The sequence below is a fragment of the Bacillus australimaris genome, assembly GCF_001307105.1.
Classification (GTDB): domain Bacteria; phylum Bacillota; class Bacilli; order Bacillales; family Bacillaceae; genus Bacillus; species Bacillus australimaris.
Genome location: NZ_LGYN01000023.1, coordinates 346,029 through 403,699, shown reverse-complemented (window position 1 = coordinate 403,699; position 57,671 = coordinate 346,029). Strand labels below are relative to the sequence as shown.

At 36.8% G+C, this 57,671-nt stretch carries 51 protein-coding genes and 1 riboswitch (2 of these 52 cut by a window edge); of the genes, 39 read left to right on the top strand and 12 right to left on the bottom strand.

The window, feature by feature from the left end:
- From AKG37_RS11340 to AKG37_RS11250, 19 genes are all read left to right on the top strand, one after another.
- Window positions 1-523: the 3' portion of an energy-coupling factor transporter transmembrane component T family protein gene (locus AKG37_RS11340; protein ID WP_034621942.1), read on the top strand. 308 nt of this gene lie to the left of the window's left edge; only the last 523 of its 831 coding nucleotides appear in the window; its start codon lies beyond the left edge, outside the window; the stop codon is at window positions 521-523.
- Window positions 524-684: 161 nt separating this feature from the next.
- Entirely contained in the window at window positions 685-855 is a 171-nt protein-coding gene (locus tag AKG37_RS18565) for a CxxH/CxxC protein (protein ID WP_065215011.1), read from the top strand.
- Window positions 856-935: 80 nt separating this feature from the next.
- Entirely contained in the window at window positions 936-1,415 is a 480-nt protein-coding gene (gene rlmH / locus AKG37_RS11335) for a 23S rRNA (pseudouridine(1915)-N(3))-methyltransferase RlmH (RefSeq protein WP_060698906.1), read from the top strand.
- A gap of 80 nt (window positions 1,416-1,495) precedes the next feature.
- Complete coding sequence (locus tag AKG37_RS11330) at window positions 1,496-3,253, top strand: AIPR family protein (protein WP_060698905.1); 1,758 nt, start codon at window positions 1,496-1,498, stop codon at window positions 3,251-3,253.
- A gap of 859 nt (window positions 3,254-4,112) precedes the next feature.
- Window positions 4,113-7,205 (top strand): AAA domain-containing protein, encoded by a 3,093-nt coding sequence (locus tag AKG37_RS11320; protein ID WP_060698903.1) that lies wholly within the window; start codon window positions 4,113-4,115, stop codon window positions 7,203-7,205.
- A 91-nt stretch (window positions 7,206-7,296) separates the two neighbouring features.
- On the top strand, window positions 7,297-8,145 hold the full coding sequence (locus tag AKG37_RS11315; RefSeq protein WP_060698902.1) for an MBL fold metallo-hydrolase: 849 nt from the start codon (window positions 7,297-7,299) through the stop codon (window positions 8,143-8,145).
- A 561-nt stretch (window positions 8,146-8,706) separates the two neighbouring features.
- Window positions 8,707-8,946: a helix-turn-helix transcriptional regulator gene (locus AKG37_RS11310; RefSeq protein WP_193391710.1), complete on the top strand. Its 240-nt coding sequence runs from the start codon at window positions 8,707-8,709 to the stop codon at window positions 8,944-8,946.
- Window positions 8,936-9,280, top strand: coding sequence for a DUF2178 domain-containing protein (locus AKG37_RS11305; RefSeq protein ID WP_149865082.1), 345 nt, complete (start codon window positions 8,936-8,938; stop codon window positions 9,278-9,280). Before AKG37_RS11310 ends, AKG37_RS11305 begins: the two co-directional genes overlap by 11 nt.
- 23 nt (window positions 9,281-9,303) lie before the next feature.
- Window positions 9,304-10,173 (top strand): ABC transporter ATP-binding protein, encoded by an 870-nt coding sequence (locus AKG37_RS11300; RefSeq protein WP_060698899.1) that lies wholly within the window; start codon window positions 9,304-9,306, stop codon window positions 10,171-10,173.
- On the top strand, window positions 10,157-10,882 hold the full coding sequence (locus AKG37_RS11295; RefSeq protein WP_060698898.1) for an ABC transporter permease: 726 nt from the start codon (window positions 10,157-10,159) through the stop codon (window positions 10,880-10,882). Before AKG37_RS11300 ends, AKG37_RS11295 begins: the two co-directional genes overlap by 17 nt.
- 390 nt (window positions 10,883-11,272) lie before the next feature.
- Window positions 11,273-11,461: a plantaricin C family lantibiotic gene (locus tag AKG37_RS11290; RefSeq protein ID WP_060698897.1), complete on the top strand. Its 189-nt coding sequence runs from the start codon at window positions 11,273-11,275 to the stop codon at window positions 11,459-11,461.
- Window positions 11,462-11,516: 55 nt separating this feature from the next.
- Window positions 11,517-11,714, top strand: a complete 198-nt coding sequence (locus AKG37_RS11285) for a class II lanthipeptide, LchA2/BrtA2 family (RefSeq protein WP_060698896.1) — start codon at window positions 11,517-11,519, stop codon at window positions 11,712-11,714.
- 237 nt (window positions 11,715-11,951) lie between these two features.
- Complete coding sequence (lanM, locus tag AKG37_RS11280; protein WP_160316322.1) at window positions 11,952-14,666, top strand: type 2 lanthipeptide synthetase LanM; 2,715 nt, start codon at window positions 11,952-11,954, stop codon at window positions 14,664-14,666.
- A 1-nt stretch (window position 14,667) separates the two neighbouring features.
- Window positions 14,668-16,848: a peptidase domain-containing ABC transporter gene (locus AKG37_RS11275; protein WP_060698894.1), complete on the top strand. Its 2,181-nt coding sequence runs from the start codon at window positions 14,668-14,670 to the stop codon at window positions 16,846-16,848.
- Window positions 16,829-19,612, top strand: coding sequence for a type 2 lanthipeptide synthetase LanM (gene lanM / locus AKG37_RS11270; RefSeq protein WP_060698893.1), 2,784 nt, complete (start codon window positions 16,829-16,831; stop codon window positions 19,610-19,612). The genes AKG37_RS11275 and lanM (AKG37_RS11270) overlap by 20 nt, the downstream gene beginning before the upstream one ends.
- Entirely contained in the window at window positions 19,600-20,706 is a 1,107-nt protein-coding gene (locus tag AKG37_RS11265) for an MDR/zinc-dependent alcohol dehydrogenase-like family protein (protein WP_060698892.1), read from the top strand. Before lanM (AKG37_RS11270) ends, AKG37_RS11265 begins: the two co-directional genes overlap by 13 nt.
- A 522-nt stretch (window positions 20,707-21,228) precedes the next feature.
- Complete coding sequence (locus AKG37_RS11260; protein WP_060698891.1) at window positions 21,229-21,738, top strand: LURP-one-related/scramblase family protein; 510 nt, start codon at window positions 21,229-21,231, stop codon at window positions 21,736-21,738.
- A gap of 16 nt (window positions 21,739-21,754) precedes the next feature.
- Window positions 21,755-22,261 carry a hypothetical protein gene (locus AKG37_RS11255; RefSeq protein ID WP_060698890.1) on the top strand — a complete coding sequence of 169 codons (507 nt, stop codon included), beginning with the start codon at window positions 21,755-21,757 and terminating at the stop codon, window positions 22,259-22,261.
- 9 nt (window positions 22,262-22,270) lie between these two features.
- Window positions 22,271-23,146: a LysR family transcriptional regulator gene (locus AKG37_RS11250; protein WP_239686112.1), complete on the top strand. Its 876-nt coding sequence runs from the start codon at window positions 22,271-22,273 to the stop codon at window positions 23,144-23,146.
- A 40-nt stretch (window positions 23,147-23,186) separates the two neighbouring features.
- On the opposite strand, the gene AKG37_RS11245 is transcribed toward AKG37_RS11250, so the two are convergent.
- Entirely contained in the window at window positions 23,187-24,083 is an 897-nt protein-coding gene (locus tag AKG37_RS11245; protein WP_060698889.1) for a PhzF family phenazine biosynthesis protein, read from the bottom strand.
- Window positions 24,084-24,323: 240 nt separating this feature from the next.
- On the opposite strand from AKG37_RS11245, the gene AKG37_RS11240 reads away from it, so the two are divergent.
- Entirely contained in the window at window positions 24,324-26,507 is a 2,184-nt protein-coding gene (locus AKG37_RS11240) for a hypothetical protein (protein WP_060698888.1), read from the top strand.
- Window positions 26,508-26,615: 108 nt separating this feature from the next.
- Window positions 26,616-27,626: a hypothetical protein gene (locus tag AKG37_RS11235; RefSeq protein ID WP_060698887.1), complete on the top strand. Its 1,011-nt coding sequence runs from the start codon at window positions 26,616-26,618 to the stop codon at window positions 27,624-27,626.
- 50 nt (window positions 27,627-27,676) lie between these two features.
- On the opposite strand, the gene AKG37_RS11230 is transcribed toward AKG37_RS11235, so the two are convergent.
- On the bottom strand, window positions 27,677-28,387 hold the full coding sequence (locus AKG37_RS11230) for a GntR family transcriptional regulator (protein WP_060698886.1): 711 nt from the start codon (window positions 28,385-28,387) through the stop codon (window positions 27,677-27,679).
- A gap of 140 nt (window positions 28,388-28,527) precedes the next feature.
- Here AKG37_RS11230 and AKG37_RS19225 point away from each other — a divergent pair, with 140 nt between their 5' ends.
- The 3 genes from AKG37_RS19225 to bglA are packed head-to-tail and all read left to right on the top strand — an operon-like array spanning window position 28,528 to window position 30,273.
- Window positions 28,528-28,686 carry a PTS glucose transporter subunit IIA gene (locus tag AKG37_RS19225; RefSeq protein WP_237697726.1) on the top strand — a complete coding sequence of 53 codons (159 nt, stop codon included), beginning with the start codon at window positions 28,528-28,530 and terminating at the stop codon, window positions 28,684-28,686.
- Window positions 28,676-28,807, top strand: coding sequence for a PTS sugar transporter subunit IIABC family protein (locus AKG37_RS19325; RefSeq protein WP_273700893.1), 132 nt, complete (start codon window positions 28,676-28,678; stop codon window positions 28,805-28,807). The genes AKG37_RS19225 and AKG37_RS19325 overlap by 11 nt, the downstream gene beginning before the upstream one ends.
- A gap of 26 nt (window positions 28,808-28,833) precedes the next feature.
- On the top strand, window positions 28,834-30,273 hold the full coding sequence (gene bglA, locus AKG37_RS11225) for a 6-phospho-beta-glucosidase BglA (RefSeq protein WP_149865081.1): 1,440 nt from the start codon (window positions 28,834-28,836) through the stop codon (window positions 30,271-30,273).
- A gap of 162 nt (window positions 30,274-30,435) precedes the next feature.
- On the opposite strand, the gene AKG37_RS11220 is transcribed toward bglA, so the two are convergent.
- Window positions 30,436-31,332 carry a LysR family transcriptional regulator gene (locus AKG37_RS11220; protein ID WP_060698884.1) on the bottom strand — a complete coding sequence of 299 codons (897 nt, stop codon included), beginning with the start codon at window positions 31,330-31,332 and terminating at the stop codon, window positions 30,436-30,438.
- 134 nt (window positions 31,333-31,466) lie between these two features.
- Between AKG37_RS11220 and AKG37_RS11215 the strand changes: the two genes are divergently transcribed.
- From AKG37_RS11215 to AKG37_RS11200, 4 genes are all read left to right on the top strand, one after another.
- Complete coding sequence (locus tag AKG37_RS11215) at window positions 31,467-32,036, top strand: non-oxidative hydroxyarylic acid decarboxylases subunit B (protein WP_047202079.1); 570 nt, start codon at window positions 31,467-31,469, stop codon at window positions 32,034-32,036.
- A gap of 238 nt (window positions 32,037-32,274) precedes the next feature.
- On the top strand, window positions 32,275-33,702 hold the full coding sequence (locus AKG37_RS11210) for a non-oxidative hydroxyarylic acid decarboxylases subunit C (RefSeq protein WP_060698883.1): 1,428 nt from the start codon (window positions 32,275-32,277) through the stop codon (window positions 33,700-33,702).
- The gene (locus AKG37_RS11205; protein WP_047202077.1) at window positions 33,702-33,926 is read left to right on the top strand and encodes a non-oxidative hydroxyarylic acid decarboxylases subunit D; all 225 of its coding nucleotides are present in this window, start codon (window positions 33,702-33,704) and stop codon (window positions 33,924-33,926) included. Before AKG37_RS11210 ends, AKG37_RS11205 begins: the two co-directional genes overlap by 1 nt.
- A gap of 127 nt (window positions 33,927-34,053) precedes the next feature.
- Window positions 34,054-34,515, top strand: a complete 462-nt coding sequence (locus tag AKG37_RS11200; protein ID WP_060698882.1) for a pyridoxamine 5'-phosphate oxidase family protein — start codon at window positions 34,054-34,056, stop codon at window positions 34,513-34,515.
- 40 nt (window positions 34,516-34,555) lie between these two features.
- On the opposite strand, the gene AKG37_RS11195 is transcribed toward AKG37_RS11200, so the two are convergent.
- Both AKG37_RS11195 and AKG37_RS11190 read right to left on the bottom strand, forming a co-directional pair.
- Window positions 34,556-36,016 (bottom strand): aldehyde dehydrogenase family protein, encoded by a 1,461-nt coding sequence (locus tag AKG37_RS11195; RefSeq protein ID WP_060698881.1) that lies wholly within the window; start codon window positions 36,014-36,016, stop codon window positions 34,556-34,558.
- A 181-nt stretch (window positions 36,017-36,197) separates the two neighbouring features.
- A complete protein-coding gene (locus AKG37_RS11190) occupies window positions 36,198-37,286 on the bottom strand; it encodes an NAD(P)-dependent alcohol dehydrogenase (protein ID WP_060698880.1) in 1,089 nt (362 codons plus the stop codon).
- Window positions 37,287-37,530: 244 nt separating this feature from the next.
- Here AKG37_RS11190 and AKG37_RS11185 point away from each other — a divergent pair, with 244 nt between their 5' ends.
- The 5 genes from AKG37_RS11185 (at window position 37,531) to AKG37_RS11165 (ending at window position 44,110) form a co-directional block, all read left to right on the top strand.
- Window positions 37,531-38,007, top strand: coding sequence for a YxiF family protein (locus AKG37_RS11185; protein WP_060698983.1), 477 nt, complete (start codon window positions 37,531-37,533; stop codon window positions 38,005-38,007).
- A gap of 353 nt (window positions 38,008-38,360) precedes the next feature.
- Window positions 38,361-40,238, top strand: coding sequence for a beta-glucoside-specific PTS transporter subunit IIABC (locus AKG37_RS11180; protein ID WP_060698879.1), 1,878 nt, complete (start codon window positions 38,361-38,363; stop codon window positions 40,236-40,238).
- Between the two features lie 35 nt (window positions 40,239-40,273).
- Window positions 40,274-41,116: a BglG family transcription antiterminator LicT gene (licT, locus tag AKG37_RS11175; RefSeq protein WP_060698878.1), complete on the top strand. Its 843-nt coding sequence runs from the start codon at window positions 40,274-40,276 to the stop codon at window positions 41,114-41,116.
- Between the two features lie 18 nt (window positions 41,117-41,134).
- Window positions 41,135-42,622, top strand: a complete 1,488-nt coding sequence (locus tag AKG37_RS11170; protein WP_060698877.1) for a glycoside hydrolase family 1 protein — start codon at window positions 41,135-41,137, stop codon at window positions 42,620-42,622.
- 294 nt (window positions 42,623-42,916) lie between these two features.
- Complete coding sequence (locus tag AKG37_RS11165; RefSeq protein ID WP_060698876.1) at window positions 42,917-44,110, top strand: MFS transporter; 1,194 nt, start codon at window positions 42,917-42,919, stop codon at window positions 44,108-44,110.
- A gap of 42 nt (window positions 44,111-44,152) precedes the next feature.
- Here the strand turns inward: AKG37_RS11165 and AKG37_RS11160 are convergent, their stop codons facing one another.
- From AKG37_RS11160 to AKG37_RS11150, 3 genes are all read right to left on the bottom strand, one after another.
- Complete coding sequence (locus AKG37_RS11160) at window positions 44,153-45,055, bottom strand: quinate/shikimate dehydrogenase (protein ID WP_060698875.1); 903 nt, start codon at window positions 45,053-45,055, stop codon at window positions 44,153-44,155.
- Between the two features lie 18 nt (window positions 45,056-45,073).
- Window positions 45,074-46,255: an MFS transporter gene (locus tag AKG37_RS11155; RefSeq protein WP_060698874.1), complete on the bottom strand. Its 1,182-nt coding sequence runs from the start codon at window positions 46,253-46,255 to the stop codon at window positions 45,074-45,076.
- A gap of 448 nt (window positions 46,256-46,703) precedes the next feature.
- Window positions 46,704-47,720, bottom strand: coding sequence for a LacI family DNA-binding transcriptional regulator (locus AKG37_RS11150; protein ID WP_060698873.1), 1,017 nt, complete (start codon window positions 47,718-47,720; stop codon window positions 46,704-46,706).
- Window positions 47,721-47,982: 262 nt separating this feature from the next.
- Window positions 47,983-48,062: riboswitch (glycine riboswitch) on the top strand.
- Between the two features lie 163 nt (window positions 48,063-48,225).
- Here AKG37_RS11150 and AKG37_RS11145 point away from each other — a divergent pair.
- Window positions 48,226-49,572, top strand: a complete 1,347-nt coding sequence (locus tag AKG37_RS11145) for an amino acid permease (protein ID WP_060698872.1) — start codon at window positions 48,226-48,228, stop codon at window positions 49,570-49,572.
- 46 nt (window positions 49,573-49,618) lie between these two features.
- On the opposite strand, the gene AKG37_RS11140 is transcribed toward AKG37_RS11145, so the two are convergent.
- Together AKG37_RS11140 and AKG37_RS11135 are read right to left on the bottom strand one after the other, a co-directional pair.
- A complete protein-coding gene (locus tag AKG37_RS11140; protein ID WP_060698871.1) occupies window positions 49,619-50,299 on the bottom strand; it encodes a DUF3169 family protein in 681 nt (226 codons plus the stop codon).
- On the bottom strand, window positions 50,296-50,502 hold the full coding sequence (locus AKG37_RS11135) for a helix-turn-helix transcriptional regulator (protein WP_060698870.1): 207 nt from the start codon (window positions 50,500-50,502) through the stop codon (window positions 50,296-50,298). The genes AKG37_RS11140 and AKG37_RS11135 overlap by 4 nt, the downstream gene beginning before the upstream one ends.
- A gap of 170 nt (window positions 50,503-50,672) precedes the next feature.
- Here AKG37_RS11135 and AKG37_RS11130 point away from each other — a divergent pair, with 170 nt between their 5' ends.
- On the top strand, window positions 50,673-51,296 hold the full coding sequence (locus AKG37_RS11130) for an NUDIX hydrolase (protein ID WP_060698869.1): 624 nt from the start codon (window positions 50,673-50,675) through the stop codon (window positions 51,294-51,296).
- 11 nt (window positions 51,297-51,307) lie between these two features.
- Here AKG37_RS11130 and AKG37_RS11125 read toward each other — a convergent pair whose 3' ends face one another.
- Together AKG37_RS11125 and AKG37_RS11120 are read right to left on the bottom strand one after the other, a co-directional pair.
- Window positions 51,308-51,790 (bottom strand): DUF4188 domain-containing protein, encoded by a 483-nt coding sequence (locus AKG37_RS11125; RefSeq protein ID WP_060698868.1) that lies wholly within the window; start codon window positions 51,788-51,790, stop codon window positions 51,308-51,310.
- Window positions 51,791-51,794: 4 nt separating this feature from the next.
- Complete coding sequence (locus AKG37_RS11120) at window positions 51,795-52,346, bottom strand: PadR family transcriptional regulator (RefSeq protein WP_060698867.1); 552 nt, start codon at window positions 52,344-52,346, stop codon at window positions 51,795-51,797.
- Between the two features lie 148 nt (window positions 52,347-52,494).
- Here AKG37_RS11120 and AKG37_RS11115 point away from each other — a divergent pair, with 148 nt between their 5' ends.
- From AKG37_RS11115 to AKG37_RS11100, 4 genes are all read left to right on the top strand, one after another.
- On the top strand, window positions 52,495-53,388 hold the full coding sequence (locus AKG37_RS11115) for a hypothetical protein (RefSeq protein WP_060698866.1): 894 nt from the start codon (window positions 52,495-52,497) through the stop codon (window positions 53,386-53,388).
- 210 nt (window positions 53,389-53,598) lie between these two features.
- Window positions 53,599-54,552: a hypothetical protein gene (locus tag AKG37_RS11110; RefSeq protein WP_060698865.1), complete on the top strand. Its 954-nt coding sequence runs from the start codon at window positions 53,599-53,601 to the stop codon at window positions 54,550-54,552.
- Window positions 54,553-54,887: 335 nt separating this feature from the next.
- Window positions 54,888-56,747 carry a beta-glucoside-specific PTS transporter subunit IIABC gene (locus AKG37_RS11105; RefSeq protein WP_060698864.1) on the top strand — a complete coding sequence of 620 codons (1,860 nt, stop codon included), beginning with the start codon at window positions 54,888-54,890 and terminating at the stop codon, window positions 56,745-56,747.
- A 4-nt stretch (window positions 56,748-56,751) separates the two neighbouring features.
- A protein-coding gene (locus AKG37_RS11100) for a glycoside hydrolase family 1 protein (protein ID WP_060698863.1) crosses the window boundary here: on the top strand, window positions 56,752-57,671 show its 5' portion. It continues 547 nt past the right edge of the window; 920 of the gene's 1,467 nt are visible here — the first part of the coding sequence; its start codon is at window positions 56,752-56,754; its stop codon lies beyond the right edge, outside the window.

Here is a 57,671-nt window from a genome sequence, read left to right as displayed (position 1 = left end):
TGCAGGCTGGTACAATGTCACACTTGAACAGCTTTTCTATCAATTGAACATTACACTGAAATACGTGACCGTGATGCCAGCAGCGCTTTTATTTATCGTGACAACAAATCCAAGTGAATTTGCCTCATCACTCAGCAGAATCGGGGTCAGCTACCGGATTTCGTATGCTGTAGCTATTGCCTTGCGCTATATTCCAGATATTCAGCGTGATTTTCGAACGATCGCGATTTCTCAGCAAGCAAGAGGAATTGATTTATCGAAGAATGAAAAACTGGGGAAACGAATCAAAAATGCGCTGTCGATTGTGATGCCGCTGATTTTCTCCAGCTTGGAGCGGATTGAAACGATCAGCAATGCAATGGAGCTGCGCGGGTTTGGGAAACATAAAAAGCGCACATGGTTTACGGCGAAAGACTTTCAAAAAGCAGATTATGTGGCGTTAATATTTGTTGGTGTGGTGCTGATTGTTTCGTTAGTCATTACATTTGTTAGAGGAACGAGATTTTATAATCCATTTTTATAGAAAGAAGCCTTCACAGGAGTGGAGGCTTTTTTGTTTGGTTTGTGGATAAAAGGTGTGGAAAATGGCAAAAGACTATTAACATGTGAATAAATCGGTTATATTGAAAAATGAGCGAAACACTTGTGAATAATCACAGAACATATTGGAGGAAGAACAAACTTATGAACAAAACATTTTATGCTTGTGCAGAACACATAGAAACCGTACTAGACATGTACATAGATGATCACGAAACGCCGCCAGAATTCAGAAAAATCGAACATACACACAGCTTATCCACAACCTGTGAATTGTGCGATGAACCTGCAATATATATAGTGGGGAACGAATGATCGGACACAAAATACACAAATTTTATCCACAATTGTTGATAACTTATATGAATAACTTGTTCTTAAGGTGGGGATGACCTGTGAATATATCAATTATCACAGTAGGAAAATTAAAAGAGAAATATTTAAAGCAAGGCATAGCCGAATACACAAAACGATTACAGGCTTACGCAAAAATCGAGATCATTGAGCTCGCGGACGAAAAAGCGCCCGAACATCTCAGCGATCAAGACATGAAAATCATCAAAGACAAAGAAGGCGAACGTATCCTAAGCAAAATCAACCCAGACGCCCACGTCATCGCCCTAGCCATCGAGGGAAAAATGAAAAGTTCCGAAGAATTAGCCGATACAATAGATAAGCTAGCAACATACGGAAAAAGTAAGGTATGTTTCATCATAGGCGGATCCCTTGGCTTAAGCGACGCTGTCATGCAGCGTGCGAATGAGAAACTGTCGTTTTCGAAGATGACGTTCCCGCATCAGTTGATGAGGCTGGTGTTGGTGGAGCAGATTTATCGGGCGTTTCGGATTGTGCGGGGGGAGCCTTATCATAAGTAACTGCGGTGAAATCAACTTAATTGAACTTTTTGAAACATGATTTAAATTAAATGTTAAATAGTTAGGGAGGGATTTTATATATGGCAATTAAAATGGATAACTCACAGTTAATAGCCAGTGAATTAATAAAAAAGAGTTTTGAAGAAAGTTTACTAGATAGGCAGGAAGATATTAAGTCTAATTCATCAAAATTTAACAAATTGCTACATGATTATTTTGAAACTTTTTCTGCAAGCTTAATTTTAAAAGCTTTTGATTTAAGTGATGAAGAACTTGAAAAAGGTATCGTTGGTAATGGAAATGACGGTGGTTGTGATGGTCTTTATTTATTTGTAAATGAAGAATTGATTTATGATGACACACCGTTGGAAAATATTAAAAGAAACCCTAAATTAGATTTATACATAATACAATCGAAATTTGAAACATCCTTTAGAGAAGATGTTTTTAATAAGTGGAAGAGTATTGTGGATAATCTTTTTAAAATAGAAGCATTTAAAGATAATGATTTTTCTAATCGTTACAATAGTGATGTTTTAGAGTTCTTTGAAAGGTTTCATAATACATTCTTAAGTTTAATAACTAAATCACCTATAGTTAGCTTTAAATTTATTTATGTGAGTTTAGGAAATGAGGTACATCCCAATGTAAAGCAACAGGCAACAGAGTTAATGAGCAAGCTTAAAACTTTATTTCCCAGTCCCAATTCTGATGTCGATGTGGAATATATTAATGCAGAAAGAATTTTGAAATTATATGATGCACCTTCTAAAACAGATTTTGTTTTGCATATTTCTGAAACACCAATAATTGTACAAGAAGAAAAAGAATATATTGTATTAGCTGATCTTAACCAGTATTTTAAATTCATTACTAATGAAAATGATAAATTGATAAAACATATGTTTGAAGCTAATGTTCGAGACTATCAAGGTAATATAACTGTTAATAAAGAAATTGCTGCAACCTTAGAGCAAATCGATTATAAAGAAGATTTTTGGTGGTTAAATAATGGAATAACAATGTTGGCTAGCAAAATTGATCAAAAATCGACTAAAGTTTTTGAAATAAAGAATCCAGAAATAGTAAATGGATTGCAAACCTCGACCGAAATATATAATTATCTGATTTCCACAAAAAAAGAAAATAAGAATGAGAGCAGAAAAGTTTTATTAAGGATAATAGTTCCTGATACTGATGCCTCAAGAGATAATATTATATTGGCTACAAACAGTCAAACAACAATTCCAAAAGCAATATTAAGAGGTACAGATAGTATTCATAGAGAGATTGAGAATTATATGAAAACAAAGGGGTTATTTTATGATAGAAGGAAAAACTTTTATAAGAATGAAGGTAAACCTAAAGATAAGATAATTAGTATTCCTTTTTTAGCTCAATGTTTAATATCTATTCTTTTAAGGAAACCTAATTATGCTAGAGCAAGACCTTCTACACTATTAAACGATGAAGAAACATACAAACAACTATATTTAAATAATAAAATATTAGATAGTTATTATAATGCTGCGGTAATTGGAAAAAGAGTTAGAAGTTTTATAAATAATCTAGGTGTTTATTCTATTAGTGAACAATCAGATATTTCCTTCTATGTAATGTATGTTTGTTCCGCTAAAATTTCTGGATCTGCAGATATTTCACCAAAACAATTAGGTAACTTTAATGTAGATGATATTACTGAGGAAAAAATTAAATTATGTGCTGAATATGTTTATGAAAAATATCAGAAACTTGGAGGCAATAATAAAGTAGCTAAAGGCACAAATTTAATAGATAAATTAGTGGATGATGAATTTATTGTAAAACCATTTAATTAAAATCGTAGATTTATTAATAGATAAGAAAGGTTAAATTTACAAATACAATTAGTTGGTTTACTTTAAAAAGAAGCCAATATGCTAAAGTGTGTATTGATTTTTTTATATTTAATCGAAAATACTTGTATTTCATCCATTATAAGATTAGGTATACTGCAATGATTTGAAAGTTGTCTATTGGGGGATTGTTAGAATGATATGAAGATCAGTGATAAAAACTTTAGGGAGATGATGAATAAGAGAAGTTTCGATCAAATCTTTTTATCAGGATTTTTCGTATTATCATGTGTAAGTGGTCTTGAAATCAAAGTTGAAGTTTATTCGCATTATTTTGAAACGTTTTGGAGAAGTTGTGTATTAAGTGGGGGTTATTGGAAATGGGGAATACAAGAGATTTGTTAAGTCCTAATTGTAATAGATGGATTAACAACTCAAAAAAATGATAAAAGAATTAGATAATAAATAGCATAAATGAGCGTCATTCAATTCTATTGAATGACGCTTTATTTTTTATTAGAAATGTAATAATCTAATGTTTACAGAGGAAATGTAACTATAAAAGGATCTCTTAATTTAAAATATATTTAGTGAAGTCTCTTCATTAAGGTACTGATGATTATTAATTTCATGTTCAAGTATCTCAATTCCCATTCCTAGTGTAAGTGTCTCTTTAATTATCTCCTATTGCAAATTCACAAAGATCTAAAGTACTTTAGAGGCATTTGCCATTTACGATTCGATTAAACAATCAATTGAGTAGTACTGGAAAAGTATGTTATTATTTAATATTAAAGACTCAAAGATTATACAAAAGTATAATTGTCGTTAATTAAATATGCTCGATAACAGGAGATATAGCATGAATAAAAAAGAAGATATTCTAAATGCATGGATTACAATAGAGCAGTTATCAGAAGGTTCAATTAATAAAAGTGGCAAATTATTAAAGACACTTCATCGTATTGAAAAAGATTGGCAACAATTCTTTATGAATTTTTTATCTCATCAAAAACAACAAAATAATATGTCAGATAAAGCCTTTAAAAAGTCTGGAATCGTATTTTACTTTGGTATTTTCAATTTCCAAGAAGTTGTTGATATTTTGAGAGAAAAATATAATATTGAGAAAAATTATGAGGAAATCAATCATTCGGAAAAATTTACTTTCGCTTTATATTTTGATCATCAACTCAACCTGGTAGCTGATAAATTGTTTTTAACAATGAGTGGGTATATCCGTGAGCATGGCCATTTACCTGATGATTTTTTAAAAGTTGAAACTTTATTTAGAGAAGAATTAGATCGAAAATTTGAAGAGGGTTTTCATAATGTGTTCTCTGAACTTATACAAAAGTATCATGTGTCAGTAGATAATTTCCGCTATAAATTCATACGACATCTGGATAATGAGGATATTAATCTACATTCTTTCTTTATTGAAGATTTAAAAATGGCAAAGTTAATTGATACTGAAAATATAAACAGATATTTTAACGGGTTTACTGGAAATAGGAGAAATCTAGACAGTCATAAAGAGTCTGAACATTTTAACGCATATATTTTTGAGGAAATTGCTTTAAAACCAAAATATTATCCGTTAGGACGTTTTCCATCAAACCCTGATTATGCACTTTATTTTATGCAACAAGCAGCTGTCAATTTAGCTTTAAACGACAAAAACGATATCCGAAGTATTAACGGCCCACCAGGAACAGGCAAGACAACATTGTTGAAGGATATTTTTGCTGATTTAGTCGTACAACAGGCACTAGCTATTTCAAATCTTTCTAATAAAGTGATTCAAGGCAGTCTGACCTATTGGCAAAATGCTAAACTGGGCGTTTTACCACGATCTATTTCTGATAAAAATATTATTGTGGCAAGTTCAAATAATGGAGCAGTTCAAAATATCGTTAATGAATTACCGGTGAAAGAAGAGATTCCAAAATGTTTTCAAGATCAATTAGAGAAAGCAAATTATTTCAAAGATATTTCTAATTCTCAACTAACAGGAGAAGGATTTGGGAAAGATCGATACATTATAAGTGAACTGCTCAATGATAAAAATTGGGGTGTTTTTTCATTAGAAGGTGGAAATTCAATCAACATCAATAAATTGCTTCTCAATATAGAGGCAATTGAAAAAGATTTAGAGGAAGATTATCAATCTAAAACTGGAGTATATCAGGAATTCAAACGGCTTTATAATAAATTAAAAGTTGAAAGAGACAAAGTAGAAAAATATAGCCAAAAATTATATAAAGTACGAAAACTAAATATCAATTATATAAATCAAGTTAAAGAATTTGAAAATGAGAAAAAAGAAAAACATAAAGTTTTGACTAGTAATGAAAAAGAAGCAAAAGCAGAATTAGTGAGACTTAGAGAAGAGGGATTAAAATTTCAAAAAGCTTTATCTAATGTTTCTGTTGAACTAGAAAATTTATCAAGAGAAGAAGTACAAGCTGAACGAAATTATCATGTTCTTACTTCACAAAAACCGAGTTTTTTATGGTTTCAGAAAATATTTAATAAGTCTAAAGTTGAAAATTATTTCAATAATCTAAACAAGGTGAATGAACACTTAAATGATCTAACTCAACAAAAAACAACACTTTCAAATAATTATAGACAGCTTGAAAATGATCTAGAGAAAAATGGTGTTAAAAAAGAGTATACTCAAAAACAAATGGAGGAAAGAAAATCTATCTTTGAACGATGGGTGAGTGCTAAGAACAATGATCTGGAAAAAATGAAAAAAGAAATTGATGCATTTGAAAAGTTCAAATCACAAAGTGAAATTAAGGAAATAGATTTTTCTCTATCATACGAAGAACTTCAAAAGTCTAATCCTTGGTTTACAAAGGAGTTTCGTATTTTACAATCAGAATTATTTATTTCGGCTTTAAAAGTTAGAAAGCAATTCCTCAATGAGAACGTAAGGAATTTAAAAGCTGCAAGGATTATCTGGAATAAACAATCAAATTACATTGCGAAAGAAAATGGCCATGAGTTAATTTCAGAAGCATGGCAATGGATCAATTTCGCTGTGCCAGTTATCAGCACTACTTTTGCAAGTTTTGGTCGAATGTTTAAAAACCTCAAGGAAAATTCAATAGGCAACTTATTCATTGACGAGGCTGGTCAAGCATTACCACAGGCAAGTGTTGGCGCCATTGTTAGAAGTAAAAAAGTAATGGTTGTTGGGGATCCCTCACAAATAAAGCCAGTATTAACTTTAGATCCAAATGTTTTAACTTTGATTGGAAGACACTATAATGTAGACGAAAAGTTTGTCTCTGCTGATGCATCCACTCAAACAATAGTAGACGATACTAGTCAGTATGGTTTCCAAAAAAACGAAGAAGAATGGGTTGGTATTCCACTGTGGGTACATAGACGTTCAAACTATCCGATGTTCACGATTTCTAATGAAATATCATATGATGGTTTAATGGTACAAGGTAAAAACGAAGATGAGGTGCAAGGGACTTCAGAGTGGCTTCATTCTGTTGGAAAGGCGAATGACAAATATGTTAAAGAACAAGCTGAGTTACTGAAAAAACAAATTACTGAGCGATTACAAGCAAATACAGATTTAGCTGATGATATCTATGTAATATCTCCTTTTAGAAATGTTGCATATCAAATTGCGCGAGTTTTAGATGAAATTCGCTTTACTAAACGAAAAGAAGGTAAACCGATAAATGTAGGTACTGTTCATACTTTTCAAGGAAGAGAAGCGAAAATTGTCTATTTTGTCCTAGGAGCAGATTCAAATAGCAGTGGAGCAGCAAAATGGGCTGTTTCCGACCCCAATATAATGAATGTTGCGGCCACTCGTGCTAAAGAAGAATTTTATATTATTGGTGATAAGAAATTGTATGCATCTCTTGGAAGTGACGTTGCAAACAAGACTATTTCAATTATTAATGACTATAATAATAAGTGAATTTCAAACATATAACATATACGTACAACTGGCTTGTAACCCAGCTGCGTAAGTAGTACTTCAATATACAATCTAAGAAAGCAGGCACACCATGCACACAATTAAAAAAATAGGCCAAACCTTCTCCTACATCACACCAGTATCACTCACCGACCGCCCCATCCTAGGCATGGTCGTAGGCAGTAACAAAACATTAATGATCGATGCCGGTAACTCAGAAGATCATGCCAAATACTTTATCAAAGAAACCTTAAAACTCGAGAACGCCACGCCCGATATGGTTGTTCTCACGCATTGGCATTGGGATCATATTTTTGGTTTGCCAGCGCTGCCTGATTCAGTTTCAATTGCTTCTGCAAAGACCAGAAAGGAAATGGAGAAGCTTCTGCCGTTTTCTTGGTCAGATCAGGCGATTGATGAGCGGGTGAGGGAAGGAACGGAGATTGAGTTTTGCGCGAAGGCCATTAAGGAAGAATATCAGGATCATCGAGATATTCAAGTGGTTTTACCAGATGTCACGTTTGACCGTCGGATAGAGATTGATCTTGGCGGGGTCACTTGCATCGTGCAACATGTTGGAGGCGATCATGCGGCAGATTCAGTGATCGTGTATGTGAAAGAAGAGAAAATCCTTTTTCTTGGTGATTGCATTTATCCGAAAATGTATGCCGAAAAAGTTCATTATACGGTGAAAGAAATATTACGTCTTTTAGATAAGTTAGAAGCTTTTGATGCCGATACGTATATTCCTTCACACCAAAGACCGTGGACAAAAGAGGAGTTTCGTCAGGAAACAGACAAGCTTAGGATGATTGCGAAATTCACGGATCTATGTGGTGGAGATCAGCAGAGAATCGTGAGTGAATATCAAGTATATGTGAACAGAGAACTGAAAGAAGATGAGTTAGAGACGATCGCTTATTTTGTAAATGGTTATTAAGTAAATCAAGTTGCTAAAAGCAGAGGGATATATCCTTTGCTTTTTATTTTTAGTATTAATAATAATGACACAATCTCAAGTACGTTTAATTTTCAGATCGATGTTTTCGTCCAGCCAAATCACGTTGTTTAATTAGTCTAAAATGACCATTTCCTTTTCATGATAATCTTTAAAAGCAGTTAAATCTTCTTGTAATTGAATAGTTCAGTAAAAAAGTAATCTTTTTCATTGTTTCTCCTTTCATCATTGCTTACTTGAGGGTTTTCATATTTTTTTTCGAGTCTTCAACTAGAGAGGTAACATACAGGTGAACAATATCATTGGCAAGCCTTTAAAGATGTAACATCGATCAAACAATTAAAAGCAGGTATATACAATATCAAAGTTGATGACCCTGTGAAAAACAGTGTTTGAACCCCGATTGAGATGAAGTGAGTTTCCCTAAAGATCGGGAAGTTCACCTCAAAGTAACCTCTATTTAAAAAGTATATTATTATTTTATATAAGTTTACTTTACTTTTATAAAAAAACAGTTTATAATTTTTTTAAGAGGTGATGGAAATGAAGGGAGATTTTGGTGATTCAATATCTAATAAGGTTTATGAGTATCGGGTGCTTTCCAGAATGTCTCAGCAAGAGCTTGCTGAGAAAGTCGGTGTTTCTAAACAAACCATTTTCGTAATGGAAAAAGGAAATTATGTTCCTACCTTATTGTTAGCATTTCGTATTGCGAATTTCTTCAAAGTTGATGTTAACGATATTTTTACTTATGTGAAAGGAAATGAGAAGAATGAAAAATAAGGGAGATCTTACAAATACAATCTTTTATCCTTTAAAAACCTGGGTGGAGACATCAACTGATAATTGGAACATGCTTCTTGGTATTGGATTTGCCATGCTTTTAGTGGGATTGATTTTAACAATTGTATTCCTTAAACGAATTGGGAAGAGTGATGAGAGGACAAATCAAATCACTTTAAAAAGTTGCCTCTACATGTTATTCGTAGTAATTTTATGTGACGTGATTTTTCCAAAGGAATATATGTGGCAAATTTTCTTTTTATTTAAATATTCTATTGCAACTCTCGCTTCAGGAGTATATCTAGCTGTTCGATATAAGAGAGATTTTAAATAAAGATTAAGTTGGAGGGTTGGGGAATGCAAATAAAAGAGATTTCGAAAAAATATAATAGTATTACAGTTTTAAATGGAATATCTTTTGATTTTCAACAAGGAGAAATAATTGGTTTGATTGGAAGTAACGGTGCTGGAAAAAGTACTCTTATGAAGATAGTTGCTCAAACAATTCAAACATTTGGTGGATCCATTGAAGAAAATAATCATGTGGGATACTTAATTGAGGAACCGAAATTATATAGTAATAAGACTGGCTTAGCACACTTAGCCTATTTCTCAGAAATATATGGGAGGAAGTTTGAACTTAATGAATACGATGAGCTTCTTAAGGGACTCCAACTAGCTGATGTATTGAATAAAAAAGTGAAAGAATATTCTTTAGGAATGCGTCAAAAATTAGGAATTGTTTTAAGTTTACTAAATAAACCAAAGTATGTTGTGTTGGATGAGCCAACAAATAGTATGGATATAGAAACTTCCCTCGAAGTATTACAACAATTAAGAAAAATGGCTAATAAGTGGAATATAGGCTTCTTAATTTCCAGCCATAAGCTAGAAGACATCGAAGCCATCTGCGATCGAGTGTTGTTTTTAGAAAAGGGAACTATTTCTGGAGAACAACAATTTAATAAAACGGGTCAATATATTATTAATTTAGTTTTTGATAAATCTACTGACTTAGCAACATTTGCAGAGAATCAAGAGTTTGGAAGTATCATTCATTCAAGTGACAGAACCATTCAAATTGAAACAACAGCAGAGAATTCTGACATTTTTAAATTCTTGAATATGTATGGAATAAGACTATCTGATTTTACTTCTGAGAAAAAAACACTTCGCAATGTTTATATGAACAAACTAAGGGGTGATGATCGTGATACTAAATATTAAAAGTTATGTTAATTACAACTTGAAAGAACTAATTAAAAAAGGCTATTTGGCTGTTGGATTGTTAGGAGCTTTAGGTCCAGCAGTACTCGTGAGTTACTTTATCATAACAGCTAATACGCCATTTACCATAAAACATGTCTCCAATTTTTATTGTATGTTGGGGATGTTGGCAGCGGTATTACATCCACTCTATTTTGTAAATAGGGACTACTCTTCTAAGACAATTTCATTGATAAATAACTCAAAACAAAACAGAACAAACTATGTATTAGCCAATGTTGTAATAGCACTAATTGTGAGTCTATTGTATGTAGTATTGGGGATAAGTTTACTTCTAGTTACACAACAACTTGGAGTACCTGGTGAATTAAAGCTATCCTTCCTTCTGGGATTCTTTGTTAATTCCTTACTTCTAGTTCTCACTTATTTCTTGTTAGGATATATTTTATTATTAAATGGTGTTCGAAGTGGTGCAGTTTACAGTATTTTAACAGCAATGTTACTTTTCATTCCGAATATTTTGGCGAATATTTTAGATAGTACTAATAACAAATTTTTCAACGGTTTAATTGAAAATTTCCCAGGCTACTTCTACCCGGTTATGGTTGGCTCAAATCCACTTTCGCTTCTTCAGTACTTCATTGCCTTCCTTACCTTAATTGTACTTTTTATACTTGTTCTAAAAAGAAGCAAGAAAATTGAAATATAAGTTTAATTTGTAAAATAAATTAACTTAATACTTAATATACAGTCTATAATTATATTGATATGTTGAAGAGCAGCTTGTGCTCTTCTTTTTTTGTAGAATACTGAAATAATCTTTTGTTTCGAATTTAAAGACTTGCCCTCCGTTTTATCCTAATGTCTTATATAATTTCCACGTCTTTTTTTACTATATTATAAAAGTTCTAACTGTTATCTTTTGATGGTATCAGATAGTTTTTTAGAATTATAGACAAATCCCATACTTGTAAAAAAAGAAAAAATACCCACAAAATACCATTCTATTATATCATGCTTTAGATATTTTTACCTGTTATAGTATAAATTAACATCATGTTTCAACAAAATTTAAAATAAACAGAAAAGGAGAAATAATATGAAAAACGAAGTGAATAAATTACAAAAAGAGGAACAAGTGACATGGTTTGAGGAAATAGTAGATCAAGAATTTGATGATGATGTATTTGGAGCTTGTTCTACAAATACATTTTCACTTAGTGATTACTGGGGAAATAATGGTGGTTGGTGTACCATTAGTCATGAATGCATGTCTTGGTGCAAATAAATTAGAATGGTTTTATAGGATAATAGTCAAAAATATATGAAAAGAGGATAATATAATGAATGATAATAACTCTAAAGCAAAAAAAGGTTTAAAAAATGAACTGGAGCTAGGAAAATACTTAGAATCAGATATGATTGCATTAACTGATGATGATGTTGCTGGTGGAGTAACACCTTCAGTAGTTGTTTCAGTTATTACGGGGTTTATTTCAACTAATACATGTCCATCTACTGCTTGTACACGCGCTTGTTAAAGGAGAGATAAAACAATTATGGTTATTTATAGGAAGAAGTTATACCCGGAACTTGAAAAGTCAGATTTCGATAAGCACATAGTGCCAATTCTAAAGTATGTTGCTGATAATTTATCTGTACATTCATCGGATCATATGAGGAATATGGAAACTTTTAAGGACCGGGAACTATATCCCTATCATAACCCCTGTAGGATGATTGCGAAGAACATCTTGGATAAAGTATGGGACTCGAAGATGGACAAGCATCTTGTTGAGCCGCAATCTTTCAAAAAAGTTATCTGTGAGCTATTCTCACAGATAGCTTTCTCCTATCTAATTAGATGTTTTGCTGAACAAATTAAAAAATTACCTAGGGGTTCTATGAATTCAAAAAGTATGTACGATAATTATACCCAAAATTTAATGGATACAAAATTTAAAGAATTTGCGGGTATTTATCCGGTTATATGGGGAAGGTGCAATAATTTATTAGAGAATAGAGCAATTGCACTGAAAAATACTATTCATTTGACTCAAAAGCATCGTTTAGAAATAGAAAAGACATTCAAGATTTCAAGCAGCAGTCGTATTGTTTCTGTAGAGACTGGTGGAGACACACATAATAATGGGTCATCAGTGTCTATTATTACCTTTGAACAAGGTGAAAAGCTGGTTTTTAAACCACGATCAGTTTCCGGGGAACTAGGGTATTCAAATTTCATTCGAGAAATAAACCAATTCATATCTCAAAAAATGCCTTCTATAACTGTTGTTGATTTTGGTAGTTATGGATTTACATCGTTCGGAGAAATCAACCAAGAAAAGAAGGATATGTTTCAAGCTGGTAGATTAGCATGTCTTATGTATTTATTAAATGCCTCTGATATGCACTATAGTAATATTTTATGGACAAATGAGGGGCCACTTCCAATAGATTTAGAAACTTTATTTCACCCATCTCGCATTAGAACTGGAATCCCTGAATCTAAAAGAAGTGCGTATCGAGCATTAGAAAAATCTGTATATGGCACAGGAGTACTTCCAATATCATTGGGTAAAAAATCAAGTAATGGCACAGTTGATGTTGGCTTCACCGGTATTCGTGATCAAAATAGTGTAAGTCCTTTTAGAACTTTTGATATCAAAGATGGCTTTTCTTCAAATATAAAAGTTGTCTGGAAAAAACAAACTGTTGATAATGACCTATCTACTGATTCCAATTTAGAAGCAGTGATTCATGAAAGATGTGACCAAATTATTGACGGTTTCTCAAATTTTTTTATGGATATTTTGCGTCAAAAAGAGTTGTTTATTAAATCAGTTTTAAAGTCATTTAGTAACACTAAGCTTCGCTATATACATAATATGACATATAGATATGAGCAGCTTTTGCGTATCTTAACAGATGCGGAGCCATCCAGAAATATGGATACAGCACATGCTTTATTATCACGCCTAGGTATATTGAGTATGACCAGTGATGTCAATCTGGTTATATCTGAATGTAAACAAATATGGAATGGTGATATCCCATACTTTTCTATCGATTTTCAAGGGACAGAGGTATCGTGTGGAAATAATGTTGTATCTTCTATTGCAATAAGTCCCAAATCCGAGTTCATTTCAAAGATGGAGAACCTTACGAAAGATGAATTAAATAAACAAATTAAGCTAATAAGATTAGCATTTGTTGCTAAATTAGCAGATCCACATGTTGATGGAAATATCAATATAGAAGAAACTAAATTTATTGAGAAAGAAAGGCACAAAGAACTCGACATAGCAAGAAATAAAGATACTTTGAAAAATAGAGAAATAATTTCTTGGTTTACCAACTCATTAACCACAACTCTTTTGGATGACCGATATGAACATTTGCCTAAGACGTGGATTGGTCCTGTTGCAAGGTTTGGGAGCCAAGGTTGGACTCCAGGAGTTCTAGGGTATGATTTATATAGTGGAAGAGTTGGTCCTGCACTTGCGTTAGCAGTGGCAGGTAAAATTTTATCGAACGATGCTGCACTAAAAGTCTCTTATGATGTTTTTGAGAAATCTGCAGAAATCCTTGAAGGAAAAAATTATGAACTTAGAAATCTTTTACTGTCTGGGATTGGTGCATTCTCTGGAGTATCAGGATTACTGTGGACATTGTATGCAGCAGGGGATGTCATTGGGAACAAAAAGTGGAAAGATGTAGCTGTTAATTCCTGGCCAATATTGCATCACTCTTTAGACGTGGAAGATAATAACTTTTTTGATATGATTACAGGAAAAAGTGGTTCAATTGTTATGAGATACCATATGCAGAAAGATTTCAAATTAAGCAATGATATGATCGATAAATGTATCTCAAATGCATATTCAAAAATTAATGTTAATGATGCTAAAACGACATCGGGGCTGGCCCATGGATATAGTCAATTACTTTGGTTTTTTGCTGTAGTTAACCAAAATCAAGAAAAAAGCGAAATAAAAAGAGTAATTCAAGAAATTGATTCGATTATCTGTAACAAGTACATCAATGACGGCGGTATCATAGAAACTTATAAAGATGGAGGCAAAGAGGAGCATGTGTCGTCATCTTGGTGCAATGGATTAGCGGGAATACTAATAGCCTATCACGAAGCATATAAATCAGGGGTTTTACCTAGGGAATCAGTGCTAAATATAATTGAACAGTTGAAAAGGATATCTATTTCACGTATTCCGGTGCTTTGTCATGGAAGTCTAGGAATAGTAGAGGCACTTCAATATGTGAGTGAATCGTTCCCAGAAGAAACAGCTGAAATTCTTTTAGAGATAAATTCAACTTTCTGCTCTCCAGAATTTATCTTTGATTACTATAAGAACGGGAAAGGCCGCTATCCGTTAAGCCCAGGATTGATGGCGGGTCAATCAGGAGCGCTGTTACATCTTTGTAAATATATTAATCCTGAAATTAAAATTTCCCCGTTAACGCTTGATATTTAACATGAAAATATTTTCTAAAGTTATAAAAAGAAAACTTACACCAACCTTACAATTAGCACAGTCGGAATGTGGGCTATGTTGTGTTAAAACTATTCTGGATGCTTATAATTATCAAATATCACTTTCAGAGCTCAGACAAATCAAAGAGCCTGGGAGAGACGGTTTAGGATTCCAACAACTAAAAAAATTGCTCTCTCATTTTGGAATGAATGCTAAAACTTATCGAATTAAAGATTCGAGGGCACTAAAGTTAATAACAAATCCATTCATAGCCTTTTGGAAAGGATATCATTTTGTATGTGTTGAATCATATAATGAACACGAAGTAATAATAATGGATCCTTCTATTGGCCGGATAAAAATAACCCATCAAGAGTTTCTAGAAAACTTCCAAGAGTATGTATTAATTGCTGAACCAGGGATAGATTTCAAGAAACGAAGTGTCAGAAATATTAGCAAGTGGAAAAAGAAATATATATGGCCAGCTAATATGATAAGTCTATATTTAAAGATAGCTTTAATGAGTATTATTTTAGTTGGAATAACATTAACGATCCCCATATTTACACAGTTTTTAATTGACAATAGATTTGATGATGCTAATTCTTTTGCTGCAATACTGGGATCTCTAATCATAGCATTAATTATTATGGTGATTTTAAACTATCTCAGAACTTACTTCTCGATAAAGATAATTTATCGTTTTAGTTGGCACCTTCTAAGTAGTGCTTTTACACGTGTTTTATCACTCCCAGCAAAATATTTTACGGTGCGGGCGCCTGGTGAAATTATTTATAGACTCAACTCCCTTACACGAATACAAGATGTTTTGGGGACAACACTTGTACAAGCATGTCTTGATCTGGTGAGTGGTGTGTCAATATTAATCTATATTTTTTGGGTATCACCATTGCTGGGATTAATGGTACTATTGTTAACTTTGTTTACATTTACCTTTTTAATTATTACTCAATCCTATGTAAATTCTGCAACAGATAAAGAACTGCATGAAGGAACTAATGCACAAAGCATACAGTTAGATGCCATAGTGTCTATAAATAGCGTAAAACTGGGTGGTTATGTTCAGTCTTATATAAATGACTGGGAACAGCGTTTTAAAAAGTTCTTAAATGCAACAAGCCATAGAATGCGTATCCAACAAGGAATTATAGGATCAATTTTATCTGGAATACAAGTGTTTGCTCCTTTAATTTTTCTTGTTACATGTATATATATGGCAGAGTTGGGACTTATGACCCTAGGGCAAGCAATAGCGGTTCAGTCGATAGTGGCATTGTTGTTTGTCTATGTAAATTCAGTATTTACAATTGTATCGGAAGCACTGGTAGCAATAAGGTATATTGTTCTAGCTGAAGATATATTCGAATATCCTGTAGAATATTCACAGGGGTATTCTAAGGAATTGGATTCTGGATCAATATCCATTAAAAATCTTAGTTTTAGTTATACTTCTGATAGTATTTCGGCCATTAATAACATTAATTTAGATATCTCTGATGGTGAAACAATAGCTCTTGTTGGTTTATCTGGTTCTGGGAAGACTACACTGGGAAAGGTAATAGGTAGTTTATTCGAACCTACTAGTGGTTCTATTTATTTTGGAGGAGTCGAATATCATCAATATAATCTCGATAAATTAAGAGAATCTATTAGTTATATTCCTCAAGAAGCACATTTGCATAATCGAACTATCATGGAAAATCTCAAACTTGGTACCAAGCAAACAAAAGTCGAAATACAGGAATTTTGTAATTCGTTGGATTTCATGAAATTTATTAATGATTTTCCCATGAATTATAATACAGTTATATCAGAAACGGGAGCAAACCTTTCTGGGGGACAGAGACAACGTATTCATATAGCGAGAGTTTTACTACAAAAACCTAAATTACTGATAATGGATGAAGCGACTTCTTCACTGGATAATATTTCACAATCCCATGTTTATAATTCATTATCAAAACTTGATTGTACAAAAGTTGTTATAGCACATCGCTTAGAAACGATCCTGAATGCTGATCGTATTGTAGTTCTTGAAAATGGGAGTATCGTACAAATTGGATCTCATGAAGAATTAATTAAAAAAGATGGCTTGTATGCAAAATTGTTTGGAGCTGAGATTGAAAAGGGGAGAATTGAAAATGCAATTGGTAGCAGATAAACTGGCTCATGCTGTGGAGAGCCTGTTTGCGGACGAAATAAAATATACTAATAACAAGATAAAAGAACTTCTTTCCTCGCAAGATGTAGTTTCACATACTGAGATAGCAGCTTCGGACTGTTTACATACATTATTGGAATATCATGTGTGGAGACTTTGTCAAAAAACCTTTGTATATGAATTTCATAAATATCGAGAAAGTCTATCTTATCCTGCTGATCCTCTATCATCAAAAATATTTGATCGATATGTCAATACCATCGATAAAGAACTTATTAGTAAATGGTTTGCAAAATATGACTGTTTAAGAAAAATGGTTACACAATCAGTGATTAATACTTGTTCATTTATAGAAGATGTGTGTGGCAATTTTAGCAGAGATGCTTATTTACTTTTATCAGAAGGTTTAATTAGCAAAGGATCAAGAATACAATCTATTATGCCTCTTGAATCTGATCCTCACAATGGTTCGAAAGTAGTTCTTTGCATTGAATTTGAGCCGTCTAAAAAAATTTTATATAAGCCTCGTTCTTTAGAGATTGATATTTTAATCGATAGACTTTTTTCTGATGTTTTGGAATTCGATTCTTTAAAGAACAACTCGCCAGTTGCACAAACTGTGAATCAGGGTGATTATGGTTGGCAGGAGTTTGTGCAACATACACCTATAAGTGAAACAGAGGCCTCTGATGCTTATTATAATCTTGGTTTATGTGCAGCAGTGTTTACTTGTCTAGGAGCAACAGATCTACATGATGAAAATATCATTTTTAATGGAGTATATCCTTATTTTGTCGATTTAGAGACTAGTCTACAACCGGCATATGATCGGTCAGGTCATTTACTCAAGGAGTTAATGGAAGAAACACTTTCCTATTCGATAGCTGCTACATCAATCATTCCCGCTAAACTGATTACAATTCCGCGTAATGTATTGATTGGAGCTATTAATACGCCCTACCCACAGAAAACTAATGAAATGGTTTTTACATTTAAAAACCAAGAAACGGATGCTATAGACATAGCAAAGGAAAACATAACTATTAATCGAACGACTGTACCCATCACGATGACTAGTAATAAAGCTCCTGATCCACTTCCATTTCAAGAAAATTTTCTCAGTGGTTATTCAGATGGATATAAACAGATGATGGAGAAACGAGAGCATATTTATTCATTAATTAATGATATTGAATGTTTAATAAGAGTAATTAATAGACCTACTGTTCAGTATTACTTTATGCTCGATGCATGTTTATTTCCGGAAAATTTAGTTGACGATGTCACAATGAATCAAGTGTTGAAATATCTTAAGCCTTCTAAATTGATTAGAGACTCTGAAACAGCCAAAAGTATATTAGAAGAAGAAATCCGTTCATTAAAAACTGGAGATATACCGTATTTTTCCTTAAATACAAATGATACACGTCTATATTCAGGGGATTTTATTTCAAATGAAGTATTTGATGTGTCACCGAAAAGTAATTTAATAAGACGATTAGAGAAGCTTTCACAAAAAAGGTTATTACTTGATAAACGCTTAATTGCAGAGGGATATTCCGAGATTAGAATACATGAGGCAGAGCACAGTAAAGTAGAGCATGTGGGTTATCAATCTCCTTTCTTTTTAGATGTATTAAGAAAAATGACAAATAATAACCCTAATCCTTTAATTGAATTAATTATTTCTTTATCAATTACTACTGAATCGGATAATCCTGAAAGTGGATGGATCGGAGGAGTGTATGGGAATGTCCCTATATCCTATGAATCCAATACTCTTATTTCACTACATGATACGGGGGGGATTCTATTCCTTTTGGATCACCTCGCTAATTATGAAATAATAACTAATGATTCTAAGTACTCTGTTATTTATGATCAAGGTAAACGAGGTTTAAAATCACTTAGTAATGCTTTTTTTCCACAATTAAATACTTCGCAGGAATCAATAATTTCAGGGTATTGTTCTATAGATTTCATACTTAATCATAATAGGGATAGGGTAAGAAGGATAGAGCAAGTTGTGTCTCAGATTCAATTTGAAGAAACTTCGAGTGGTGATGTATTTGTAGGACCGGTAGGTATAGGTCTTACGTTGGCTTCATTTTCAGATACACCTAATCAGGTTCTAAAAAAACTAGAAGATAAAATTCTTGAAACGAATATATTAAATACTGATGGACTAGCTCATGGTAATTTAGGAGTAATATGGGCGCAATTTAGACTAGCTTATGCATTAAATAATACTTTAAGATGTAAGAAATTATTTAAAAAGGCATTACAGATAACTTTTCCGAAAAATATTAATAATGTAGGCTGGTGTAACGGAAATGCTGGTTTATTAATGGTTCTCTCTGAGATGGCAAAAGTACTAGACGAACAAATAAACCTTTATGGTTTAGCTAAGAAATCAATGATTTTACCAGAAGATGGGCCGGTGGATTTGTCAATTTGTCATGGAGCTGCTGGAGTACTCCAATCTCTACTATTTTCATATGATGTTTCTGGAGATGCAATGTATTTATCTTTTGCAAATCAGTATTGGGAAAATGTCTTAAAATTAGCTAATAATCAAGGTTTTTACACTGGTGAAAAGAATAGAGACTATCTTTTAGGGTACTTTCTTGGTTGGAGTGGAGTTGCTGATTCTGCTCTCTTGTTAAAGAAATATAACAATGGTGATTCGGCTTGGTTTCCGCTTAATCTAAGCTCTGTTTCATACCAACGAAATATTAAGGAGGGTATAGAATGCGCTCATTAGTGGCAGTTAATCCAAGTAATAAGAATTCGATGGAATATACAGAGCTAGGAAGTGTTAAGTTTGGAAATATAGACATACTGTTAGGAGCTGTTGAATTAGAACAGCCTTTTTTCGATGTCGAAAATCCCAAGAATCATGAATATATATTAGTAAGAGTTACAGATTTTTCATGCAATTACCGTGATAAGGCAATATTACTTGAAAACTACAAATCAATCTTGAATTCTGATCGCTTGTTTGTTCCTTTTGGTTCTGAATTTAGCGCAAAAGTCGTTGCTGTCGGCAGGGAGGTGCATGAATTTAATGTCGGAGATCGTGTTATGTCTGATTGCTCATACCCCTTTAGCGGAAAAAAAGGAATTTATCCAGGTGTAGCAACTAATTTTGCATCACTGGGATGGTTGCGTCTTCATAAGAAAAAGGTTATAAAAGTTCCAGAAAGCTTAAGTGATAGTGAAGCTGCCTGTTTTTCTTTGGGCTCTCAAACTGCCTCATCTATGATAAAACGCTCAGGAATATTAACAAATGGTGGGAATCCATTGGTCTTTAGTGCGAGGTCACATACATCACTGTTTATTATTCAACAGCTACTTTCATATGGTATTACCCCAATATGTTTGTCAACGTCAGAGTGGAGTGATACAGAAAAACAAAAAATATATCCTAGCCGAGTAGAATTAGCAAGTAACACTATTAATAGTACATCAAATAATATCGTCAAGCAGAAAATTACTCATGTTTTTGATCCGTTTTTTGATATGAATATTGGTAATGCATTATATTATTTGCAAACCGGTGGAACTTACGTTACTTGTGGTATAAGGGATCAACATCCTCTATTGTCAAGTGACACACCAATTAATGCTGAGGCTGTGATCAGGGGAGCATTAGAAATGAGCATTGTTAAGAATGTTTCTATTGTAGGAAATTGTCTAGGATCAAAAGAGGATTTAGAAAGAGCAATTCAACTACAGATTAGAACAGGAACAAGCGTAATTATCGATCAGAAATATCAATTTGAAGAAGTTGTTGGCTTTTTACAACGCTCTTTTTTCGATTCTTCTAGATTTGGTAAATGTGTAATGAGTCTTTAAATATAAGGGGTGACTAACCGTTTTAACTTTAAAATGGATTTTAATCATTTTTTTCTCAACAGGTATTGGTACGTTTGTAAGCCGAATTTTGGAAAATATAGATTTGAACATTTGGGTATCTAGAGGCATTGGTTGTCTCATTTCTGTAATCTTTGGGCTTCTTCTATATAAATATTTCATTAGGAATTAATTTTCTTAATATAGTATTTATTTGGATAGTAACTTGATGAGCATCAAATTGAGTTGTGGTTAATCAAGTTAATATTGTCATTTTGAATTTAGAACCTAAATAGAACATAATTTTATTCCTCACATGTAAGAGTATTCAAAATTAGAGGCGTCATCATAGGAATGGAAAATGCTTTATGAACATATGAAAATAAATTTCTTCAGATAGTACAGTAACCGAAAACCATCTGCATTTAGGTGGTTTTTTGTACATTCTATTTTTTGGTATAATCCGATATAAGGAAAGAAAAGATAAAAGGCTGATAAATTTAATTAGCTTAATCGGAGGTCCATATGAAACAGCTATACATGAAGCAGAAAGTATTTAGCCTAAGCGGCAAGTTTACCGTAAAAGATCAGCAGGAGAATGATGTGTATGTGGTCGAAGGCAGCTTTATGAAGATGCCGAAGACGTTCACCTTACTGAATACAGAACGAGATGAAATCGCTGTGATTACGAAGAAAATGTTTAGCTTTCTACCGAAGTTTTTAGTAGAAGTTGATGGTCAAGAGGTATTGACCATCAAAAAAGAGTTTACGTTCTTTAAAGCAAAATATTCAATTGATGCCGCAGGAATTGAAGTGCAAGGTAACTGGTGGGATATGAATTTCCAAGTGCTGCAGAACGGCGAAGTGATCGGTCAGGTGAAGAAGGAATGGTTTACTTGGGGGGACAGCTATAAGGTTGATATTTTGAAAGAAGAGATGGAGCCTGTGATGATTGCGCTCGTTGTTGCAATTGATTGTGTGAAGGCTGATGAAGCAGCGTCTAGGTCTTCGTCGTCGACTACGATGAATAATTAATTGGAGGGTTAAAAGATTGGCCAATCTCACCCGCATTTTAAGATTAAGAGATGCAGAAATATGGGCGTATGAATTTCTCGATAATCAAGACATCATCATTTATTTCTCCATTACAGATGTAAATAGAAAAGCAACCATTCACGATAATCCGCTAGCTACCCAAGAAGAATTGGATGAAAGAGATAATTACCTTTCAATTGATGTGCATAGTAATTTGGATCTTAAAAAAATGCTTGAAGAAGATACATTTGATGATGTTATCACTGAGATTTCTTTTTTAGTAGAACATATGCATGATTTTCACAATGCTCATGTTTTTATGAAAATGCATGTTCATGACAACATCGATTTAACTGATTTTCAGTTAGAGGAAGATGAAGATTTGCATGGTGATGAAAAAGAACAGCTCTATACATTTCAACGTTTATGGATTCAGCAGACTTGCTTTCAAATGATAGAACACCATTTAAATCGAAAAATCAAAGAAATATCTAACAGTAGATTTTGCCAAGATCTAAAATGAGCTTGTGAGGTGAGCAAACTGATCACATTCCAATACAAAGTATTTCTAACAGCCGTCGAATGCGGCAGTTTTACAAGAGCCGGGGAGAAGCTTGGGCTGACGCAGTCTGGGGTGAGTCATAATATTGCGAAGCTTGAGTCGGAATTAGGGGTTGTGCTGCTTCGGCGGAATCGAAACGGGCTGTCGTTAACGGACGCAGGTGAGCGGGTGATGCCGCATATTCGGCAAATCATGCATCATGCAGCATTGCTTGAGCAGGAGGCGGCGCTGATTCAAGGGATGGAAGTAGGGAGCATCAAGATTGGGACATTTCCCAGTTTTTCTTCAAATGTCCTTCCGCGCCTCATTCATCGTTTTACGCAAAGCTATCCGCATATTAAGCTGGAGTTATATGAAGGCGGTTATGAGGAGATTGAGGAATGGATTGCTTCAGGCACGGTTGATGTTGGATTTTTAACGCAGTCATCGAGGGAATTCGAGACCATTCCACTTTTTCAAGATGAATTGGTGGTGCTCATACAAGAGAATCATCGTTTCAATACGAAGAAAGTGATTGAAGTGGACTCGCTACAGGATGAATCCTTTATCATGCCGAAAGCGGGCTGTGACATACTCGTCAAAAAGCTGTTAAAAGAAAGCGGCGGTGTGAAGCCCCATGTTTTATTTGAAATTGGAGACAACAATACGCTCATTTCTATGGTTCAAGAAGGGCTTGGGGTCACGATCATTCCGACATTAATTTTGCCGCCGCACATACCTCATACGAAAATCATTCCACTTGAGACGAGTGTATATCGTGAGGTTAACCTGGCGTTTAAATCATTCAAAGCAGCTTCCCCATCGGCCAAAAGATGGATCAAAGCAGTCAAAGATCATTTTAAATAGGATCAGCTTGAACGAGATGTCTCCCATTCAAGCTGATCGTTTATAGAGTCAACACGCCGCGAATGGTAATGACAGCTGCGCCTGCCACTTTGATCACTGGCTGTGATTCATTCGGAATGACTGTGATCGTAAGCATACCTGGTCTGCCGATGGTATCTCCTTGAGCAATGCTCAGGTGAGTGGGGTTCTGTTGAGAAATAATGTTTTCTAAGTAGAGAAAACCAGCCAATGCCCCGTTCGCTGCCCCCGTCACAGGATCTTCGGGTATCCCAATCCCAGGCGCAAAATCCCTCGTATAAAGATCACATTCTTTTGAGGTGTGAAATGTATAAAGGTGGGTCGTCGAGATGCCATGCTCTTTATTCATTTTAGCTAAAGCCGTTAAGTTTGGAGACGCTTGATCAATGTCCTGCTGATGCTTCATCGGAACGAGAAGGTGCCAGTTTCCGGTGTTTGCTAATTTGATAGGATAGGATGGATCGATGCGGTCACTGCTCACACCAAGCAAGTCACTAAGCTCTTCTACATCGATGGCAAAATCTCTCGTCTTCGGGGTTATCTGCGTCATTTCCACATCAACAATTTCTCCATTTTCTTCGTGCCATACAACGGGCACATTGCCAATCTTTGTTTCTAACACGACCCCTGATGTCTCTTTCGCCAGCCCTAGCTCAGTCGCCATAAGCCAAGTCAATCCAACAGTCGCATGACCGCAAAAATTAACTTCCTCTGTCGGCGTAAAGTATTTGACCCGATAATCAGCTTCTTGATCATGTGCAGGCAGCAAAAAGACGGATTCCGCTAAATTCAACTCCTTGGCGATTCTCTGCATGTCTTCCTCTGTTAAAAACTCACCATCCAATACGACTCCAGCGGCGTTTCCTCCAAATGTCTCAGTTGTAAACGCATCAACATGATACACTCTAATGTCTCTCATCTAACGAACCCTCCTATACATTTTTGTTACGTTTATCATAAGTTTGTTTGATGCATTCGTAAAATGAATCTTTTTGATGTTTTACATTGGGAATGTTCATGTAAGAGAGAAGAGTTCACTGTATCTATTAATTTAGTATATATAAGTCTTTAGTCACTGTATTAACCCTTGTACCTATATCGAATGAAATGTATAATATTTGTATATAAAAACATTAATAGGAAAAGTGAGGATATATTTATGAAAATGGTCCTGAAATTAGTAGCTTCTATTCTATGTGTGATGATGTTGAGTTTTCATATACAAGAAAGGGTAAGCGCAGTAGAGAGTGGAACAATCACAACGGTTGATCGCTATCAATATGGTGATAATTATCTGACAGGTAAAACAGCGCCAAACGCAATCGTTGCATTCGTAGATTGGGGTGTTCCGAGTAACTGGAAATCTAAATATATGCACTATGCAAAAGCAGATAGTAACGGAAACTTTAAGTTGTTTTCTTTGAACCTTAGTTCAGGCCAAACAATGGAATTAGATACGTATGACCAAAATGGGACAATGCTGTCTTCAAACAAAGTGTATGTTTTCAAGGAATCTTTTAGCTCATTAGATCCGATCTATGATACTTCTCAAGAATTAACTGGAAAAACAGTGAAGAACACAAAAGTAGAGGTCATGAAAGATGGCAAAGTAATTGCCTCAGGCACATTCAATAATGCCATTCATTTAAAGCTGCCTGCACTCAATGCAGGGACATTCCTAACAGTGAAAATGACGACTGGCAGCAATATCGACGTTTACAAAAAAATTGTGAATCCTAAGAAAATCTCACTTATTCCTACGACAAAATGGTCTAAATCAGTGAAAGGCCAAACGGGAATTCCTTATGCAAAGATCGTCTTTAAAAATCAAAAATCAAATGACATCATTCAATCGATGATTGCAGATGGTGATGGCAATTTTGAATTGAGTGTGGACAAAAACACAATAAAATCATTAGATCAAAGTAAATTTCAAGTGATGGAACCCTCTTATGATAATGCTTTGCATGAGACCATTTTTCAACTGAGATCAACCGCTCCGACTATTGATCCATTTACGCAGCTTTCAGCTTCAGTGGGTGGGACCGCAACTCCTAAAAGTATGATCAATATTTTAGATGGAGAAGGAAGAGTCATTGGGGAAGGTCAGACAGACTCTAATGGGTACTATGATGTCCCTGTTTCTAAATTAATCGGTGGTGACTTAATTACAGTCAAGTCGTTCATGGCTGATAATCCGAATGAAACGAATCAATCTCAGGAAGATGTACAGAAAGTTTTTGTGGAAGAAATCGATGATGCAAGTGATACCATTAATGGCGTCAGTACCTTTGGTCAGCAAGCTGTTGTTGAGGTGCAATCTGATTCAGCGAATAACACAATAAAAGCAATGTCGAGACTCAGCACGAGCACAGCGAAAAAGAAATACGGACCATTCTCCATTACGCCGGGCAAAGATTTCAAATTGAAAACGGGAAAATTACAACAAGGGTCTAAAGTAACGATCACGTTGTTAAGCGGAAATAGAAAGGTCGCCCTGCCAGCCTTGACCGTCAAAAAAATCGTCACATCACCACTTCTAGCATCTCAAGTAAAGGTGGCGAACAATAAAGGGAAAAACGATACGGTGACGATAAAAGGAATCAAAAAGCAATCAGTCATCAAAGTTTTTAAACAATCTTCTGGCGGTAAAGCGATTGCCCAACAGGCTGCATCTAGTTCGAACCTGACGATTTCCTTGAAGCAACTGGGACAAACAAGTGGAACGCTTTATATCAGTATGAAAGAACCTGGTTTAAAAGAGGGAAATCGAGTACCAATTCGTTATCAGGGTGAGAAATCAGATGCTTTAAAAACGAACCAAGTCAAAATCAACAATCTTAAAAATAAAAATGACGTCGTCACAGTGAGTAAGATGAAGAAAAAAGATGTGATCAAAGTCTACTCAACAAGCGGAAAATTACTAGCCACATCAAAACCGGCTAACAGTTCGTCCATCAAATTGTCCATCAAACAAGTAGGAACTAAGAGCGGTAAAGTGTATGTCACGCGCAGCAGCGATAAGATGCTGGAAAGTGGAAAGCAAGCCATTTCTTTTAAAGGCGAGCCATCTGCTGTATTAAAAAGCAATCAAATCAACATCGTGAACAACAAGAAGAAAAAAGATGTAATCACTTTCAGTAAATTAACGAAGCAGGATGTTGTCAAAATCTATCAACCTTCAGGAAAGCTTATTGGAAAATCAGCGGCTTCAAAAGGCAAGGTTGTGAAAGTTACTTTCAAACAACTAGGTGCGAAGGGAGGAAAACTCTACTTCACTGTCACTGGAAAAGGCATGTCGGAAAGTAGTAAGACGGTAAAGACATTTAAGGCTGAAAAGTAGAGTTGTTTCATCATTGAGAATCTTAAAATCGTCATTCATTTCTAGGGTGACGATTTTATTCCTAAGAACCACATGATATAAATTCCAATGATAGGAGAGTGGTTTATAATGAAAAAAACAAAGTATTTGATTCTAATCGCTGTCATCTTTTGCTGCAGTATGTGGTCCACTGCTGTTCACGCTCAATCCGGATATTTCAACACATATACAACGTATTCTGCAATGTCAGGTTCTGGTTTCTACACTTCGATGCAAGGAATGGCTGTAGACCGGAATAATAATATGATCTATGCTGCAAAAATCAACACATCAAACCACTTGACGCAATTGTACGCTATAAAAATGAGCGGCTCATCAAGCAATAGAACGGTTAAGCTGCTTAAAAACTCTGACACCAATAGTACGAGTAATGACTTAGGTCATGCCAATGACTTGGCAGTGAAAGCCGAAAAAGGTGATGATCAAGTTAGCTTATATGTAGCGCCAATGACCGATGGCGTAAAGTATGTAAAAAAGATAGTGAAGCTACGCGTGAACACGAAGAATAATACGTACAAAGTGGCTAAATCTTATGTCCTTCAGTACAATGGGGCGGATTTATCTATTAGCGGCATTACCTATTCTGTGGGAACGGATAAGTTTATTGTCAGGTCTGGTAATCGCTTTTTTATTGGGAATTTTAATGACCAAAAAGGACAATTTGAGTATGAAGCCACGTTTACATTAAATTATAAGGAAGCCATTGTAAATCAATCAGTGGTTGATGCTTCGAAGTACATTCTTCAAGGTATTTCTTTCTACCAAGGAACCTTATATGTACCGTTATTTAAAACAGATACCAACGGAGGGGCTTCTAATGTAAGTGTTATTCTTACATATCCGTTAAATATCAATCAAATGTTGAAAGAGCAAAAGGAAACACCTGTAAAAGATTTTTCAAAAGAATTGTTTACGAGAAAAGACCTTTCTTTCCGAATTACGAGCAGCGCATTTACTCTTTTTGAAATAGAAGCTGTTGATTTTGATGATGGCACGTTATATTTTAATACAAATCGCGCGAAGACAGGAACAGAGGAAGATATGATAGCAACGTTCAATGAGTATAACTATTACAAATAAATGTTTATTTTCAAAAAGCCCCTCAGGCTCGAGGGGCTTTTTCCATACCATCACCCATAATAATTATTCGCTTGAATAAAAAATTGGGACTGCATGTAGTTATACGTAATTTTCGAGAAGTCGAAGGGCTGGCCGTTTGTGAGGTGAAAGACGGTCTCGACGCGGAGGGCGGGATCATCTTGTTTGAGGCCGAGGTGTGCCGCTTCGGTTTTATTCAATTTGCCTACTTGTAAGTACATATCGGAAAAACCGACTTTGAGCCCCAAAGCTTCACTGATGAACTTAAAAACAGAATCAGCGGCAATTTCTGTGTTGAGATAGGGAATGATGGTTTTTCGGTAATAGGATTCTTCTAAACATAAGGTTTGTCCATTGATGTAACGAATGCGTTTCAGGTAAAAAACATCCTCTTCTTGTTCAATGTTCAAATTAAGCGCAGCTTCTTCGGACGGCTTGATGGTGTCCAGCATTAACACCTCTGATGCCAGTTGAAATTCCTCTAAATCTTTTTTAAATCCTTGGTTGGATAAAAGACTGATGTAGCCCTTGCGGCGGTGTCTTCGAACAAAGATGCCGCTGCCCCTCACTTGATAGACTATTCCTTTTCTTTCGAGTAAGTCTAAGGATTTGATAATTGTACTTTTGCTCACAGCAAATTGGCTCATAAGTGTTTCAAGTACAGGAAGCTTATCCCCTTGCTGCAGCTCATGGGTGACAATATATTTTTCAATATCATTCGCAATTAGTTGATACTTTAACATAGCCATTCCTCTTTGTTTCCACGATTTATTGTTCCTGTATTATAGCACATACCGATTTTCCTTTGATATGTTAACTTGAATTATATATGTATTGATAAATTGTACCGGTATAATTATAATGAAGAAGAAATGATGTTTCGATGAACAATGAAGAAACAATTACTGCACACCTTGCAGGGAAAGTGCTCCCGTTATCTGAAGTGCCGGATGCCGTATTCAGCTCGGGGATGATGGATAAAGGGTTTGCGATGGGACTGCGTTCAGAATTCGGTGTGGAGTTACTTGTTGATGACATTTGATCAAGAAGCCATTGAAAGCAAAGGATTAAAAACAATCACACCAGTCATCATCACCAACACACAAGCATACGAAGATGTGATTGTAGAGAAACTGAGATATGTCAGCCAACGGATGTCATGATAACTATTGTGAAATAGGAGGAATAAATAATGACTTTACCAAAAGATTTTCTATGGGGCGGCGCATTAGCTGCACATCAATTTGAAGGTGGATGGAATGAAGCAGGAAAAGGTCCAAGTGTTGTAGATGTGATGACAGCAGGTGCTCATGGAGTACCGAGACAAATAACTGAAACGATAGAAAAAGATAAATTTTATCCGAACCATGAAGCGATCGATTTCTACCATCATTATAAGGAAGATATCGCAATGTTTGCTGAAATGGGCTTAAAATGCTTACGTACATCAATCGGCTGGAGCAGAATTTTCCCTAAAGGGGATGAAGCGGAACCGAATGAAGCAGGCTTACAATTTTATGATGATGTATTTGATGAACTGCTCAAGCATGGCATCGAGCCTGTAATCACGCTGTCTCACTTTGAGATGCCGCTTCATTTAGCAAGAGAGTACGGCGGGTTCCGCAGCCGAAAAGTCGCCGAGTATTTCGCGAAATTCGCAGAAGTATGCTTCAATCGATACAAGGATAAGGTCACTTACTGGATGACATTTAATGAAATCAATAACAAAATGGATGTCAACAACCCATTGTTCCTTTGGACAAATTCGGGGGTGTCAGTCAAAGAAGGCGAAAATGCCAAAGAAGTGATGTATCAAGCAGGACATCATGAATTACTTGCAAGTGCATGGGCAGTAGCCAAAGGAAAAGAAATCAATCCTGCTTTTCAAATTGGAGCCATGGTGTCTCACGTGCCCATCTATCCATATTCCTCAAACCCTGAGGATGTCATGCTTGCTGAAGAATATATGAGACAACGTTATTTCTTCCCAGATGTACAGGTTCGCGGCTACTATCCGAGCTATGCATTAAAAGAATTCGAACGCGAAGGCTATCATATTCCGTTTGAAGAAGGCGATGAAGAAAGCTTAAGAAAAGGGAAAGTGGATTATCTTGGCTTTAGCTACTACATGTCGACAGCGGTTAAAAGTGATGTGGTGTCTGACAACAACGGAGATATTGTCAATGGAGCACTGCCGCATGGTGTAGATAACCCTTATATCAAATCAAGTGACTGGGGCTGGTCGATTGACCCGACAGGCTTAAGATATACATTGAATCGTTTTTACGATCGCTATCAAATCCCGCTATTCATCGTCGAGAATGGATTTGGTGCCATTGATCAAGTGGAAGAAGACGGTTCTATTCACGATCCAGAACGAATTCAATATCTCGCTTCTCATATCGAGGCGCTGAAAAAGGCAATAGAATACGACGGTGTTGACCTCATCGGCTACACACCTTGGGGGATCATTGATATCGTGTCATTCACAACAGGCGAAATGAAAAAACGCTACGGCATGATCTACGTTGACCGTGATAACGAAGGGAACGGCTCAATGAAGCGCCTCAAAAAAGATTCGTTTACTTGGTATCAAAACGTTATTGCAACGAACGGTGAAGAAGTGTAAAGAAAAATAATAGAGAGCCGAATGAGCATCATATCGCTTGTTCGGTTTTTTTGTGTGCTAACTCCATGAATGCAAATAGCTATTAACACCCCAATAGAAAAACCTGCCAAGGTTGAATTGAGTTCTGATATACTCTATGAAGTCATCCAGACTCTCCGATAATTAATAGTCGGTGTAGTTGCTCTGTTCCTCAAAAAACTTCAAAAACTCTTTCGTCGCAGCTGATAAGTAGCTGTTTGATCTCCAAACCAATGAAGGATCAGAAATCCATGGATCATCTTGAATGGAGATCTTTTTAAATTCCTTCGTAAGTCGATGATTTACCATAGATAAAGGTAATATTGTCGCCCCAAATCCTTTTCTTACTAAACTTAATAACATAGCAGAGTCGTGACATTCACATAATATATTGGGCGTTAATTCCAACTGTTGAAATGTATCAACAATTTGATCAAATAATCCCACTCCTTCTGTTGGACGGAGTAATACAAGCGGAATGTCAGAAAGTGTTTGTATGCTGATTTCTTTTTCATCTATCTTATATTCTTTAGGGACAACTAATACACAAGGATCTGTATACAAACTTTTCACTTTAATATCTTTTTTAGGAAAAGGTCCTCCTGTAATCGCAACATCAATTTGCCGATTATTCAATAATGTCATTAAGTGAGCAGAGTTTCCTTCCCAAATATTAAATTTAACATGAGAATGCTTTTTTCGAAATTCAGTAAGAGCAGAAAGTAAAATCGGTGCACAATAGATAGTAGAACCAATTGAAAGTGTTCCGCTTATTTCCTCACTAAATTCTTTAATTTCATGAATAGCATCCTCCATGCTATAAACTATTTTCCTAGCCTTTTTTAAAAAGAGTTCTCCCTGAGCGGTCAGCGTGACTTTCTTCTTTTTATTCCTTTCAAATAAAACAACACCTAATTCATCCTCCATCATTTTTAATTGCCTGCTAAGTGGTGGCTGAGCCATGTGCAGGTATTCTGCAGCTTTAGAGATAGTCCCTTGTTCTGCAATCGCTATAAAATATCGTAGTTGTCGAATATCCATATTTCTTCTCCTGTCTTTTTTATACTTTATAAGTATTATATATAAATAATATGAATATTATCAATATAATAAATTGGGTAGTATACTTTATCTAGAGATATGAATCATTAAATATTAAAGAAGGTGAAGCATATATGAAGATTATTGTTGGAATGTCTGGTGCGACAGGAGCCATCTTTGGAATTCGTCTTCTAGAAATTCTCAAACACACAGATATTGAAACTCATTTGGTCATGTCTTCATGGGCAGCGGCAACCATAAATGTTGAGACATCTTACACGGTGAAGGATGTTGAAGAATTAGCTGATTTCACATATTCATATAAGGATTTAGGTGCGAAAATTTCAAGCGGATCCTTTAGAGTAGATGGAATGATTGTTGCTCCTTGTAGTATGAAAACTCTTGCATCAATTCGAATGGGGCTGGCAGACAATCTTGTTACACGTGCTGCTGATGTCATTTTAAAAGAGAGAAAAAAATTGTTACTGATGACCCGTGAAACACCTCTTAATGATATTCATCTTGAAAATATGTTGGCTTTATCAAGAATGGGATCTATCATTTTCCCTCCAATGCCTGCTTTTTATAATCACCCTCAACAGATTGATGATATTGTTAACCACATTGTTTACAGAGCCTTAGATCAGTTTGGTATTCAATTATCAGAAGCTAAGAGATGGGACGGTATTAAAAAAGCGAAGTAATCTAATCATAAGATGGTTTTGAGAGGCAAGAAAATTTACTTTTTCAATCAGGTTCGTCCTAAAAGGACGAACCTTTTTTATTAGATTCCCATTTTAAACATCATTTCGGCTAAATGTGATACCTTTAAGGTATATTTTAAATATTTAATAGATATTTTTAATATCATAAAATGGGGCGTACAATAGTGATGTAAGGGAAAACACATCACATAAAAATTGCTGAATAGGAGGATTTCCCATGTCCTATAGAGATTTAAGAGAGTTTCTAGATTTACTAGAATCAGAAAATCAACTAGTTCGTATTAAGGATGAAGTAATGCCTGAACCAGATTTAAGCGCGATTGGCCGTTCTGCCCCGGATATGGAGAATGCACCAGCTGTTCTTGTAGAAAAAGTGAAAGGGTATAACACACCTGTTGTCCTAAATGTACACGGTTCATGGCAAAATCATGCCTTGATGCTTAACATGGACAAGAACACACCAGTTAAAGAACAGTTTTTCGAATTAGAAAGAATTTGGGATAGATATCCGATTAAACCTGTTTGGGTAGATAAAAAAGATGCACCAGTTAAAGAAGTTGTAATTGAGGAAGATATCAATTTATTTGATGTGCTGCCACTGTTTCGTATTAATGAATTCGATGCGGGCTTTTATCTTTCTAAAGCTCTTGTGGTTAGTAAGGATCCAAATAAGCCTGAAAGCTATGAGGAACAAAATGCCGGAACTTACCGTATTCAAGTAAAGGGTAAAGATAAAGTAGGAATTCAGCCACTTCCATTTCACGATATAGCGGTTCATCTAAAACATGCAGAAGAAAAAAATGAACCTTTACCAATTGCCATTTGCTTAGGTAACGATCCTGTCTTGAGCTTTATGGCGAGTACACCGATTGAATATGCTCAATCCGAATATGATTTTGCCGGAGCTTTAAAAGGAGAAGCAATTGAATTAACGAAAAGTGAGCAAGGTCAATTAGATATTCCAGCGAGAAGTGAGGTTGTTCTAGAGGGATACATTATGCCTCGTGAAAGAGAAATAGAAGGCCCATTTGGCGAATTTCCTGGAAGTTATTCAGGAGCACGTTTGCAGCCGATTGTAAAAATCACTAAAATCACTCACCGTCAAAATCCAATTTTCGAAAACTTATACTTAGGTATGCCATGGACGGAAATTGATTATTTAATGGCTTTAAATACAAGTTTACCATTGTATAAACAGTTAAAGCGTGACTTCCCAGAAGTTGAGGCAGTAAACGCAATGTATACACACGGTATAGGAACTATTGTATCGACAAAATCTCGTTTAGGTGGATACGGTAAGGCGGTTGCGATGAGGCTATTATCAACTCCTCACGGAATGCCTTATACGAAAATAGCGATTATCGTAGATGAATTCGTTGATCCGTTTAATTTAGAACAAGTGATGTGGGCATTAACAACTCGGGTACGTCCAGACAAAGATGTGTTCAAAATTCCATATGCGCCTGGAATGCCATTAGATCCATCTTCTGACCCTGCTGGTATGCACACAAAGCTAGTCATTGATGCGACAACTCCAATTGCACCTGATATTGCCCGAGATACTGAACTTTTGGCTACGCCAGAAAAAGCAGAAGAATGGTCTGCCATTCTCCGTGATTTAATAAAAAAGGGAGGAAATAAATAATGAAGTGTCCGAGATGTGAATCTGAAAAAGTAAGCTTATTAACAAAGTCTCCGGTTAAGGATGCTTGGGAAGTATATATTTGCGATACTTGTACCCTATCTTGGAGAAATACAGAAGGTCCTAATATCACAGACCCAGAAAAATATGATAAACGTTTCAAGTTGGATGCAACTAAATTTAAAGAGTTAGATCAAATTCCTCCAATCCCAAAGTTAATAGATTAATGTAAAAATAAGAAGATCTCTATATACCGCTTAGAGATCTTCTTATTTAGTAAAAAAAGTAACGATAGATTGTCTAATGAATCTTGGCTCAGTATCGTCTAATAGGTGAAGATAAGGAGGTGTTAGCATGTGTAAAACGGAATTGTCTCCTGAGGTATTTGAATTCTTGAATGGAAAAGAGCTGTCAGATAAACAGCATGAAGCTATGATGTTAATGACTGTAGGAGAGGATGGCTGGCCACATAATGCGATGATTAGTGTGGGGGAAATTGTTGCATTAGACTGCCAAGAATTAAGAATTGGTTTATGGCCAAATACAACGACTACATCCAATATCATTCGTACACAGAAAGCGACTTTGGTAATGGTATGTCAAGGAAAGGTTCACTATATTAGACTGTTTTTGAAAAGGCTAGATAAGACGCCTGACAGCCATTATGTAAGAGAAAGATTCTCTGCTCAGGTTGTTTTAGCTAGGGAAGATGTAGCAAAATATGCACAAATAATCTCCGGCATCAACATCGACTTATTCAATGAGAAAGAAGTCATTGAACGCTGGGAACAAACAGTGAAAGAAATGAAAGAATAAGTAAAAGGGATGGCTTAGTTAAGCCCATCCCTTTTTTCTCTTAGAAAGGATATTTTCTTGGTTGATTTTGTACAGAAACCCATTGGACTCTGGTGAATTCTTCTAGAGCCCATTGGCCCCCAAAGCGACCAATTCCAGAAGCCTTTTCCCCGCCAAATGGCGCCAGGCTATCATCATTTACGCTTTGATCATTCACATGAGCCATTCCGCTTTCAATGCGTCTTGCTAATGTAATCCCTTTTTCAATATTCTCTGTAAAGATACCAGCGCTTAAACCATATTCACTGTCGTTTGCGATATGGATTGCTTCTTCCTCATTGTCAAAAGGAATGATAGAAACAACTGGACCAAATATCTCACTGCGTGCAATATTCATGTCGTTATTGACATCTGCAAATACAAACGGTGTGATCAGATTTCCTTCTCTTTTTCCTTCTAATACTAATTTGGCACCTTCATTTTTTCCTTCTTCAATGATCGACATGACATGATCAGCTTGTTTCTCATTAATTAGAGGCCCAATCACTACAGAAGGGTCTACGGGGTTCCCACATTTTAATGAAGCTGCTCTTGCAGTGTACTTTTCAATAAAGGTATCATAAAGATTACGATGAACGAGAATGCGGTTAATAATCATACAAATTTGCCCTTGGTGTAAAAATTTACCGAAAATTGCAGCGTTTATCGCTTGGTCAATGTCTGCGTCTTCCAATACAATAAACGGATTGTTTCCACCAAGCTCTAAGGCTGTTCGTTTCAGGTTTTTCCCCGCAATTGAACCAATATGACGCCCAACGCCAGTTGAACCTGTAAAAGAGATGATTTTTGGAATTGGATGTTCGATAAATGAGTCTCCAATTTCTTTTGTATTGGTCAGGATTAAGTTGAAAACCCCTTTTGGCAGACCAGCGTCTTCAAACGCTTTTGCAATGATGACACCACCTGATAATGCTGTTTGCATATCTGGTTTGTGTACAACTGAATTTCCTGTAGCAATTGCAACAGCAATAGAGCGCATAGATAAGTGAAGAGGAAAATTAAATGAACTTATAATACCAGCTACCCCTATAGGTGCTCGATAGACATAATTTGTTTTGTTTTCTATTAAAGCAGGAAGCTCTGATCTCTCTTCTAGTTGGTGTGGATAATCCATTGATTGCTTCAAAACATTCATGGTAGCTTCGAGTTCAATATTGGCTTTCACGAAGGAACTCCCTGCTTCTTTACAGAGCGTTTCTACTATGTCGTCCTTATGTTTTTCAAAGAACTGATATGCTTTTTCAAGCACGCTCACCTTTTTAGAAGCTGATACTTTTCCCCAATGTTCTTGAGCTTCTTTTGCAGCTTGATAGGCTGCGTGAATATCCTCTTCTGAAGCTATATTTACTTCAGCAATGACCTCTGAAGTATAAGGGTTATAAACTTTCTGAATTTTATTTGATGAACCTTTTCTCCATTGTCCATCAATATATTGATTTATTTTTTTTGCGAATAAATCCACAATGATTCCCCCTTGTGTCTATCAATTTCAGCCATTATTTAATTATAATGATGATATATTAAGAGGGGAAATATCTATTTTGTATAAAGAAAATACCTATTAAGTATCTTATTCCTCGAACTTTAATAGGCTAGGATGAACAAAAGAACCTTCCAGAGTGGAAGGTTCTTGATTATCATGTTCAGCTAATTTTCACAATCGGTTTTAAAACGGCACCAGATTTCGAATCAGCAAAGGCTTGGTTGATATCTTCGAATTCATAAAATTTCACTAGCTTATCAAATGGGAACAACCCTTTTTTATAGAAATCAATAAGCTTCGGAATGAATAACTTAGGAACTGCATCGCCTTCAATTACACCCATTAATGTCTTACCTTCAGCCATGATATCATTATGGACATCAAACTCCATTTTTGGTGTGACTCCAACAACTGCGGACACACCTAGCGGCTTTAGAGCATGTAATGATTGACGAACAACAGGTGGTACACCCGTTGTTTCAACAGCATAATTAGTTCCACCGTTTGTTATTTTTTTAATTTCTTGTACAGCATCTACTTTTGCTCCATTAAAGACATCTGTAGCACCTAATTCCTTGGCAAGTGCTAATCGGTTTTCATGTACATCTATCGCAATGATTTGTTTACAGCCTGCAATTTTCGCAGCCATGATGGCACTTAATCCGACTGCTCCACAGCCATATACAGCAATTGTCGAACCAAATTCAGGTTTTAATTTATTTAAAACGGTTCCACTTCCTGTTTGGATTCCACAACCTAATGGTCCAAGAAGAGCCAAATCAACATCTTTCTCTACTTGAACGACATTTCGTTCGTTAACAACTGCATATGTGGCAAATGAAGATTGTCCAAAGAAAGTAGAAACAGCATGATTGTGTTTGTGTATTCTGTTTGTATGATCTTCCATCTTGCCATCAAAATTTAGTTCATTGAACCGCATACAGCTAGTAGGATGTGCAGCTAAACAGTTTTCACATTCTCCACAAGAAGCAAATGATAAGACAACGTGATCTCCTTCTTTAACGGACTTAACACCATCTCCGACAGCTTCTACAATTCCAGCTCCTTCGTGGCCTAAAACTACAGGGAAGGGTGATAATCCCATATCGCGAGCCACAGCATCTGTATGACAAACTCCAGTTGCTACCACTTTAATTAATACTTCATTACTTTTTGGGTTTTCTAGCTTTAGTTGTTCAAATACAAAATCTTCACCTTGTTTTTCAATGACAGCCGCCTTGATTTCCATCAAAAATCCCCCTTTTATGAACTCTTCTTATGTGAATTAAGAAATCAGAGAAATTATATGCTGTAACTGTTTAGATTACAAGTGATTGATTTTCGGTTAATTAACAAGAAGAGGGTGACGATGAAAGCGTGGTAAGGGTTGTACCCGTTTGAGAAAAAAGTCCTAATTTGAACAAATGGATTGTTTTATTAGATAATTCTTGTGATGATAGTATAAAAAAACAAGGATTGTTAAGTTGATTTTTATGAATAACAACAGAAAAACAAAAATCGAAACCTTAAAAAGAAAAAGCAGAAGAAAGCACTTAATGAACGAATTGAGCTACATGACACTTCCAGAACACCCCTTTTTAGATAGCGAGGAAAATCAATTGTTTTGTCAGAAGGTGTTTGCTTTCCTTTATGCAAGAGAAAATAAGCTTCAAATACATGGGGATAACTATCGAGAACATATAAAAAAGTCTACACAAATGTTAAAGGAATTGGTCAAGAATGCAGAACGTTATCCCAAAGAAGCTAGAATCATGTTTTTTCGAGAGCATGAAATTGAAGCTCTTTTAGTAAACGTGAACGAAGTGTTTAGCCATTTAAACCAGCTTCTTGAGCAAACGAAATTTTTAAGTGGATATGGAGATTTTATGTTAGTCACAGAGGATCTTCAATTTGGATTATGCATTGAACGGACGGAATATTTTTATGAGTTAAGTACTTGGGGGCTTTGAGTTTAGACGGTCTTTATTTGAAAGAGCATACCATTTATCTTCAATAGGTACGATTAGATGATATAACAGTGCTCTTTGATCTATATTTAATCAATTTATTATTGTTTTTCGAGAAAAAACATTGCTTTTGTGAAGATAATTAATTACTATAAAGATATTAACATGTTAAAAGCGGTTTCATGAAACGATGAAAAGTTAAAAATAGAATAATGCGTACATTCAATAAGGCGTGTTACTGTTCGGCAGGCAAGACCTAGATTGGATGGGATATCTGTATTTGTATATTCCCACCCAATCCAGGTCTTTTTTTGTTGCCTGAGCGCCTATAATCAAAAATGAAAGCGGTGACTTTAATGAACCATAAAGACTTAGCTCAAGACATTCTTAAACATATTGGTGGAAGTGAAAACGTTCAAAACTCCATCCACTGTATGACGAGATTAAGGCTGACTTTAAAAGACTCCTCACTCGCAAACTCTGAAGAAATTAGCCGCCTTGATGGCGTCATTCAAGTAGCAGATACAGCAGGTCAGTATCAAGTTGTTATTGGCAATGATGTTGGCTATGTATATAAAGAGTTTGCAAAACTGATTGAACAAAATCCGGAAGCAAGCGGACAGATTGTACAGAACAAAGATCATAGCTTAAAAGGATATTTCAATCGTTTTGCCAACTTGATCACCGGCATTTTTGCGCCGATTATCCCTGCAATTGCCGGGGCAGGGATGTTAAAGGCTTTACTGATTTTATTGCCGATGCTGAATTTGATGAAAGAAGACAGCCAAACCTATTTGGTATTGAAAATCATCTCAGATGCAGCATTCTTCTTCCTACCTATTTTGTTAGCCTATACAAGCTCACAAAAATTTGGTACAAACCCTATGGTATCGATGGCTTTGGCAGGGGTACTGCTGCATCCTAACTTAACAGCCCTGTTTAGCAGCGGGGATCCAGTTGTCTTTGCGGGTATTCCACTGAAAGCTGTTTCTTATGGCTCATCGGTCATTCCGATTATACTCATTGTCTGGCTGATGTCTTATGTAGAAAAGCTGGCAGATAAATTATCACCGGGACCGGTCAAAATTTTTATGGTTCCTTTAATCACAATGATCATTGTTGCTCCGATTGGCTTACTGTTTTTAGGGCCGCTTGGTATGTACCTTGGTGCAGGTTTAGCCGCAGGGGTCTTATGGATTCAGCAAACGGCAGGATGGGCTGCCGTTGCCATTTTAGCCGTTTTCTTACCTTTTATCGTCATGTTTGGGATGCAGAAGGTGTTCTATCCAGTTGTTATCGCGTCCCTTGCTTCACCAGGGTACGACGCTCTCATCGGGGTGGCTATGCTAGCGGCGAACTTTGCGCAAGGTGGAGGTGCTTTGGCTGTTTCATTTAAAACAAAAGATCCTAAATTAAAACAAATTGCCATGTCCGGAGGAATCTCTGCTTTATTTGGGATAACAGAACCTGCATTATACGGCGTTCATTTAAAACTTAAGAAAACATTACTCGCATGTATGATTGGAGCAGGAGTTTCAGGTATTTTTGTTGGATTGATTAAGCTAAAGGCGTTTGTCATGGTTTCACCTGGTATCGCAACAATGCCGATTTTCATTGAAAAAGGGACTTCAAACTTTACGTTTGCCATTATTGGTGCAGTCATGGCAGCGGTCATCGCGTTTATTGCTGTTTACATCATCGGCTTTAAAGATGCAGAAACTGAAGTCATTCAGAAGAACAGCGAGCCTGTCTCCACATCAGAAAGCACAAGAAATCGCGAAATCATTTATGCACCGATTAAAGGAGACATCATTCCTTTAGCAAAAGTGAATGATAAAGTATTCTCTGAAGAAGTGATGGGGAAAGGGGCAGCGATTCAACCTAGTGAAGGGAAAGTATTTGCTCCTTTTGATGGACAAGTAGAAATGATTTTCCATACAAATCATGCCATTGGTTTAAAATCCAACCTTGGTGTGGAAGTTCTGATTCATATTGGTATTGATACCGTGAACTTAAATGGACATTATTTTACTTCACATGTTCAAAAAGGTGATACAGTGAAACAAGGTCAACTTCTGATTGAATTTGATCAACAGAATATACAAGAGGCTGGTTATGATACAACAACACCAGTCATTATTACAAATACAGCTGATTATTTAGAAATCTTACCCCAAGAGGGAAAAACGAATTCTGTTTCTGGACATCAGCAGCCACTTTTAACTGTCTTATAAATCGATTTTGAATGTAACCGGGAAGGTGATATGGTATGGAAATTATAAAAGTGCTGAATACCAGTGTGGTTCTCGCTAAAAGAGATGACGGTAAGGAAATCATCGTAATGGGTAAGGCGATTGGGTTTAAAAATAAGCCAGGCAGTCTTATTCAAGAGTCTGATATTCAAAAGATTTATGTGCTAGAAGATCAAAGCACGTCTAATGATTTAGCTGAGCTTATGAGGGAGACCCCAGAGGAATTTTTAATCATGACAGATGAGATTATATCCTATGCGAAGCGCCGTTTATCTACACACCTAAATGAGCATCTTTATATTTCTTTAACCGATCACCTTTTTATGGCTACGAAGCGCTTTAAGGAAAATTTAACAATACAAAATCGCCTGCTGTGGGAAGTAAAGAAATTTTACCCCGAAGAATTCAGTATTGGTATGCATGCACTAGAGCTGATTGAAAAACAATTAGGCATTCAGCTGCCTGAAGAAGAAGCGGCGAATATTGCATTTCATTTAGTAAATGCACAGCAGACCAAAGATAATTTGAATCAAATTGTGATGATGACCAATATGGTCAAAGACATTTTAAATATTATCAAAATGCATTATAAGATCGAGATTCCAACAGATACGATTAATTATTCTAGGTTTTTAACACATTTACAGTTCTTTGTTCAACGTTTACTTGAGAACAAAATGCTCAAAACAGATGATCACGATCTAATCGATCAAATCATGAGGAAATACCCTGAAGAAGTAAAATGTGTGGAGAAAATCGAGAAATATATTAAAACAAATGTGGATTACACGATATCTAGTGACGAAAAAATGTATTTAATTATTCACGTCAATCGAGTGGTTCAAAGAAATAACGCATAGTCTTGAGGAGGAAGAAACATGTCTAATCAAATCAGGAAATTTCCAGAAGGATTTTTATGGGGAGGCGCTATCGCAGCAAACCAAGCAGAAGGTGCATGGAATGTAGATGGAAAAGGGCTATCCACTGCTGATGTGGCGATCTTTAAAAAAGGTCTCAGTAAATCTGACTATAAAAAGCACAATAAAGTGGATGAAGAACAAATTCAGCAAGCGATGCGTGCAAATACCGCTGAAGGTTACCCGAAACGAAGAGGTGTCGACTTTTATCATCGCTATCCTGAAGACATGGCGCTGTTCAAAGAAATGGGATTGAAGACGTTACGTGTTTCGATTGCATGGACACGTATTTTTCCAAACGGTGATGAAGAAGAGCCAAATGAAGCGGGATTATTATTTTACGACCGCCTATTCGATGAAATGAAGAAACATGATATCGAACCACTTGTTACGTTATCTCATTATGAAATGCCGTTATATTTAGTGAATCAATATGGAGGATGGTCTCATCGCATTGTTGTTGATTTCTTTGTGAAATTTAGTCGAGTGGTATTTGATCGATACAAAGATAAAGTCAAGTATTGGCTGACTTTCAATGAAATTGATAGTATTGTTCGACATCCATTTACAAGTGGTGGAATCGTTTCAGAGCGCTTTGACAATGTAGAGCAGGCTGTTTATCAAGCGCTGCACCATCAATTTGTTGCAAGTGCTTTGGCAGTTAAATATTGTCATGAAATGATCCCAGGGGCAAAAATAGGGTGTATGCTGACGAAATTAACAACATATCCGTATTCCTGTAATCCAAAAGATGTTCTAAAGGCATCAAAGAACAATCAGTTCAATATGTTCTTCACAGATGTACAAGTGCGCGGTGAGTATCCGCGTTTTATCAATCGACTGTTTAAAGAAAAGAACATTCACATTGAGAAACAGCTGGGAGATGACGAGTTATTAAAGGTGCATACGGTTGATTTCATTTCATTCAGTTACTACAATTCGTTAGTTGCTACTGAAAATAGTGAAGGGATGGAAACTGTAAGCGGCAATACAATAGGTGGAGTGAAAAATCCTTATTTAGAAGTGAGTGAATGGGGTTGGCAGATCGATCCGATTGGAATTCGTATCTCTTTAAATGACTTATACGATCGCTATCAACTACCACTTTTTATAGTTGAGAATGGATTGGGTGCATACGATAAGGTGGAAGATGGAAAGATAAATGATGATTATCGTATAAGCTATCATGAGCAGCATTTCCAGCAGATGCTGGAAGCTATTGAGGATGGAGTCGAATTAATGGGTTACACCAGCTGGGGAATTCTTGATTTAATTAGTTACTCGTCATCTGAAATGGAAAAGCGATATGGTTTTATCCATGTTGATCAAGATAACGATGGAAACGGAACGTTGAATCGGACACCTAAAAAAAGCTTTTACTGGTATCAAGAAGTCATTCGTCAAAATGGGTTGAAAATAAATGATGAACCGAATGGAGATACTTTTTAAGGAGTGGCGGATGGCCGCTCCTTTTTCTACCGATGGTGTTATACGCTTGATTGATGAATTTCCCTCTAATTTAAGCAATTCACTATCATTACCTTTCACATTCATATAAAATAAGACTTAGTGAAAAATTTAAGAAATGCTTGATAAATGAAGGGCATGTTAGCTGTGGACTACATGACATGATGTGATGTTTGAACGTGAAGGATGCGAAGTTGTTCCTCCTCACACATGAAATTTTGTAAGCGTGACCATGATTTGTCACTTCATTGCGATAGTGTTGAGGGGTGTGTCAGGATGAGGAATCCGTATGTGAGAACGGCTTCTAGTCTTTATATCAATTATTTTTTATTAGGTATGGTCAATATTATATTGGCTTCAAATATGCCATTTTTAATCAAACAGTTAGATACCAATAGTGCGGGAATTAGCTATATGATTTCGGCGCTTGGTATTGGCAGGGTGCTCACATATGGTTTATCAGGTGTGCTGTCAGATCGTTTTGGGAGAAAGCCGGTCATTTTGGTTTCGGGTGTGCTGATGGCGGTGTTCCTCATTGGCATCCCATTGTCTCCGAATTATCAAATTGCCTTTGCGTTTGCGATTTTGGCAGGGGTCGCGAATTCAGCGATGGATGCAGGAACATATCCAGCGTTAATGGAGGTTTTTCCACAAAGCTCGGGATCTGCGAATGTGATGGTGAAGGCCTTCATTTCGATTGGGGCAACCATTTTGCCACTGGGGATTTTCTTTTTAGCAGAGCATGATTTATTTTATGGAATGGCATTTTTTGTTCCTGCTCTCATCTATCTTGTGAATGTCTTGATGCTGTGGACCTTGCCATTTCCAAATCATCGCAAGGTGGAGCAAGTCCAGGTAACAGAGCATAACGGACTCCCGCGCTTCACTACAGAGCCGACGTTTTGGAGAGAAGGGGTTGCACTCGTAGTGATCAGTTTTACGTCAAATGGGCTGTACGCATTGCCGCAAATTTGGCTTCCGACATACGGTGAGACCATATTGGGAATGGCATCGGGCAGTGCTGTAAAATTGCTCAGTTACTATAGCATGGGCGGGCTGCTGTCTGTCCTGCTGCTTGCATTTCTTTTGCGCCGTTTTGTTCGTCCAGTCACTGTGCTGCTGATCTATCCAATCATTACACTTGTTTCTATTTGTGTGCTATTGGTTGTGAAATCTCCAGTCATCGGAACTGTCAATGCCTTTGTTTTGGGATTTTCAACAGCAGGAGTCTTTCAGCTGACGTTAACTGTGATGGCTGAATTCTTCTGGAAGAACAAAGGAACGATGACAGGGATTATTTCCACAGCCGGTGGGGTGGCGGCTATCGTCATCCCAGTCGTAACAGGTTTAATTGAAACGCACTTATCCATTTTACAAATCTTTATGTTCGATGGAGTGGTGGCTGTTGCCGCCATTATCGGTGCGCTGTATATCCTGTATCGATACCACCGAATCATGGTACATGATTAAAAAAAAGACGACTTCCACTCAGGAAGTCGTCTTTCTTTTGTTTTAGAATCGGTCATTTTCAAAAAGAATTTGTTTCACTTGATCAATTGGCATATCTTCACCAGTGAAGAGTTTGTAAGCAAGGGCACCTTGCCATAGCATCATGCCAAGACCGTTAATCGTTTTGGCACCAGCTTCTTCTGCTTGCGCAAGAAGTTTTGTTTTTTGCGGGTTGTAGACGACATCTGTCACGATTAAGTCTTTACGTAATACATCAAGTGTATCGTCAATAATGCTTAGCTCATCTAATGGTTTCATGCCAAGGCTTGTCCCGTTTGCTAAGATGGCACTTTCAGCTACTTCACGACGGAAAGCGTCTTTGTCTTCAAGTGGGAAAATGTTTGCTTTGACACCGAAGGATTTCATTTCGTTGTTGATGTAATTTACATTTTCTTCTGCTTGAACAAAGTATTGATCATTACGAGCAAAAATACTAATTTCACGAATGCCTGACTGTGCAAGCTGAATGGCAATCGGTGTTGCAGCGCCGCCAGAGCCAACGAGTGTGACCTTCTGACCAGCTAATTCAACGCCATGTTCAATCAAGTTTCTCACATATCCAAGACCATCTGTGTTGTAACCGATGAGCTTGCCATCTTTGTTCACAACAGTGTTACTTGCACGTGTATGTTTTGCAGAATCATCTAGTTCATCTAAGTAATCCAGTACTTTCATTTTGTGTGGCATAGAGATGTTAAATCCAGCTGCACCCATTGCTTTCAAACCGTTTACGGCTGCTTCTAGTCCTTCACTCCCTAAATCAAATGCGAGGTAAGCATAGTTGATACCTGTTAGTGTATAGCCAAGGTTATGCATACGTGGTGAAAGGCTGTGCCCGATTGGTGTTGCAAGAAGACCGACTAATTTTGTTTTACCATCAATATTACGTTCATGTATGTTTGTCATGATTGACATCTCCTTTAATTATCTAAATAATTTTTTCATGCGTCCAAGAACAAAGACTGCTAACAATACGCTAATGACCGCAATGATCATATCGAAAAATAATGTCATTTTAATATCGTACGTGCTGACCAATCCACTTGTAATGAGCGGTACGAGAATAAACGCCGAGCTTGCGGCAATGTTGACATAGGATGAAGCCGTTGCTTTGTTTGTTGGGAACAATTTCATCATAATGCTCATCGCAAGCTGGAAGATCCCTGCTGTAAATAATCCTAAGAAAAACGTGCTGACAATGACAATGCTGTACGTTTCGATTTGGAATAATGAAAGCATCGCAAGGAACGCACCAATAGGATAAATAATGGCCACCATAATCGGTGAAATAAATTTATCTAAGACGATCGATAGCAAGAGAACAGATACTAGTGCTCCAATACTAAAATAAGATAGAAGCTGCGTAGCTTGTTCTGTGCCAAGTCCGATTAATTTTAACCCGAGCTGTGGAAGCCATGTCTGCCATACGACAAACAATGCAGTAGACGTGAATCCCATAAGTACAACAGCTAAGCCTTCGCCAAGCATTTTTGGTTCTTCCTTGAACTGTGCCTCTACTGGAAGAGCGTCTTGTGAAGAAACTTGCTTATGGTTCGGGAATGGCATAAAGATCAAGTAGATCCCTACAAGTAAATAAAGAAGCCCTAGTCCAAAGAACGCCCAGCCCCAGAAGATGTCATGTGCCACTAGGTACGCCAAGATAAATGGAAGAACAGTCGCACCAATAGATACAGACGCTTTCACTAAAACAGAAGCTGAACTTGCTTTTTTCGGAAATGATTCTGTCAAAGCAGGATAAGTTCCCGAATCAAGCAGTGAGTTTGCAATCCCTGCTGAAATCGCAAAGATAAATGCCAGTGTATAACTTGTTGTCGTTGGAATACCAATTAAGAATAATAAGTAGAGAAAGTTTCCTGTAATAATGACAGGCTTACGTCCCCAGCTGTCGGCTAACCGGCCGGAGAAAAAGAGAGCAATTAGTTTACCAATTCCGATTGCCGATACAAGCAGGCTGATTTTCGGAATATCTACATGGTAGCGTTCAGATAAGCTGTCCATGTTGGACGCCACAATAATATTGATCATGCCAAGCATGAAGTAGTTTAAATACATGCCAAGTGACGATTTAATATAAGGATTTTTCATATTCCCACTCCTATATTTGAAACCCCTTTAAGGTCAAATTTGTATACCCTCTGTTAGTGTTTCCTTAAAAATAAATAATATGAAGCCCATCACAACACCCCTTATGTGATTGATGAAAAGATCATGAATATATTCATCTGTTGTTTAAATAAGTACATCGTTCTACTAAAAATTAAAAAATAATAACAGACTTGATTAGGAAGTGAACCTTCATGATTTGATCGGAATCATTTGAAATCAATTTTGTCCGTTTTTTAATAGAAGTAACGTTAGGATGAAATAGGTATAACGATATACTAAAAGAAGCAACGAGATAAATATACTCCTGTGTTTCAAATGTGTCAAGTTTATGACTTTGCGATTTAAAAAAAGAAAAATGAAACAAAGAAACAGTTGACTTGATCAATAAAAAAAGGAGAATTGCTGTCCACAATTCTCCTTTCCATGATCAGGTAGAGGTTTCTCTAATATGAAGTTGAGGCTTTAAGATCAATCGCTGCAGCTCTTCATCCTGCTCGTTCATTTTATGATATAAAAGGTTCGCTGCTTTTACCCCGATGGATCGGGGGAATGAGGAAACAGTGGTGAGCGGAGGATGGTACAGCTCCGCTTCAGGGATGTTATCGAATCCAACCACATCGATATCTTCACCAGGCTTGATACTGCGTGCTGATAGTTCTTGCATGACTCCAAATGCAACTAAGTCACTAAAACAAAAAATAGCAGTAGGAGGCTCAGGTTGATCCATGACTTGAGCGAGTGCTTCTTTCCCGCCTTCACGAGTAGGTACGATATCAATAATAAGAGAATCATCAATCGTCAGGTTTTCATCGTCGTGAGCTCTTTTGAAACCCTTCATTCGCTCAATCCAGGTCGATGAAGTCTTGATACCGCCTAAGAAGGCGATACGTCGATGCCCCTTCTGAAGAAGATGATGAATGGCCATCCAAGTGCCTTGTTCATAATCAACGCCGACATAGTCACATTGCACATCTGATAATTCACGATTTGCAAGTACTTTTGGGGTGCGAATTTGATTTAACTGTTTGGCTGTCCGAGCCGAGCTTTTCGAAGCTAGGTTTAAAATGATTCCGCCAACTCGGTGCTCTACCATAGTGGAAATGAGCCGCTCCTGTTTATCGACACTGTCAAAGGTTGTACCAAGTAAAACAGTATAGCCTAGTGATTCAAGCGTGGTTTGCACGCCGATTAAAAACTCCGAAATAAAGGTGTTAGAAATATCTGTGACAATCACACCAACGATATTTGAGCTTTTTGACCGCATGTTGGCAGCGACGCGGTCATATACGTACCCTAAGTCTTCCATGGATTGAAGCACTTTGTTTCGAGTGGCTTCAGAAATTCTAGGATTATTTCGAACAACGAGTGATGCCGTTGAAGTCGAGACACCGGCATGCTGGGCGACTTCCTGTAATGTGACACGCTGTTTGTTCATTTTTTTCATTTGTCTTCACCAACTTCAATGGATTGCCTAACTTTGTTCATGATCAAGAGGGATTTCTCCATCAGACGAGCCGAACATCTTTTGATTTATTATACATAATCAAGGGGGATTGATGAAGTGAAGACATATGAGTGCCATCAAACATCATAAAAGATACCATTGACAGCTTTCAGATTGAGGCGTAAAATATGAAATTATTCAGAAATAGCAACATTCTATTTAAATAACGAAGGCTATGATTGCTGTGGGTCACACTATAGCAGGAGCAGCTTCTGGAGAGACCGCATGTATGTGCGGCGCCGAAGGGTTCACAATCTCAGGCAAAAGGACAGAAGAGTACGAAATATTGTATTTGTGATGCATGGATGATGCCGTGTATTACTTTTCTCTATTTTGCTATTCTTTTATGACCATGAGATTGGAGCGCATCCAATCTCTTTTTTTATGGACTTTTTGAGGGGTTCATTATTTCAGTATAAGATCGTGTCGTAGGAGGTCGTTAGCATTGGCTCAACAAGAATTAAAACGAGATTTATCAAACCGTCATGTGCAATTGATTGCCATTGGCGGAACCATCGGAACAGGCCTGTTTCTAGGCTCTGGAAAAGCTATTCAATTGGCAGGTCCATCAATCATTTTTGCTTATTTAATTGTCGGAATGGCCATCTTTTTTGTTATGAGGGCACTTGGAGAATTGCTTTTATCGAAGGCGGGCTATCGGTCATTAACCGATATTGCGGAGGACTATCTCGGCCCGTGGGCTTCCTTTGTGACAGGATGGACATATTGGTTTTGCTGGATTATGACAGCGATGGCGGATGTCATTGCGGTCGGAGTGTATGTGCAGTATTGGTTTGATATCCCGCAATGGATTCCTGCCATCATTTGTTTGTTGATTTTACTAGGATTTAATTTGTTAACAGTGAAGCTTTTCGGAGAAATGGAATTTTGGTTTGCGTTAATTAAGGTCATTACGATTCTCCTGCTGATTGGCGTTGGGATTGTCCTGTTAATCATTGGTTTTCAAACAGATGCCGGACCGGTGACGGTAAAGAATTTATGGTCTCATGGCGGGTTATTCCCAAATGGTGTCACAGGCTTCTTATTGTCATTTCAGATGGTCATCTTTGCGTATGTGGGAGTGGAACTGGTCGGTGTGTCTGCAGCAGAAACAGCAAATCCGCAAAAAAACATTCCGTCTGCGATTAATAAAATTCCATTAAGAATTCTATTTTTCTATGTTGGTGCCATCTTTGTTTTACTATGTATCAACCCATGGACTGAGCTCAGTGCATCGGAGAGTCCTTTTGTGAAAACCTTTGGACTGATCGGGATACCAGTAGCAGCGGGGCTCATTAACTTTGTTGTCCTGACGTCTGCGGCTTCCGCTTGTAATAGCGGCATGTTCTCGACGAGCCGAATTTTGTATAATCTCAGTCATCAAAAGCAGGGGCCAGCTTCCTTCGGACGTTTGAACAAGCACGCTGTCCCAAGTAATGCACTGTTCGTTTCAACGATAGTGGTCTCTGTCGGTGCTCTTTTAAGCAAGCTGATTCCTGAACAAGCCTTTGGTATTGTCACAACGATCAGTGCCATTTGTTTCATTTGGGTGTGGAGTATTATTCTTATTTGTCATTTGAAATATAAAAAAACAAGACCTGAACTGCATGCAGCATCAACTTTTAAAGCACCGTTCACACCTTTTGTGAATATATGTGTTCTAGTGCTCTTTGCTGCCATTCTTGTCATCATGCTCTTCGCAGACGCAACACGTCCAGCGCTGTTGTTGACACCGGTATGGTTCGGATTCTTATTTTTGATTTATGCACGAAAGAAACGTCATTCAGTATAATGGACGAAAAAAGCACAGCATGTTCACAACGCTGTGCTTTTTTCGTTTAACGATTTCTAATCTTCAGCATATAACTTGCATTCAAAATGATTAAAACAAGTCCAATCACCATGATCGAGAAGAGCTGAGAGTGATTGGCTCCAAGGGAATACACAATCATAATAAACATGGCACCGGTCAATAAGATATTCATCAGCTGATACGTATGAAACAGTCCGCCAAGCATCACATGCTTCTCACCTTCGTCCGAAATGGCGAGCAGCTTTTTACTATAATCTTTGTCGGATGGACTTGGTAGATTGCGATTAGGGTAAACAAGTTTGAGGACGGATATCGCCACATAAGAACTGATAATGGTCACGATAAATAAAGCAGTATTGACCAGAATCAGCCAGATTGGTTGCTCGGTGACGATGGCCATACCGATGGCAATAATGGACAAAATTGTACTCACCGTATTAGATAATGACAAATCAGTAAAGGTCCGATACTGTTTTGCCTCCAGTTCATCCTCCTCATCTCCAGAGACCGACAGAGATACTCTTTTTTTCATACGTGAAATGCCTGAAAAACAATAAATAATCAATAGAATCGTCAATACGCTGATGACAACAGTTGCTTCAAATGCAACCTCAAGAAGTGTCATTTCAAATTCAGCTGCCAGTAGACAGTAAGCGGCGAAAAAGCCAAAGAGAGCACCTAAGAGCATTTTGTATACAGTTTTCATGAGAGTTCATCCTCCTCGAATAGAAAAATACGTTCAATGGGTTCTTCAAAAATACGTGAAAGCCTGACAGCTAGTAAGAGAGACGGCATTAATTCGTCTCGTTCCATTAAGCTGATGGTCTGGCGGGAAACCTTTGCGCGTTTCGCAAGCTCTGTTTGGTTTAAACCATCACGGGCACGAAGCTCTTTTAGACGATTTTTCATTCTGTCACCTCAAATTTGATCGAAATCTTTCTTAAATTGTAAAGTATTATATTCATTTTGACAAGTAAAGTTGTCAAAATGATAAAAATAATTGTCAGAAAGATCATCTTTCTTCAAAAGAGAATCAATGATACGCTAATGAAAAGAGAAACAGAGAATAGGTGAAGCCCATGTTCATTGATCAATTAAAAAATGACTTACATCAATCACAACCGTTGTTTATTGGAGAAGAGACAGCGTTCAAAGCGGCAGTCCTTGTCCCTTTAGTGCAAGTAAACGGGGAATGGCATGTTTTATTTGAAGTAAGATCGTTAACGATGAGAAAGCAGCCTGGTGATATTAGCTTCCCTGGAGGCAAACTTGATGGCAATGAAACAGCACAGGAAGCTGCACTGCGAGAAACACATGAAGAATTAGGGATTCCGCCCGAGTCAGTGAAGATTCTAGGACAGCTCAGCCCATATATTGCCTCGCCATCCTTTGTGGTGTATCCATTTGTCGGGATCATTGATGAACAGCAAGTCAAACATTCCTTTAACCAAGAAGAAGTAGAGGAGACCTTTACCGTGCCTCTATCATGGCTCAGTCAATATGAACCATACTTACATCATGTATCCGTTCAGCTAACACCGGGAGAGGACTTTCCTTATGAAAAAATCATGAATGGTGAGAAATACAGCTGGGGGAGCCGTTCCATAGAGGAATGGTTTTATGATTACGACAACTACACCATTTGGGGATTAACAGCCCGCATATTAAAATATTTTGTGACTGTTGCAAAAAGAAATTCCTAGAGAATCGTTCTCTAGGAATTTGTTGTATGCAGACGCTCTTTCGCTGTTTGTTTCCCTTTCCCTATTGGAATTGGGGCTCTAGCTTGGCTCAATCCATATGAAGGCATGTTCACATAGACAGACTCATGCGAACCGGCTGGAATCTCATATGTTTCATGATAAATTCCGACTGCGTCATTATGTCGTGCTCTGTGATTAAACGCCTTCCAGGCTGCTAAATGCTTTTCCATTTTGGCATAGGCAAGAAGGTCATCTGTTGATTTCCAATATTGAATCATCGCTGTCGTGCGTAATCCGAAATAATTCTCTGTCCCGAGGAACCCAAGTTCGTCTTTATGAATATAAAGTTCTTTAATCATACCAGGCATCGCCATAAACACAGGCAGCCATTGATGGATTGCCCACCGTTTGTTGATCCGCATTCCAATGATGAACACCACAATCGAGTCAGAATTGTCCGTTGTAAACCTGCCAGCACGAATGTCTTTTTTCATTCATTTACCCTTCCTTCTTCATCAAATGGAATGTTTCCACGCACCAATCAATTCCTGCTTGAGCCACTCTTTTCCCATAATCTAAAGTAAACAGCCAATATTTCGCATCAGCTTCATCTGGATACAGCTCTTTAATATTTTGTTCAATCGACACATATGTCTCATAACGAATACGCAACTGCCTTTCGTAATCCTGTAAAAGTGCAAGTTTCTTCTCAAACGAAAGGTATTGTCCGAAGAATAACTTTAATAACACTTCATTTCGTTCAGATGGTAACTGATCAAGCGGCTGCGCCAGCCATTTCCTCAAAGCGTCCAATCCCTTTTCCGTTAGATGATATTCTCGCTTGTCCGAGCGGCCAGTTGTAGAAGCAGGTGAAACCTTAGCAAGCCCTTCCTCGACTATTAACTTTAAAGCTGGATAAATTTGTCCATAACTAATTTTCCAAAAATGGTGCAAGCTCCTATCTATTAATTGCTTCACTTCGTACCCTGACTTACAATCTGTCGTTAAAATACCTAAAATCGCATACGTCGTATCATTGTATTTTTTCATATTAGCACACCTATCTAAAAGATATATCTTTTAGATATATCATAAGCGATACTCAGGTGGAGATACAAGAGGTTTAAAAAAATTCAATGAAGGAGGTGACCACTCATATATTGATAGAAAAAATGAAAATCTGTCGGTGGAGGTATGTATGAATAGATCGAAAATCTGGATCGTGACAATTCTAGCGGTACTAGCCATTTGTGCTGTCAGCTGGATAGCATATCAAGCAAATGCAAAAAAGAGTGTATTGAATCAATCTTACGCCTTTGTATATAAGACAAAGGATCATGTGAACTGGTTCAAAGTAACGGAGAAAAAAGGGAAAGTCACAGGTCATCTGAATGAAACCATTTTGGAGGAAAACCCAAAAAGGCATTTTGATCCTAATCTATTTATCAACAAATATAAATTAACCGGCAAAACTATTGAAAACGGTTACGAATTTCAAGTGAAGCAAGGGAAAGAGCTGGTCACATATGAAGTTCACCCTGCTGAAAAAGATCTTTCTGTGAAAAAACAAGGTGAAAAACAAAGCATCACATACAAAGCAGTAGATCAAAAAAAACTACGTGCTGTTCAAAAGGACATTCATGACCGATATGACGAACTGATGGAGGACACTGAAAATAGATTTCATGATTATGTAAGAAACTTCATTAAAAAAGTAACAGGCGCTTATGGTTATCTGTATACGGCGGAGGATGGTTCATACCAGCTATTTCTAAAAGTAAAACGAATGTATATGCAGTCTGAATGGGCAGGTTCTTTTCTGATGAGAACGGTCCCAGGAGATGGTGGAGCACCTTATAAAGAAACGAAACATACAGCCGGCGGTGTTTCAGATGGGATAATGTTTGATTTGAGTACTTATCCTGCAATTGAAAAGGGGTTTATTTTAGGGGAAACTGACCGAGACGCAACATCAATTAGATTTCCCTTTAAAATGGCAGGCGGTACAATAGAATTTAAAGCTGTCACGAAAGAGGAATATCAAGAACAAACGGAAGCATTTAAAAAGCAGGCTGAAGAAAAGAAAAAATAGATCGTATTGGACCAGGTGAATAAGGGCTAATAACATATTTGATTTCTCCATGAAAAAAGGAAATTACTTTGCATAGATGCAAGGCGTTATCGTAAAAATACTTATCTAAATTTTCTAGAATCTATTTTTAAGTGAATAAGAATTTAATTGAATATATGGTAAAATATTGTTGATGTTGATTTCTCAAATTAAATATTAGAGGAGGTACGTATGAGCAAAGTGAAAATCTGGGTCGTGTCTATCCTAGCCGTACTCATCTTGGGTGGAGGCGGCTGGACAGCATATCAAGCAATCGCACAAAAAAATTCATTGAATCATTCCTATGCATTTGCGTATAAAACTAAGGATAAACTGAACTGGTTTGAGATATCTGAGGATAAAGGCAAAGTAACAGGTCATTTGAATGAAAGATATATAGAAGAAATTTGGTGGGACCCTCAACTATATAAAAAACAATATGTCATATCTGGCCATTCAAAAGAAAATGGGTATGAATTTCAAATGAAAAAAGGAAAAGAAACGATCATATACGAAGTTCATTTTTCGGGGAAAAACCTTTCTGTGAAAAAACAAGGCGAGAAGCAAAGCACGATTTATAAAGCAATTAATCAAAAAAAGCTAGATACGTATCAAAAAAAGATTCAAAATCGACATCAAAGTCTAGTTGATTCATCAGAAACTAGATATTATGAAAATATGAGACACTTCAGGGATAAAGTGGCGAAAGTATATGGTTTTCTATATACGGCAGAGGACAAACAACTATTTTTACAAGTGGAAAGCATGCATGTTGAGATTGGATGGAACGGCTCGTTTCTAATAACTACTGTTTCTGAAGAAGGTTGTAAGCCCTATAAAGAAATGAAAATAGAGGTCGGGGGCTATACTGATGGGGCAGGATTTTTTGAAATGAGCTATGATCCTATAATTGAAAATGGTGTCATTATAGGTTCGACTGATCGAGATGCAAAATCAGTAAAGCTGCCAATTAAAAAGACAGACGGTACAGTAGAGTTAAAAGCTTTCACGAGGAAGGAATATAAAAAACTCCCTAAACCATATATCATGACAGGCGATTCAGTAGAGTTAAAAGCTGTCACGAAAAAGGAATATGAAAAACAAGCGAAAGCATTTAAAAAGAAGGCAGAAGAACTGAAAAAATAGTGATCTTAGACCAGATGAGTGAATCTACTTATCTGGTTTTATAGTGTTGGTTAATGATAGAAGGAAACCTGCGTGTAAGAATGAGCAGAAGGTTGCTTTAAGTAAATAAAGAAAAGTAATTTAGGTATATAGACCTTAATAATTTTTAGAAAATTAATGTTGACGCTTTCATATAATCAATATATACTAGAAACAAATCCAATATGAATTAATTAGACATGTGACTGGTCATGCAGGCAGGATCTAAAAACGATGAATTTTTTTAATTTGTCGTTTTAGGTCCTTTTTTTATTGCCGAAATATAGGTCCCGTGTATGAGAAAAGGGGGAGTAAAAATGAATTACACACAGGTTGCAAAAGACGTCTTACAGCATGTAGGTGGCGAAGAGAACATTGCGCACCTTGAGCACTGTTCAACTAGACTTCGTTTCACACTAATCGATCAGAAAAAGGCAGATGTATCAGCACTAGAAAAAACACCAGGTGTTATAGCTGTCAGAATGTCAGGACAATGCCAAGTAGTCATTGGGAATGACGTCATCGAAGTGTATCAAAAGTTAACAAGTTTAATAAGCAGCAGTTCATCAGGGGAAGAAGTGCCATCCAATCAGCCGAAAGAAAAAAGGAAAGCAGGCGCAGTTCTGTTAGATTTCATTGTAGGCGTCTTCCAGCCGCTTGTACCAGCTATCGCAGGCGGAGGAATTTTAAAATCATTTCTTCTCCTTTTCTCTTTATTAGGCTGGATGGATGCAAAGGGACAAACCTATCAAATACTGAACATGGTCGGTGACGCGCCGCTCTACTTCCTGCCTTTACTAGTCGCTGTAACGACAGCCAACAAACTAAAAGTAAACCCGCTCGTCTCATTATCGGCAGTCGGTGCTCTTATTCTACCGAACATGACGGCGATGCTGACGGAAGGTGCACAGCTTCTCTCGTTTGATGTGAAAAATATAGCCTATGCGTATCAGGTATTCCCTGCAATCCTTTCTGTATTGCTTTACGCTCAAATGGAAAAATTCTTTACGAGATTTTCACCAAAACCAATTCGGATTTTCTTCGTCCCGATGATGTCATTGGTCATTACTGTACCAGCTACATTATTACTACTAGGGCCGATTGGTTTTACAGCAGGCCAAGGTTTTTCATCCGTTATTCTTGCGATGTTTAATACAGTAGGCTGGGTAGCTGTCGCCATTTTAGCAGCGGTTCTCCCGTTCATGGTGGCATCAGGCATGCACAAAGCGATGGTCCCTTATGCAGTTACAACGATGGGGAACCTAGGGAAAGAAGCGCTTTATTTACCGGCATCACTTGCGCATAACATCGCAGAAAGTGGAGCGTGTTTCGCAGTGGCATTGCGGACAAAAGACAAGGTACTCAGATCAACTGCCATTTCAGCAGGAATTTCAGCGTTATTTGGCATCACAGAGCCGGCATTATATGGTGTAACACTTCAAAATAAAAGAGTGCTAGGAAGTGTAATGATTGGTTCCTTTGTCGGTGGGATTTTCATTGGGTTAGTTGGCATACAAGCCTTTGTGCTTGTTGGCCCTGGATTAGCAAGCATGTCGATGTTTATCTCAGACGAGCTCCCACGAAATCTTATGTTTGCGATCATTGGAGCAGTCATTTCGTTTATTATCGCTTTTATCGCTGCTTTTGTATTAGGTAAAGATCGAACAGTAGAAGAAAAGACAAAGGATCAAACTGGATTTGCTGAAAAAATTGGCGCAGGAGAAACATTCAAAAGTCCTGTGATTGGTCAAATGATCTCTCTGTCTGAAGTAAAAGATGATATTTTCTCTTCAAAGGTTATGGGAGACGGAATTGCCATTGTCCCTTCGAAAGGAGCACTTTATGCACCAGTAGATGGTGAGGTAACCTTGCTGTTCGAAACAAACCATGCACTTGGTATGAAAACAGACCAAGGAGTTGAAGTATTATTCCACATTGGCATTGACACCGTTCAGTTGGAAGGACAGTATTTCCATCCAAAAGTGCAGCCGGGAGATCGTGTTCAAGCAGGTGATTTATTGATTGAATTTGATCTAGAAAAAATCAAGGAAGCAGGATATGACCCAGTAACACTTGCTGTAATCACAAATACAGATCAATATGATATTAAGGTACAGCCATTACAAGAGGTCAATCGTCAAGATACATTGATGGTTGTCACACAAATAGGAGGCTAATCATATGACAACAATTAAAGGTTTTCCAAAAGGATTTTTATGGGGCGGTGCTATTGCCGCTAACCAGGCAGAAGGCGCCTGGAATATAGATGGAAAGGGACCGTCTGTTGCAGACATTGCAATGTATCGTTCCAATTTAAGTGTAGAAGATTATGAAGGTCATCTTGCTGTTACTTCTGAAAATATAGATCGTGCGATAAAAGATCCAGACGATAAAAAGTATCCAAAACGCAGAGGTGTTGATTTCTATCATCATTATAAGGAGGATTTGGCTCTCTTTGCTGAAATGGGATTTCAAACACTTCGCATTTCTATTGCATGGAGTCGTATCTTCCCTACTGGAGAAGAAGCTGAACCGAATGAAAAAGGGCTGCAATTTTATGATCGTGTATTTGCAGAAATGAAAAAACATAACATAGAACCGATCGTGACACTCTCTCATTATGAGATGCCTTTAGCCCTTAGTGTAAAATATAACGGGTGGGTTGAAAGAAAAGTAATCGACCTCTTTGTGAAGTTCGCCAATGTTTGTTTCGAACGTTATAAAGATGATGTGAAATATTGGCTCACTTTTAATGAAATTGATAGTATTCACCGCCACTCCTTCATTACAGCGGGAATTATTCCAGATCGCTGCACAGAAGGAAAAGTAGAAGAGACAGTGTACCAAGCACTTCATCATCAATTTGTAGCATCTGCTCTTGTAACAGCAGATTGCCACCGCATCATCCCAGGCAGCCAGGTAGGATGTATGCTGACGAAATTGACAACGTATCCGCATACGTGCCACCCGAAAGATGTGGAACAAGCCCTGAAACAAAACTTAGAAAACTATTTCTATGCAGATGTTCAGGTGTTTGGTGAATATCCGCCACTAATCAAACGCATGATTGAGAGAAAAGATATTCATATTCAAATGGAAGC

What these genes read in the sequence shown, in the direction of transcription:
- AKG37_RS11285 (WP_060698896.1), top strand. Translation starts at nt 11,517, where the DNA reads ATGAATGATAATAACTCTAAAGCAAAAAAAGGTTTAAAAAATGAACTG.
- AKG37_RS11210 (WP_060698883.1), top strand. Translation starts at nt 32,275, where the DNA reads ATGTCCTATAGAGATTTAAGAGAGTTTCTAGATTTACTAGAATCAGAA.
- AKG37_RS11140 (WP_060698871.1), bottom strand. Translation starts at nt 50,299, where the DNA reads ATGAAAACTGTATACAAAATGCTCTTAGGTGCTCTCTTTGGCTTTTTC.
- AKG37_RS11230 (WP_060698886.1), bottom strand. Translation starts at nt 28,387, where the DNA reads ATGTTAAAGTATCAACTAATTGCGAATGATATTGAAAAATATATTGTC.
- AKG37_RS11160 (WP_060698875.1), bottom strand. Translation starts at nt 45,055, where the DNA reads ATGACAAACATACATGAACGTAATATTGATGGTAAAACAAAATTAGTC.
- AKG37_RS11115 (WP_060698866.1), top strand. Translation starts at nt 52,495, where the DNA reads ATGAATAGATCGAAAATCTGGATCGTGACAATTCTAGCGGTACTAGCC.
- AKG37_RS11300 (WP_060698899.1), top strand. Translation starts at nt 9,304, where the DNA reads ATGCAAATAAAAGAGATTTCGAAAAAATATAATAGTATTACAGTTTTA.
- AKG37_RS11265 (WP_060698892.1), top strand. Translation starts at nt 19,600, where the DNA reads ATGCGCTCATTAGTGGCAGTTAATCCAAGTAATAAGAATTCGATGGAA.
- AKG37_RS19325 (WP_273700893.1), top strand. Translation starts at nt 28,676, where the DNA reads ATGACATTTGATCAAGAAGCCATTGAAAGCAAAGGATTAAAAACAATC.
- AKG37_RS11290 (WP_060698897.1), top strand. Translation starts at nt 11,273, where the DNA reads ATGAAAAACGAAGTGAATAAATTACAAAAAGAGGAACAAGTGACATGG.
- AKG37_RS18565 (WP_065215011.1), top strand. Translation starts at nt 685, where the DNA reads ATGAACAAAACATTTTATGCTTGTGCAGAACACATAGAAACCGTACTA.
- AKG37_RS11320 (WP_060698903.1), top strand. Translation starts at nt 4,113, where the DNA reads ATGAATAAAAAAGAAGATATTCTAAATGCATGGATTACAATAGAGCAG.
- AKG37_RS11260 (WP_060698891.1), top strand. Translation starts at nt 21,229, where the DNA reads ATGAAACAGCTATACATGAAGCAGAAAGTATTTAGCCTAAGCGGCAAG.
- AKG37_RS11105 (WP_060698864.1), top strand. Translation starts at nt 54,888, where the DNA reads ATGAATTACACACAGGTTGCAAAAGACGTCTTACAGCATGTAGGTGGC.
- licT (WP_060698878.1), top strand. Translation starts at nt 40,274, where the DNA reads ATGGAAATTATAAAAGTGCTGAATACCAGTGTGGTTCTCGCTAAAAGA.
- AKG37_RS11245 (WP_060698889.1), bottom strand. Translation starts at nt 24,083, where the DNA reads ATGAGAGACATTAGAGTGTATCATGTTGATGCGTTTACAACTGAGACA.
- AKG37_RS11330 (WP_060698905.1), top strand. Translation starts at nt 1,496, where the DNA reads ATGGCAATTAAAATGGATAACTCACAGTTAATAGCCAGTGAATTAATA.
- AKG37_RS11165 (WP_060698876.1), top strand. Translation starts at nt 42,917, where the DNA reads ATGAGGAATCCGTATGTGAGAACGGCTTCTAGTCTTTATATCAATTAT.
- lanM (WP_160316322.1), top strand. Translation starts at nt 11,952, where the DNA reads ATGGACAAGCATCTTGTTGAGCCGCAATCTTTCAAAAAAGTTATCTGT.
- AKG37_RS19225 (WP_237697726.1), top strand. Translation starts at nt 28,528, where the DNA reads ATGAACAATGAAGAAACAATTACTGCACACCTTGCAGGGAAAGTGCTC.
- AKG37_RS11155 (WP_060698874.1), bottom strand. Translation starts at nt 46,255, where the DNA reads ATGAAAAATCCTTATATTAAATCGTCACTTGGCATGTATTTAAACTAC.
- AKG37_RS11215 (WP_047202079.1), top strand. Translation starts at nt 31,467, where the DNA reads ATGAAGATTATTGTTGGAATGTCTGGTGCGACAGGAGCCATCTTTGGA.
- AKG37_RS11110 (WP_060698865.1), top strand. Translation starts at nt 53,599, where the DNA reads ATGAGCAAAGTGAAAATCTGGGTCGTGTCTATCCTAGCCGTACTCATC.
- AKG37_RS11235 (WP_060698887.1), top strand. Translation starts at nt 26,616, where the DNA reads ATGAAAAAAACAAAGTATTTGATTCTAATCGCTGTCATCTTTTGCTGC.
- AKG37_RS11170 (WP_060698877.1), top strand. Translation starts at nt 41,135, where the DNA reads ATGTCTAATCAAATCAGGAAATTTCCAGAAGGATTTTTATGGGGAGGC.
- AKG37_RS11190 (WP_060698880.1), bottom strand. Translation starts at nt 37,286, where the DNA reads ATGGAAATCAAGGCGGCTGTCATTGAAAAACAAGGTGAAGATTTTGTA.
- AKG37_RS11310 (WP_193391710.1), top strand. Translation starts at nt 8,707, where the DNA reads ATGAAGGGAGATTTTGGTGATTCAATATCTAATAAGGTTTATGAGTAT.
- AKG37_RS11125 (WP_060698868.1), bottom strand. Translation starts at nt 51,790, where the DNA reads ATGAAAAAAGACATTCGTGCTGGCAGGTTTACAACGGACAATTCTGAC.
- AKG37_RS11305 (WP_149865082.1), top strand. Translation starts at nt 8,936, where the DNA reads ATGAAAAATAAGGGAGATCTTACAAATACAATCTTTTATCCTTTAAAA.
- AKG37_RS11315 (WP_060698902.1), top strand. Translation starts at nt 7,297, where the DNA reads ATGCACACAATTAAAAAAATAGGCCAAACCTTCTCCTACATCACACCA.
- AKG37_RS11240 (WP_060698888.1), top strand. Translation starts at nt 24,324, where the DNA reads ATGAAAATGGTCCTGAAATTAGTAGCTTCTATTCTATGTGTGATGATG.
- AKG37_RS11120 (WP_060698867.1), bottom strand. Translation starts at nt 52,346, where the DNA reads ATGAAAAAATACAATGATACGACGTATGCGATTTTAGGTATTTTAACG.
- AKG37_RS11220 (WP_060698884.1), bottom strand. Translation starts at nt 31,332, where the DNA reads ATGGATATTCGACAACTACGATATTTTATAGCGATTGCAGAACAAGGG.
- AKG37_RS11180 (WP_060698879.1), top strand. Translation starts at nt 38,361, where the DNA reads ATGAACCATAAAGACTTAGCTCAAGACATTCTTAAACATATTGGTGGA.
- AKG37_RS11130 (WP_060698869.1), top strand. Translation starts at nt 50,673, where the DNA reads ATGTTCATTGATCAATTAAAAAATGACTTACATCAATCACAACCGTTG.
- lanM (WP_060698893.1), top strand. Translation starts at nt 16,829, where the DNA reads ATGCAATTGGTAGCAGATAAACTGGCTCATGCTGTGGAGAGCCTGTTT.
- AKG37_RS11205 (WP_047202077.1), top strand. Translation starts at nt 33,702, where the DNA reads ATGAAGTGTCCGAGATGTGAATCTGAAAAAGTAAGCTTATTAACAAAG.
- AKG37_RS11275 (WP_060698894.1), top strand. Translation starts at nt 14,668, where the DNA reads ATGAAAATATTTTCTAAAGTTATAAAAAGAAAACTTACACCAACCTTA.
- AKG37_RS11185 (WP_060698983.1), top strand. Translation starts at nt 37,531, where the DNA reads ATGAATAACAACAGAAAAACAAAAATCGAAACCTTAAAAAGAAAAAGC.
- AKG37_RS11200 (WP_060698882.1), top strand. Translation starts at nt 34,054, where the DNA reads ATGTGTAAAACGGAATTGTCTCCTGAGGTATTTGAATTCTTGAATGGA.
- AKG37_RS11150 (WP_060698873.1), bottom strand. Translation starts at nt 47,720, where the DNA reads ATGAAAAAAATGAACAAACAGCGTGTCACATTACAGGAAGTCGCCCAG.
- AKG37_RS11135 (WP_060698870.1), bottom strand. Translation starts at nt 50,502, where the DNA reads ATGAAAAATCGTCTAAAAGAGCTTCGTGCCCGTGATGGTTTAAACCAA.